At 71.1% G+C, this 57,671-nt stretch carries 44 protein-coding genes and 2 tRNA genes (2 of these 46 only partly in view); 37 read left to right on the top strand and 9 right to left on the bottom strand.

All coding sequences use genetic code 11. The features are described from left to right. Both CP967_RS23025 and CP967_RS23030 read left to right on the top strand, forming a co-directional pair. Positions 1 to 29: the final stretch of a hypothetical protein gene (locus CP967_RS23025; protein ID WP_150489787.1), read on the top strand. It extends 172 nt beyond the left edge of the window; only the last 29 of its 201 coding nucleotides appear in the window; the start codon falls outside the window, past its left edge; it ends in the stop codon at positions 27 to 29. Then, entirely contained in the window at positions 5 to 202 is a 198-nt protein-coding gene (locus CP967_RS23030; protein ID WP_150489788.1) for a DUF397 domain-containing protein, read from the top strand. The genes CP967_RS23025 and CP967_RS23030 overlap by 25 nt, the downstream gene beginning before the upstream one ends. Positions 203 to 270: 68 nt before the next feature. On the opposite strand, the gene CP967_RS23035 is transcribed toward CP967_RS23030, so the two are convergent. Continuing rightward, positions 271 to 1,731: an amino acid permease gene (locus tag CP967_RS23035; RefSeq protein WP_150489789.1), complete on the bottom strand. Its 1,461-nt coding sequence runs from the start codon at positions 1,729 to 1,731 to the stop codon at positions 271 to 273. Positions 1,732 to 2,001: 270 nt separating this feature from the next. Here CP967_RS23035 and CP967_RS23040 point away from each other — a divergent pair, with 270 nt between their 5' ends. Next, the gene (locus CP967_RS23040) at positions 2,002 to 2,490 is read left to right on the top strand and encodes a ribose-5-phosphate isomerase (protein ID WP_150489790.1); all 489 of its coding nucleotides are present in this window, start codon (positions 2,002 to 2,004) and stop codon (positions 2,488 to 2,490) included. A gap of 109 nt (positions 2,491 to 2,599) precedes the next feature. Continuing rightward, the gene (locus tag CP967_RS23045; RefSeq protein ID WP_150489791.1) at positions 2,600 to 3,430 is read left to right on the top strand and encodes an Fpg/Nei family DNA glycosylase; all 831 of its coding nucleotides are present in this window, start codon (positions 2,600 to 2,602) and stop codon (positions 3,428 to 3,430) included. A 127-nt stretch (positions 3,431 to 3,557) separates the two neighbouring features. Here the strand turns inward: CP967_RS23045 and CP967_RS23050 are convergent, their stop codons facing one another. Beyond that, positions 3,558 to 4,790, bottom strand: a complete 1,233-nt coding sequence (locus CP967_RS23050; RefSeq protein WP_150489792.1) for a GNAT family N-acetyltransferase — start codon at positions 4,788 to 4,790, stop codon at positions 3,558 to 3,560. A gap of 105 nt (positions 4,791 to 4,895) precedes the next feature. Here CP967_RS23050 and CP967_RS23055 point away from each other — a divergent pair, with 105 nt between their 5' ends. Next, positions 4,896 to 6,041, top strand: a complete 1,146-nt coding sequence (locus CP967_RS23055; protein ID WP_150489793.1) for a PP2C family protein-serine/threonine phosphatase — start codon at positions 4,896 to 4,898, stop codon at positions 6,039 to 6,041. A 109-nt stretch (positions 6,042 to 6,150) separates the two neighbouring features. On the opposite strand, the gene CP967_RS23060 is transcribed toward CP967_RS23055, so the two are convergent. After that, a complete protein-coding gene (locus CP967_RS23060; protein ID WP_150489794.1) occupies positions 6,151 to 7,332 on the bottom strand; it encodes a cation:proton antiporter in 1,182 nt (393 codons plus the stop codon). A gap of 171 nt (positions 7,333 to 7,503) precedes the next feature. On the opposite strand from CP967_RS23060, the gene CP967_RS23065 reads away from it, so the two are divergent. Then, positions 7,504 to 7,956, top strand: a complete 453-nt coding sequence (locus CP967_RS23065; RefSeq protein WP_150489795.1) for an HD domain-containing protein — start codon at positions 7,504 to 7,506, stop codon at positions 7,954 to 7,956. 210 nt (positions 7,957 to 8,166) lie between these two features. On the opposite strand, the gene CP967_RS23070 is transcribed toward CP967_RS23065, so the two are convergent. After that, complete coding sequence (locus CP967_RS23070) at positions 8,167 to 9,345, bottom strand: acyltransferase family protein (RefSeq protein ID WP_150489796.1); 1,179 nt, start codon at positions 9,343 to 9,345, stop codon at positions 8,167 to 8,169. Positions 9,346 to 9,881: 536 nt separating this feature from the next. Here CP967_RS23070 and CP967_RS23075 point away from each other — a divergent pair. After that, positions 9,882 to 10,076, top strand: a complete 195-nt coding sequence (locus CP967_RS23075) for a hypothetical protein (protein WP_150489797.1) — start codon at positions 9,882 to 9,884, stop codon at positions 10,074 to 10,076. A 232-nt stretch (positions 10,077 to 10,308) separates the two neighbouring features. Here the strand turns inward: CP967_RS23075 and CP967_RS23080 are convergent. Continuing rightward, positions 10,309 to 10,382: transfer RNA gene (locus tag CP967_RS23080), tRNA-Gly, on the bottom strand. Positions 10,383 to 10,562: 180 nt separating this feature from the next. Here CP967_RS23080 and CP967_RS23085 point away from each other — a divergent pair. The 5 genes from CP967_RS23085 to clpX all read left to right on the top strand — a co-directional run bounded on the left by CP967_RS23085 (position 10,563) and on the right by clpX (position 15,388). After that, positions 10,563 to 10,639: transfer RNA gene (locus CP967_RS23085), tRNA-Pro, on the top strand. Between the two features lie 162 nt (positions 10,640 to 10,801). Beyond that, a complete protein-coding gene (gene tig, locus CP967_RS23090; protein ID WP_150489798.1) occupies positions 10,802 to 12,199 on the top strand; it encodes a trigger factor in 1,398 nt (465 codons plus the stop codon). A 360-nt stretch (positions 12,200 to 12,559) separates the two neighbouring features. Further along, a complete protein-coding gene (locus CP967_RS23095; RefSeq protein ID WP_167535515.1) occupies positions 12,560 to 13,165 on the top strand; it encodes an ATP-dependent Clp protease proteolytic subunit in 606 nt (201 codons plus the stop codon). 84 nt (positions 13,166 to 13,249) lie between these two features. Next, entirely contained in the window at positions 13,250 to 13,933 is a 684-nt protein-coding gene (locus CP967_RS23100; RefSeq protein WP_150492000.1) for an ATP-dependent Clp protease proteolytic subunit, read from the top strand. Positions 13,934 to 14,089: 156 nt separating this feature from the next. Next, positions 14,090 to 15,388: an ATP-dependent Clp protease ATP-binding subunit ClpX gene (gene clpX / locus CP967_RS23105; protein WP_150489800.1), complete on the top strand. Its 1,299-nt coding sequence runs from the start codon at positions 14,090 to 14,092 to the stop codon at positions 15,386 to 15,388. Positions 15,389 to 15,465: 77 nt separating this feature from the next. Here clpX and CP967_RS23110 read toward each other — a convergent pair whose 3' ends face one another. After that, a complete protein-coding gene (locus CP967_RS23110; protein WP_150489801.1) occupies positions 15,466 to 16,470 on the bottom strand; it encodes a hypothetical protein in 1,005 nt (334 codons plus the stop codon). A gap of 136 nt (positions 16,471 to 16,606) precedes the next feature. On the opposite strand from CP967_RS23110, the gene CP967_RS23115 reads away from it, so the two are divergent. The 18 genes from CP967_RS23115 to CP967_RS23200 all read left to right on the top strand — a co-directional run bounded on the left by CP967_RS23115 (position 16,607) and on the right by CP967_RS23200 (position 45,906). Continuing rightward, positions 16,607 to 19,228, top strand: coding sequence for a valine--tRNA ligase (locus CP967_RS23115; protein ID WP_150489802.1), 2,622 nt, complete (start codon positions 16,607 to 16,609; stop codon positions 19,226 to 19,228). Between the two features lie 155 nt (positions 19,229 to 19,383). After that, entirely contained in the window at positions 19,384 to 20,907 is a 1,524-nt protein-coding gene (folC, locus tag CP967_RS23120; protein WP_150489803.1) for a bifunctional tetrahydrofolate synthase/dihydrofolate synthase, read from the top strand. Positions 20,908 to 20,910: 3 nt separating this feature from the next. Next, a complete protein-coding gene (locus tag CP967_RS23125) occupies positions 20,911 to 21,273 on the top strand; it encodes a DUF4233 domain-containing protein (protein WP_150489804.1) in 363 nt (120 codons plus the stop codon). 94 nt (positions 21,274 to 21,367) lie between these two features. After that, entirely contained in the window at positions 21,368 to 21,781 is a 414-nt protein-coding gene (gene ndk / locus CP967_RS23130) for a nucleoside-diphosphate kinase (RefSeq protein ID WP_150489805.1), read from the top strand. A 293-nt stretch (positions 21,782 to 22,074) separates the two neighbouring features. Further along, positions 22,075 to 23,094: a rod shape-determining protein gene (locus CP967_RS23135; RefSeq protein WP_150489807.1), complete on the top strand. Its 1,020-nt coding sequence runs from the start codon at positions 22,075 to 22,077 to the stop codon at positions 23,092 to 23,094. Between the two features lie 101 nt (positions 23,095 to 23,195). Beyond that, positions 23,196 to 24,272: a rod shape-determining protein MreC gene (gene mreC, locus CP967_RS23140; RefSeq protein WP_150489808.1), complete on the top strand. Its 1,077-nt coding sequence runs from the start codon at positions 23,196 to 23,198 to the stop codon at positions 24,270 to 24,272. 11 nt (positions 24,273 to 24,283) lie between these two features. After that, positions 24,284 to 24,943: a rod shape-determining protein MreD gene (mreD, locus tag CP967_RS23145; RefSeq protein WP_150489809.1), complete on the top strand. Its 660-nt coding sequence runs from the start codon at positions 24,284 to 24,286 to the stop codon at positions 24,941 to 24,943. 64 nt (positions 24,944 to 25,007) lie between these two features. Next, on the top strand, positions 25,008 to 27,185 hold the full coding sequence (mrdA, locus tag CP967_RS23150) for a penicillin-binding protein 2 (RefSeq protein WP_150489810.1): 2,178 nt from the start codon (positions 25,008 to 25,010) through the stop codon (positions 27,183 to 27,185). Next, entirely contained in the window at positions 27,185 to 28,375 is a 1,191-nt protein-coding gene (gene rodA, locus CP967_RS23155; RefSeq protein WP_150489811.1) for a rod shape-determining protein RodA, read from the top strand. The genes mrdA and rodA overlap by 1 nt, the downstream gene beginning before the upstream one ends. Before the next feature lie 40 nt (positions 28,376 to 28,415). Further along, positions 28,416 to 29,945, top strand: a complete 1,530-nt coding sequence (locus CP967_RS23160; RefSeq protein WP_150489812.1) for a CYTH and CHAD domain-containing protein — start codon at positions 28,416 to 28,418, stop codon at positions 29,943 to 29,945. A 51-nt stretch (positions 29,946 to 29,996) separates the two neighbouring features. After that, positions 29,997 to 31,922 carry a TIGR03960 family B12-binding radical SAM protein gene (locus CP967_RS23165; RefSeq protein WP_150489813.1) on the top strand — a complete coding sequence of 642 codons (1,926 nt, stop codon included), beginning with the start codon at positions 29,997 to 29,999 and terminating at the stop codon, positions 31,920 to 31,922. Positions 31,923 to 32,331: 409 nt separating this feature from the next. Beyond that, positions 32,332 to 33,114: a TIGR03936 family radical SAM-associated protein gene (locus CP967_RS23170; RefSeq protein WP_150489814.1), complete on the top strand. Its 783-nt coding sequence runs from the start codon at positions 32,332 to 32,334 to the stop codon at positions 33,112 to 33,114. 230 nt (positions 33,115 to 33,344) lie between these two features. After that, positions 33,345 to 37,799, top strand: coding sequence for a ribonuclease E/G (locus CP967_RS23175; protein ID WP_150489815.1), 4,455 nt, complete (start codon positions 33,345 to 33,347; stop codon positions 37,797 to 37,799). Positions 37,800 to 38,146: 347 nt separating this feature from the next. Further along, a complete protein-coding gene (locus tag CP967_RS23180) occupies positions 38,147 to 39,265 on the top strand; it encodes a DegT/DnrJ/EryC1/StrS family aminotransferase (RefSeq protein ID WP_150489816.1) in 1,119 nt (372 codons plus the stop codon). Continuing rightward, a complete protein-coding gene (locus tag CP967_RS23185; protein WP_150489817.1) occupies positions 39,262 to 40,287 on the top strand; it encodes a Gfo/Idh/MocA family protein in 1,026 nt (341 codons plus the stop codon). Before CP967_RS23180 ends, CP967_RS23185 begins: the two co-directional genes overlap by 4 nt. Next, positions 40,284 to 41,903: a glycosyltransferase family 2 protein gene (locus CP967_RS23190; protein WP_150489818.1), complete on the top strand. Its 1,620-nt coding sequence runs from the start codon at positions 40,284 to 40,286 to the stop codon at positions 41,901 to 41,903. Before CP967_RS23185 ends, CP967_RS23190 begins: the two co-directional genes overlap by 4 nt. A 4-nt stretch (positions 41,904 to 41,907) precedes the next feature. Further along, positions 41,908 to 43,191, top strand: coding sequence for a nucleotide sugar dehydrogenase (locus CP967_RS23195; RefSeq protein WP_150489819.1), 1,284 nt, complete (start codon positions 41,908 to 41,910; stop codon positions 43,189 to 43,191). A 75-nt stretch (positions 43,192 to 43,266) separates the two neighbouring features. After that, positions 43,267 to 45,906, top strand: coding sequence for a glycosyltransferase family 4 protein (locus CP967_RS23200; protein WP_150489820.1), 2,640 nt, complete (start codon positions 43,267 to 43,269; stop codon positions 45,904 to 45,906). Between the two features lie 88 nt (positions 45,907 to 45,994). Here the strand turns inward: CP967_RS23200 and wecB are convergent, their stop codons facing one another. Further along, the gene (gene wecB, locus CP967_RS23205; protein WP_150489821.1) at positions 45,995 to 47,086 is read right to left on the bottom strand and encodes a non-hydrolyzing UDP-N-acetylglucosamine 2-epimerase; all 1,092 of its coding nucleotides are present in this window, start codon (positions 47,084 to 47,086) and stop codon (positions 45,995 to 45,997) included. Between the two features lie 174 nt (positions 47,087 to 47,260). Here wecB and CP967_RS23210 point away from each other — a divergent pair, with 174 nt between their 5' ends. Further along, positions 47,261 to 48,868 (top strand): glycosyltransferase family 4 protein, encoded by a 1,608-nt coding sequence (locus CP967_RS23210; RefSeq protein WP_150489822.1) that lies wholly within the window; start codon positions 47,261 to 47,263, stop codon positions 48,866 to 48,868. A 69-nt stretch (positions 48,869 to 48,937) separates the two neighbouring features. On the opposite strand, the gene CP967_RS23215 is transcribed toward CP967_RS23210, so the two are convergent. Continuing rightward, positions 48,938 to 50,089: an acyltransferase family protein gene (locus tag CP967_RS23215; RefSeq protein ID WP_229888229.1), complete on the bottom strand. Its 1,152-nt coding sequence runs from the start codon at positions 50,087 to 50,089 to the stop codon at positions 48,938 to 48,940. A 404-nt stretch (positions 50,090 to 50,493) separates the two neighbouring features. On the opposite strand from CP967_RS23215, the gene CP967_RS23220 reads away from it, so the two are divergent. After that, positions 50,494 to 51,903 (top strand): VCBS repeat-containing protein, encoded by a 1,410-nt coding sequence (locus CP967_RS23220; RefSeq protein ID WP_150489824.1) that lies wholly within the window; start codon positions 50,494 to 50,496, stop codon positions 51,901 to 51,903. A 178-nt stretch (positions 51,904 to 52,081) separates the two neighbouring features. On the opposite strand, the gene CP967_RS23225 is transcribed toward CP967_RS23220, so the two are convergent. After that, positions 52,082 to 52,684: an acyltransferase gene (locus tag CP967_RS23225; RefSeq protein WP_150489825.1), complete on the bottom strand. Its 603-nt coding sequence runs from the start codon at positions 52,682 to 52,684 to the stop codon at positions 52,082 to 52,084. A 278-nt stretch (positions 52,685 to 52,962) separates the two neighbouring features. Between CP967_RS23225 and CP967_RS23230 the strand changes: the two genes are divergently transcribed. The 5 genes from CP967_RS23230 to CP967_RS23250 all read left to right on the top strand — a co-directional run. After that, the gene (locus tag CP967_RS23230; protein ID WP_229888230.1) at positions 52,963 to 54,492 is read left to right on the top strand and encodes a N,N-dimethylformamidase beta subunit family domain-containing protein; all 1,530 of its coding nucleotides are present in this window, start codon (positions 52,963 to 52,965) and stop codon (positions 54,490 to 54,492) included. Between the two features lie 246 nt (positions 54,493 to 54,738). After that, on the top strand, positions 54,739 to 55,059 hold the full coding sequence (rplU, locus tag CP967_RS23235) for a 50S ribosomal protein L21 (RefSeq protein ID WP_018487143.1): 321 nt from the start codon (positions 54,739 to 54,741) through the stop codon (positions 55,057 to 55,059). A 14-nt stretch (positions 55,060 to 55,073) separates the two neighbouring features. Beyond that, positions 55,074 to 55,331 carry a 50S ribosomal protein L27 gene (gene rpmA, locus CP967_RS23240; RefSeq protein WP_014045902.1) on the top strand — a complete coding sequence of 86 codons (258 nt, stop codon included), beginning with the start codon at positions 55,074 to 55,076 and terminating at the stop codon, positions 55,329 to 55,331. A 147-nt stretch (positions 55,332 to 55,478) separates the two neighbouring features. Next, positions 55,479 to 56,915: a GTPase ObgE gene (obgE, locus tag CP967_RS23245; protein WP_150489826.1), complete on the top strand. Its 1,437-nt coding sequence runs from the start codon at positions 55,479 to 55,481 to the stop codon at positions 56,913 to 56,915. 277 nt (positions 56,916 to 57,192) lie between these two features. Further along, positions 57,193 to 57,671: the 5' portion of a bifunctional cytidylyltransferase/SDR family oxidoreductase gene (locus CP967_RS23250; protein WP_150489827.1), read on the top strand. 1,024 nt of this gene lie beyond the right edge of the window; 479 of the gene's 1,503 nt are visible here — the first part of the coding sequence; the start codon lies at positions 57,193 to 57,195; its stop codon lies beyond the right edge, outside the window.

Below are 57,671 nucleotides of genomic sequence, written 5' to 3' on the forward strand. Positions count from 1 at the left end.
GTACATGCGATCCCGCCGACCCGATCTGACCTCCGCGACGTGGCGGAAGTCCTCGTACAGCAACTCCGACGGCGGTAACTGCGTCGAGGTGTCCGACGACTTCGCGGGCCTCGTCCCCGTGCGTGACTCGAAGCGTCCGCAGGGCCCGGCGCTGGTCTTCGGGGCCTCGGCGTGGTCGGCGTTCGTCCACGGCGTGCGCTGAGCCCTGCACGCACCGACGGCCCCCGGGCACCTGCCGGGGGCCGTCGGCGTATCCGGACGCCCCGCCCGTCAGCGGCGGCTCTCCGGGGCGGGGCCGGCCGCCTTCCGGGCCTTGCGGCGCAAGGCGTCCCGTACCAGCGCGGTGGCCACCACCAGCGCGGCGACGAGCAGGGAGAGCAGCACCTGCTCACGCCCCGCTTCGTCGGTCAGCATGTAGACCAGCACGAACGAGATCATCGCGATCGTCGCCCAGGTCAAGTACGGGAAGAGCCACATCCGTACGACCAGCTTCTCCGGCTGCTCGCGCAGGATCATGCCCCGCATCCGCAGCTGGGTGAAGCAGATGACCAGCCAGACGAACAGGGCGACCGCACCGGAGGAGTTCAGCAGGAACTGGAAGACGCTGTCTGGCCACCGGTAGTTGAAGAAGACCGCCACGAAACCGAACACGACGGAGGAGAGGATCGCCGTCTGCGGCACCCCGCCCTTGTTGACCCGGGCGAAGGCCCTGGGCGCGTCGCCCCGCTCCCCGAGCGAGAAGGCCATCCGGGAAGCGGTGTAGAGGCCGGAGTTCAGACAGGACAGGACGGCCGTCAGCACGATGACGTCCATGACCTGGCCGGCGTGCGGGATCCCGATGGAGTTCAGCGCCGCGACGTACGACCCCTCCTCGGTGATCGACGGGTCGTTCCACGGCAGCAGGGTCAGGACCACGAAGATCGAGCCCAGGTAGAAGACGGCGATGCGCCAGATCACGCTGTTGGTGGCCTTGGAGACGGCCCGCTGCGGGTCGGCGGACTCGCCTGCCGCCAGCGTCACGATCTCACTGCCCATGAACGAGAAGACCACCATCAGGATCCCGGTGAGGATCGCCCCGGGCCCCTCGGGGAAGAAACCGCCGGAGTCCGTGAGGTGGGCGAGCCCCGAGCCCGGATGGTCGGAGCCGGGCAGCAGCCCGAAGACCGCCAGCAGGCCGACGAGGACGAAGGCGCCGATCGCCACGACCTTGATACCGGCGAACCAGAACTCGAACTCCCCGTAGCTCCCGACCGAGACCAGGTTGGTCGCCGTCAGCACCACCATGACGATCAACGCCCAGGCCCACTGGGGCACCGCCGGCACCCAGCCCTCCAGGATCGTGGCGCCCGCCGTGGCCTCGACGGCGAGCACCACGACCCAGAAGAACCAGTACAGCCAGCCGATGGAGAAGCCCGCCCAGCGGCCCAGGGCCTGGTCGGCGTAGGCGGAGAAGGAGCCGGAACTGGGGCGTGCGGCGGCCATCTCGCCCAGCATCCGCATGACGAAGACCACCATCAGGCCGACGAGGGCGTAGGAGATGAGAATGGCCGGCCCGGCGGCGGCGATACCGGCGCCGGAGCCCACGAACAGCCCGGCGCCGATCACCCCGCCGATGGCGATCATCGAGAGGTGGCGGTTCTTGAGACCGGCCTGAAGACCGTTCCCCGACCCGGGGGTCTTCGGCTCACCGGACTCCTGGCCCGGTTTCGCCGGGGTTGTCTGCGACGTCATTGATCGAATCCTTACGTTTTCTGATCATGCGGGCCGGTTGTGTTCTGTTGTCCAGCGATACGAGGCAGCCCGGTGGCCCAGGGCGGATCCCCGCCCCCGGTGCCGACGGAACCGGAGGCGGCACCACCGGCTCCGGACGCCGGACCCGGCCGTCGCCGGAACGGCGCCGCCCCCGCGCCTGGCGGGGGCGGCGCCGCGGGCCCCGTACCGCACCAGGGGCGTCCGACCCCGCTGACGGCTACCCCGTCCGGTCCGTGCCACACTTCACGCATGCGCGTGTACCTCGGCTCGGACCATGCCGGCTACGAACTCAAGAACCACCTCGTCGAGTGGCTCACCGCTCACGGCCACGAGGCCGTCGACTGCGGCCCCCACATCTACGACGCCCAGGACGACTACCCGCCCTTCTGCCTCCGTGCCGCCGAGCGGACGGCCGCGGACAAGGACAGCCTCGGGATCGTCATCGGCGGCTCGGGCAACGGCGAGCAGATCGCCGCGAACAAGGTGAAGGGCGTCCGCGCCGCACTGGCCTGGAGCGAGCAGACCGCCGCGCTCGGCCGGGAGCACAACGACGCCAACGTGGTGGCCATCGGCGGCCGGATGCACTCGGTGGAGGAGTCCACCAAGTTCGTCGAGATCTTCCTCACCACCCCGTACTCCGGGGAGGAGCGCCACACCCGCCGCATCGAGATGCTGTCGGCGTACGAGACCACCGGCGAGCTCCCGCCGGTCCCGGCCCACCACCCGCAGCAGGGCTGACGGCCCCGCACCGCCCCCGCCTCACCGTGCCGCCGTGCCCCCGGGCGCGGCGGCACGGCCGTTTCTCCCGGGCGGCACCACCGCACCGGCACCACCGAGGAGATCCGCCGTGCCCGAAGGGCATACGATCCACCGCCTCGCCGAGGACCACCGCTCCCGGTTCGCGGGCCGCCCGGTACGCGTGAGCAGCCCGCAGGGCAAGTTCGCCGCGAGCGCCGCCCTGCTCGACGGCCGGACCCTCACCGGCACCGACGCCCACGGCAAACACCTCTTCCTGGGGTTCGGCACCGGTGAGGACCAGGACTGGATCCACATCCACCTCGGCCTCTTCGGCAAGCTGGGCTTCGGCACGGTCCCGGCGCCCCCGCCCACCGACACGGTCCGGCTGCGGCTCGTCGGCGCCCATGACTACGCCGACCTGCGCGGCCCCACCACCTGCGCCCTGATCACCGGAGCCGAGAAGAGCGCGATACACGGCCGGCTCGGCCCCGACCCGCTGCGCGGCGACGAGGACGGTGAGCGGGCCTGGCGGCGGATCTCCCGCAGCCGGGTCACCGTGGCCGCCCTGCTGATGGACCAGAAGGTCGTCGCGGGCGTCGGCAACGTCTACCGCGCCGAGGTCCTCTTCCGGCACGGCATCGACCCCTACCTCCCCGGCAAGGACCTCACCCGGGCCGCATGGGACGCGATCTGGGAGGACCTGGGCGCGCTGATGCGCGAGGGCGTACGCGCCAACCGCATCGACACCGTCCGCCCCGCGCACACCCCCGAGGCCATGGGCCGCCCGCCGCGCGTCGACGACCACGGCGGCGAGGTCTACGTCTACCGGCGGGCCCGGCAGGCCTGCCATGTCTGCGGTACACCGGTGCGCACCGCGGACCTCGCCGCCCGCAACCTCTTCTGGTGCCCCACCTGCCAGCCCTCCGCGTCGGGCCGGTGACGGGGAGGCCCGGTGACGGGGGCGGCCTGTCGGGGAAGACAGGTGGCGAGGAGGGCCTGACGCGGAGTGCCGGTGACGCGGAGGGCCCGGCGAGGCGGGCCGGTGACGGGGGCGGCCCGAGCCGGGGTCAGAACCCGTGCGGGCACCACGGTTCGACGTCCCAGGAGAAGGCCAGGGACGCCTGTGCCACCGCGCCCGGCCGGTGCTCCCCGACCAGCCCGGCCGCCGCCAGCGTGGTCAGCGACACCCCGCCCAGATAGGCCGCGCCCAACTCCCGTACCGACACGGACAGATCGGCGGGGTCCTCGGACCGCCGGCAGGAGGCCGCGCCCTTCTCGTCGGCCGTCAGCCGCCAGCGCCCCGCGTTCCACGGGCAGAAGCCGTCCTCCACCTCCAGCACCACGTCCACCGGCGCCCGGTAGCGCCGTGCCTCCAGCGCCGCCGGAAGGTCCACCAGCCGGACGTACAGCCCGTCCCAGACCCGTACCTCGCAGCGCCGCACGTCCGAGACCAGCCGCAGTACCGCGTCGTCCACGGGACGGTTGCGGCACTCGACCACCGACGTCAGGTCGATGCCGAAGAGGAAACGCCACAGCGCCGCGTACGAGGCCGGGTCCAGCGCCGCGAGATCCCGCACCGCGACCGTGCCCTGCGGGCGGGGCCCGTCCCAGGAGGGCCGGACGTGGAAGGTGGCGTACCCGGTGACCTCGCCGTCCCGCTCCGCCAGGACGCACTGGAGAGGGGAGCCGCCCGCCCGTCCGCCTTCCGGGTCGTTCACCGGCAGCCGCTCCCATCCGGGCTGCCGCAGCGGGGTGCCGGGGCGGCCCGCCGCCAGACGCGCGTACACCGCCTCGCAGGCGTCCAGCGCCCCGGCCGGCGACGCGTAACGTATCCGGACCTCCTCCGTGCCCGGGGGCAGCGAGAGCCCCACCCGGGAGCTGTCGATCCGCAGGTTCAGCTCCCCGGTGGCCGCGCCGTAGCCGAACCGGCCGTAGATGGAGGGCTCCGACGCCGTCAGCACGGCAAGCGGCTCGCCCCACGCGCGGACGTCCTCCAGCTGACGCCGCATCATCGATCTCAGCAGACCCTGCCTGCGGTGCGTGGCCGCGACGCCCACCATGGTGACCCCGGCGGCCGGCACGGCGGCCCCGCCGGGCACGGACATCCGGAAGGCGTGGGCGCCGGCCGTGCCCACCCAGGCCGAACCGTCCCAGTGGCCGATCGCCCGGTCCGGCCGGGCCAGCGCGTCGTACATCTCCCGGGACTCCGGCGCGGTCGGGACGCCACCGAAGGCCAGTTCGACGCAGGTGAACCAGGCGTCCCATTCCGAGGCCGGGGGCACCCGCAGTTCTGTAGTCATATGCCCTGCATACCAGCGGCTCCGGCACACGGTCGAACCGGTTTCGGGCAACTTGTCGTGGGCCCCCTCTGCGCCGGAGGCCCCCAGGTGGATAAGGTCCCGGCAATGGCCCGACGCGCAGGAGCAGACGCATACCCGGTCCGGTGGCGAAGAAGGATGCACCGGGCGCGCCTCGCGCTGCGCCGCTCCGGGGTCGACTACTTCCGCGGCGACGGCTCCGACTGGATAGCCCTGGCCGGGCTGATGGCGCTCCTCCCCGTCATCACCTGTGCCACCCTGCTCAACCCCGTCTGGTTCTCACCGGCCGCTCTGGCGCTGCCGATCGTGGTCGGCGGGCTCCTGCTGCGGCCGGCCAGCCTGCTCGGCCTGTACGCCGCCGCGGCCGCCGCGCTGATCGTCGAGTCGGTCAACCTCGGCCCCTACCTGGAGGTACCCGCCGCCGTCACGCCCGGTACGGTCCTGACCGTCGCGGCCTGCGGCTTCTTCGGCCTGGTGCTCGCCCAGTTCCGGGCGAGGGTCGGGGTCCCCTGGAGACGCGGCGGCACCATGCTCTTCGACCTGCGCGAACGCATCCGGGTCCAGAGCGCTCTGCCGCGACTGCCCCAGGGCTGGCACCGCGAGATGGCGCTGCGCCCGGCCGGCGGCCAGTCCTTCTCCGGCGACTTCGTCGTCGCGGCCCGCACCAACGGCGGCCGGACCCTGGAAGCCGTCCTCACCGACGTCTCCGGCAAGGGCATGGACGCGGCCTCCCGCGCGCTGCTGCTCTCCGGCGCCTTCGGCGGGCTGCTGGGCTCGCTGCCGCCGCACGGCTTCCTGCCCGCCGCCAACGGCTATCTGCTGCGCCAGGACTGGGACGAGGGCTTCGCCACCTCCATCCACCTCGTGCTGGACCTGGAGACGGGCGACTACGAGATCCTCTCGGCCGGGCACCCCCCGGCCCTCCAGCTGCACGCGGGCAGCGGCCGGTGGGAGGAGAAGGCGGCCGAAGGCCCCCTCCTCGGCGTGTACGACGGCGCCGAGTTCGACGCGGTGAAGGGCTCGCTGGCCCCCGGCGACGTCCTGCTGCTCTTCACGGACGGCCTGGTGGAGACCTCCGAACAGGACCTCTCCGAGGGGATCGACCGGCTGACGGGCGAGGCGGACCGCCATGTCGCCACCGGCTTCGAGGGGGCCGCCTGGCGCCTCATCGAGGCATGCGCCAAGGACGTCAACGACGACCGCGCGCTGCTTCTGCTGTCCCGGCGCGGCTGAACCGTACGAAACGGCGCAAACGGCAACGGTGTCAACATGACGCCTGTCATCACTCGAACGAGAGCGCCCGGAGGGAGCGGCCGTCCGGCGGCCCCCTCCGGACACCCCGTCAGACAGGCACCGCGGTCTTCTCGGCCTCACGGTCCCCGGCCCCGCGTCCCCCGGGAAGGAACCGCGCCAGCAGGTGGGGGCGCCCGGCGGCCAGCGGGGACAGCACCGCGAGCAGGAGCACGTACCCGGCGATGAACGGCGAGAGCCGCTCGTCCAGCCCGGCGCCCGCCGCCATGGTGGCGAGGATGAGCGCGAACTCGCCCCGGGCCATGAGGGTGGTGGAGATGTTCGACGCGGCCAGCGGGCCGAAGCCGTACACCCGTGCGGAGAACATGCCGGAGAGCACGTTCATCGCCACGGTCAGGACCACGGCGGCCAGCACCGGCCAGGCCACGCTCGGGAGGTCACCGGGGTCGATCGACAGGCCGAACGCGAAGAAGAAGATCGCGCCGAAGGCGTCCCGCAGCGGATGGACCAGCTTGAGGATCCGCTTGGCGGAGGTCGTGCTGCCGAGCATCAGACCCACCATGAAGGCGCCGATCGCGTCCGCGACGCCGAACAGGTCGGAGACGCCGGCGACGAGGACAGCCGCTCCCAGGAAGGAGATGACCAGGAGTTCGTCGTCCCGTGTGTGGATCAGCTTGCTGATGACCCTGGTGCCGAAACGGGCGGCCAGGGCGAGCAGGAGCAGGAAGGCGAACGCCTTGCCGCCGTCCATGAGCGCCGCGCCCATGCCGTCGGACCGGGACAGGACCGGCTGCAGGGCGGCGAGGTAGAGGGCCAGGAAGATGTCGTCGATGACGATGATGCCCAGGATCGGCTTGGTCTCCGGGCTGCCCAGGCGTTTCAGGTCGACCAGGATCTTGGTGACGATCGCCGAGGACGAGATGCCGATGACGCCGGCCATCACCAGCGCCTCCGAGGTGCCCCAGCCCAGCACGAAGCCGAACCCGAGCCCGGCGCCGACGTTGAGGACGAGGTAGACGGTGCCGGCGAGCACCATCTTGCGCCCGCCGGCCTTGAGGTCGTCGAGGTGGAACTCCAGCCCCAGGTAGAAGAGCAGCAGGACGAGGCCGAGCGCGGAGAGCATCTCCAGCTCGTGCGGGTCGTCGACGATGACGGCCCCGGGGGTGTGCGGGCCGAGCAGGATCCCGGCCAGGATGAACAAGGGGATGGTCGGCAGTCCGATACGGCCGCCGACGCGGGCGAGGACGGCGGCGGCCAGGAAGGCGCCTCCCATGGCGATGAGCGTGTCTGCGTGTCCGATGAGTCTGATCCTTACTTCGGTCAAGAGCGCGTCAAGGATTCGTCAGTAATTAGTTTACCGAACGATTGACTGGGCAAGTCTGTACCTGCCGAAATAAAGGCAACTGCCCTGCTGGGGGCGAGGTTTCGGACGTACGGTCGGCGTATGCCCACGTATCTGACCCTGGCCGAGGTCGAGGCGATCGCCCGCGAGGCCCACCGTGACCAGCGCGACAAGGCGGGCCGCCCCTATGCCGGACATCTGGCGGCGGTCGCCGAGGGCGTCCGGGCCCGTGGCGGCAGCGACGAGCAGATCGCCGCCGCCTGGCTGCACGACGCCGTCGAGGACCACGCGCTCTCCCGGCGGTGGCTGGACGAGGCGGCACTGCCGGAGCGGGTGAAGGAGATGGTCCTCGCCGTCACCAAGCGGCCCGGTGAGGACCTCGCCGCGTACACCGGGCGGATTCTCGCCACACCGGGCGCTCTGCTGATCAAGGAGGCGGACCTGGCGCACAACACGGACCCCGGCCGGCTCGCGGCCCTGGATCCGGCGGTCCGTACCCGTCTGACGGCGAAGTATGCGCAGGTGCGGGGGTTGCTGGGGCTGACGGGGGGCTGAGGGCCGGTCGAACAGCACAATCCGGCCAACCCCTGGAGCCCTCGGGGCCCGGACGTCCCGGGGCGGACCGGGACCGGAGCGATCCGGACAGGGCCGGGGCGGTCAGGGGCCGGGCGGGACGGGTGGCGCCCCAGGAGCCGGACACGCCGGTACCCGGACACGCCGGTACCCGGGCCCCCGTGACCGGGGCGCCCGGGTACCGGCGTGGGCTCAGCGTCCGGCGGGCCGGCGCCGGAACGCCCAGTCCAGGTCCGGCTCGGTGGCGAAGCGCAGCGCCCGCCGCACCGGCGGGGTGCACATCAGGGTCACCGCGACCGCCGCGACGAGCGAGACGACGACCAGCCCGGCCGGCTCCGAGAGCCACGCGTGGTCGTCGAACAGGCCGAGGTAACCGGCGCCCTTGACGAGGAAGCCGTGCAGCAGATAACCGCAGATCGTCCCGGCGCCCAGCACCGTGAACCACATGGGCCGGCGCGGCACCAGGGACAGGAAGCCGACCGTGAGGGCCAGCCCGCACACGAACATCACCAGGGACATCACGGCCCCCGACCACCACGGCGCACCCAGCTCCTGGGCGCTGCTGCTCCGGTAGAACCAGCCCAGCTGCATGCGCGGCGCCGCCCAGTACGCGAGGAGCAGCGCCCCCGCGAACAGCGGCACGGCCACCGCCCGCACCTCGCGGCGCCGGACCAGTTCGAAGTGCCTCGGTTCGAGCACGAGCCCGAGCACGAAGAACGGCAGGAACTGCAGGACACGCTGAAGGTCCAGATCGTCACCGATCCCCGGCGTCACCGACGCGAGGACGGCGACGGTCAGGGCGACGGGCACCGGGTGGCGCAGCGAGCGCCACAGCGGAGTGGTCACCCGCCAGATGAACAGGGCGATCAGGAACCAGGTGAGGAACAGCGGATCGAGCAGGGTGACGGGGGTGTCGCCCACGCCCCCGGCGTACCGCCTGAACAGGGAGTACGCCGTCTCGAAGAGCACATACGGCACGACGACGCCGCTGACCAGGCGCTTGACCCGGCCCGGACTCATGTCGAACGAACGTGAGAAGTAGCCGGAGACGAGGATGAAGGCCGGCATGTGGAACGAGTAGACGACCATGTACAGCGCCCGTGTGGCGCGGCTGCCCTCCATCACCGGTTCCCAGGCGTGGGCCACGGCGACGAGCACGATCGCGAGGTACTTCACATTGTCGAACCAGGCGTCGCGCTGCTTGGCGGGAGCGGGAGCGGCGGCAGGAGCGGTGGCGCGGTCCGGTGCGGTCCCCGTGGAGGTCCGGGCGGCGACCGCGGCGGTCGCGGCGGGCTGGGGGTGTCTGGGCTCCGACTCCCGGGTTTCCGGCGGGACGGGGGCCCTCTGAAATGCGCTCGGAGCACTGAACATTTAAGGCACCTTAGACCCGTCGATCGGCATGCGTAAAACTCCTGAGAGTTCTCGCGTGTTCCCGCTCATTCGGAAATGAAACCAACACCTCTCGTCCGTTATGAGGTGATTGATACCCCTTAAACAGGGCATATCGGCGGGAAGTTGGGGAGTTGATTTCGCCACACGGATTCCTGGCAATTACCTGTGAATGAAGTGTGGGGATATGGAAACGGTTGCATCGATCGATATTCGAAACGCTTCGCACACAGCGGGCACACAGAAAAGCGCGCGCCCTCCCGCGCGCCACCCCGGGGGACCCGGGTGGTCCCGAGGCCCCGCATGCGGGGCCCGGATGATCGGGGGCCGGGCGTGCGCCCCGTGCGCCGGTGCATACCCCGGGCGCACGGGGCGCAAGGATGGCGCGAACCTGTCTGGTCGGCCCGTCACCCGACAGCGGGGCGGCGGGAGTTGGTGGCACGATGGTGGCGACGGGGGTGTGCTCGGCCGCACACCGCCGGGCCGGCAAGGCGGACCGACCGAGGGTGTGATCAGTCGTGGCCATTTCACTGTCTGTGGTGCTTCTACTGGGGATCGTCATGGTGGTGCTGATCCGCGGCGGATCGCTCAAGGGCGGCCCCGCGGCCGTCGCCGTGCTCTTCGGGTTCTTCCTGGCGTCGACCGGCATAGCGCCGTCCATCAACAGGTTCATGAACTCGATAGCCGAGACGATCAACCAGATCAGCTTCTGACCCGCGGCCCCGCCCGCCGGTCCGTCCGCGCCCGCCGGTCCCCGTACCCGCCCGCCGGTCCGCCCCGCGCGCCCGCCGGCCTGCCCGTGAGGCCCCGGGCGGGCGGCGCGCGGGCCGTACCCATGCCCGCGCCGCACCCATGCCCGCGCCGTATCCGCGCCGCCCCGACAGCGCGTCCGGACAACGCGACAGGGCCAGGACCGGGGCGAACCCCGGGCCTGGCCCTGTCGGTTGGAGCGGGCGACGGGAATCGAACCCGCGTAGCTAGTTTGGAAGACTAGGGCTCTACCATTGAGCTACGCCCGCATGTGCCGCACCGCGGGTCCGTGGACCTCGGTACGTGAAGCATCGTAGCGGGTCGGGGAAGGTGCGCGCACACCCGTATCGGCGTGCCCCGCGACCGCCCCCGTGAACCGCCCGGCGGCCCGGCCCCCGTAAAGCGTCCGGCGGACCGCGTGCGGCCATGTACCCTACGTGTCGCACCGACGGGGTGTGGCGCAGCTTGGTAGCGCGTCCGCTTTGGGAGCGGAAGGTCGTCGGTTCGAATCCGGCCACCCCGACCACCAGCCAGATCACCGGGCAAGATCGCGTTGTGGGAGTCATCCCGCTTGCCGTTACTATGCAAATTGCGTGCCCGTGTGTCTGATGTACCGGGCTCGATCCGCGAAGCCGCCGATGGGCGGCCCAGCAGAACCCCAAGATGTCAGCCACAAGGAGACCGAACCGTGAAGAGCGCCGTGGAGACCCTGAACCCGACCCGGGTTCGGCTCAGCATCGAGGTGCCCTTCGAGGAGCTCAAGGACAGCCTCGACGCGGCGTACAAGAAGATCAACCAGCAGGTCACGGTGAAGGGCTTCCGCAAGGGCAAGATCCCGGCCCGGGTCATCGACCAGCGGTTCGGCCGCGGTGCTGTGCTGGAGGAGGCCGTCAACGACGCCCTTCCGAAGTTCTACACCGACGCGGTCAACGAGGGTGAGCTCAACGTCCTGGGCCAGCCCGAGGTCGACATCACCGAGCTGAAGGACGGCGAGCTGCTGGCCTTCACCGCCGAGGTGGACGTCCGCCCCGAGATCGAGATCCCGGACTACTCCGGCATCGAGGTCACCGTCGACGCCGTCGAGGTCACCGACGAGGACGTCGACAAGGCCGTGGAGCAGCTCCGTGGCCGCTTCGGCTCCACCAACCCGGTCGAGCGCGCCGCCGCCGAGGGCGACGTCGTGACGATCGACCTCGAGGCCAAGGTCGACGGCGAGGTCCTGGAGGACGGCGTCGCGTCCGACGTCTCCTACACCATCGGCTCCGGTGAGCTCCTCGACGGCATCGACGAGGCCGTGACCGGCCTGGAGGCCGGTGGCGAGGCCACCTTCACCTCCGAGCTGAAGGGCGGCTCCGCCGAGGGCAAGGAAGCGGAGGTCACCGTCAAGGTCACCGCCGTCTCCGCCCGCGAACTGCCCGAGCTGGACGACGAGTTCGCCCAGATGGCCAGCGAGTTCGACACGCTCGCCGAGCTCCGCGAGGACAGCCGCAAGCGCCTTGAGGAGAGCAAGCAGTACGAGCAGGCCACCCAGGCCCAGGAGCGCGTCCTGGAAGAGCTGCTGAAGCTGGCCGAGGTCCCGATCCCCGAGAAGCTCCTCGCGGACGAGGTCCAGACCCGCAAGCACAACCTGGAGCACCACCAGCTCGGCCAGATGGGCCTGACCCTCGACAAGTACCTGGAGATCCAGGGCAAGACGCTCGAGGAGTTCGAGGCCGAGACCTCCGAGCAGGCCGTCAAGGGCATCAAGACCCAGTTCATCCTCGACGAGCTCGTCAACAAGGAGAAGCTGAACGTCAACCAGGAGGAGCTCACCGAGCACCTCCTGCGGCGCGCGCAGTCCTCCGGCATGAGCCCCGACCAGTTCGCCCAGGCCGTCGTCGAAGGCGGCCAGGTGCCGATGCTCGTCGGCGAGGTCGCCCGCGGCAAGGCGCTCGCCGTCGTGGTCGAGGCCGCCAAGGTCGTCGACACCAACGGTGAGGTCGTCGACCTCGAGGACGACGAGGAAGAGACCGCCACCGAGGCCGCCGAGGACGAGAAGTCCGAGGCCGAGGCCGTCGAGAAGGCCGACGAGAAGAACGAGGCCTGAGGATCGCCCCGACCGGCTCGCCCGGTCGGAGCTGAACCACTTCCGGCGGGCCCCGGGCGCATGACGTCCGGGGCCCGTCGTCGTACCCGGGTGCGGCCGCCGCCGCGCCCGGGCGGACTGCCGGGCGCCCGGCCCCGGCCCGGCGGACCGGCCCGGACGGGCCCCCGGGGCCCGGAACCCTTGTGCCCACTGCTCACCTTGCGCTCCCAGCGAACAGTTGGGGAAGCGGGATGGCGTTGTCCCACCTGCGCGTTAGGGTCCATGAAGAGGAAGGGTCGGGTAGTCCCGGCCCACCCGGTACGAAGACGCTGAGACGGCCGGAGCCGTCAGAGACGAGCAGGTGGATACGTGACGAATCTGATGCCCTACGCCGCCGGAGAGCCGTCCCTCGGTGGAGGCCTCGGTGACCAGGTCTACAGCCGGCTGCTCGGCGAGCGCATCATCTTCCTCGGCCAGCAGGTCGACGATGACATCGCCAACAAGATCACCGCGCAGCTTCTGCTCCTTGCCGCCGACCCCGACAAGGACATCTACCTCTACATCAACAGCCCCGGCGGTTCGGTGACGGCCGGCATGGCGGTCTACGACACCATGCAGTACATCCCGAACGACGTGGTCACCATCGGTATGGGCATGGCCGCCTCGATGGGCCAGTTCCTGCTCACCGGCGGCACGGCGGGCAAGCGCTTCGCGCTCCCCAACACCGACATCCTCATGCACCAGGGTTCGGCCGGTATCGGCGGTACGGCCTCGGACATCAAGATCCAGGCCCAGTACCTGCTCCGCACCAAGCAGCGGATGGCGGAGATCACCGCCCACCACTCCGGCCAGACCGTGGAAACGATCATCCGTGACGGCGACCGCGACCGCTGGTACACCGCCGAGGAGGCCAAGGACTACGGCCTCATCGACGAGATCATCACGGTCGCCTCGGGCATCCCGGGCGGTGGCGGCACCGGCGCCTGATCCGGACACCCGGACCGGCACCGCACCGCACCCTCTCGTACGCCTCTCGTACGCCGAGACCCCAGCCCCTTGAACGCCACCAGGATGGTGAACACCCACATGAACAACTTCCCCGGCGCCTCCGCGAGCGGCCTCTACACCGGCCCGCAGGTGGACAACCGCTACGTCGTCCCGCGCTTCGTGGAGCGCACCTCGCAGGGTGTGCGTGAGTACGACCCGTACGCGAAGCTCTTCGAGGAGCGCGTGATCTTCCTCGGCGTCCAGATCGACGACGCCTCGGCCAACGACGTCATGGCGCAGCTGCTGTGCCTGGAGTCGATGGACCCGGACCGCGACATCTCCATCTACATCAACAGCCCCGGCGGCTCGTTCACCGCGCTCACCGCGATCTACGACACGATGCAGTTCGTGAAGCCGGACATCCAGACGGTCTGCATGGGCCAGGCGGCCTCCGCCGCCGCGATCCTGCTCGCCGCCGGCACCCCGGGCAAGCGCATGGCCCTGCCGCACGCGCGCGTCCTGATCCACCAGCCGTCCTCCCAGACCGGCCGCGAGCAGCTCTCCGACCTGGAGATCGCCGCCAACGAGATCCTGCGCATGCGCACCCAGCTGGAGGAGATGCTGGCCAAGCACTCCACCACCCCGCTGGAGAAGATCCGCGAGGACATCGAGCGCGACAAGATCCTCACCGCGGAGGACGCGCTCGCCTACGGTCTGGTCGACCAGATCGTCTCCACGCGCAAGACCACGGCCGGAGCGGCCGTCTGACGTCGGCCTTTCCCCTTGGCACGCTCCGCTCGCACGGCCACGGCCGTGTGAACCGTGCCAAGGGGGGCCCGAACGGGGGGCAAGGCAAGGTACCGTCGGATAGAGGCACCAGGAGCCGCTGAACCAGGCTGCTCCCAGGCGAAGGGGAAGCACCTCGTGGCACGCATCGGTGATGGCGGCGACCTGCTCAAGTGCTCGTTCTGCGGAAAGAGCCAGAAGCAGGTGAAGAAGCTCATCGCGGGACCCGGTGTGTACATCTGCGACGAGTGCATCGATCTCTGCAACGAGATCATCGAGGAAGAGCTCGCCGAGAGCTCCGAAGTGCGGTGGGAGGAGCTCCCCAAGCCGCGCGAGATCTACGAGTTCCTCGAGGGGTACGTCGTCGGGCAGGAGCCCGCGAAGAAGGCCCTCTCGGTCGCTGTGTACAACCACTACAAGCGGGTCCAGGCCGGCGAGAACGGCGGCGCGCAGGGCCGTGACGACGCGATCGAGCTCGCCAAGTCCAACATCCTGCTGCTGGGCCCCACCGGCTCCGGCAAGACGCTCCTCGCGCAGACGCTGGCCCGCATGCTCAACGTCCCGTTCGCCATCGCCGACGCGACGGCGCTGACGGAGGCCGGCTATGTCGGCGAGGACGTCGAGAACATCCTGCTGAAGCTGATCCAGGCCGCGGACTACGACGTCAAGAAGGCCGAGACCGGGATCATCTACATCGACGAGATCGACAAGGTCGCCCGCAAGAGCGAGAACCCGTCGATCACCCGCGACGTCTCCGGCGAGGGCGTCCAGCAGGCCCTGCTGAAGATCCTGGAGGGGACCACCGCCTCCGTACCGCCGCAGGGCGGACGCAAGCACCCGCACCAGGAGTTCATCCAGATCGACACGACGAACGTGCTGTTCATCGTGGGCGGCGCGTTCTCCGGTCTGGAGAAGATCATCGAGTCGCGGGCCGGCGCCAAGGGCATCGGCTTCGGCGCGACGATCCGCTCCAAGCGGGAGATCCAGGCCAGCGACCAGTTCCAGGAGGTCATGCCGGAGGACCTGGTGAAGTTCGGGATGATCCCCGAGTTCATCGGCCGCCTCCCCGTGCTGACCTCGGTCCACAACCTGGACCGCGAGGCCCTGCTCCAGATCCTCATCGAGCCGCGCAACGCCCTGGTGAAGCAGTACCAGCGGCTGTTCGAACTCGACGGCGTGGAGCTGGACTTCGAGCGCGAGGCGCTTGAGGCCATCGCCGACCAGGCGATCCTGCGCCAGACCGGCGCCCGTGGGCTGCGCGCCATCATGGAGGAAGTCCTCCAGTCCGTGATGTACGAGGTCCCGTCCCGCAAGGACGTGGCCCGCGTGGTCATCACCCCCGACGTCGTCCGCGACAACGTCAACCCGACGCTGGTCCCGCGCGAGCCCCGCACCATCGGCAAGAACGACGGCGGCCGCCACGAGAAGTCCGCGTAGCGGCACCGCGCCCGCGCGCACACGAAAGGGGCGCCCCGCCGGAGGAACCGGCGGGGCGCCCCTTTCGGCTCCCGCCGTCAGACCTTGGTGCGCGAGGTGTTGTACAGCTTGGCCGCGAGCGCCGCGACATCCGCCGTCGGCATGGCCTTGTTGGTCATGGCCGCGCCGACGTCGATACCGATGACGATGCCGACCGTGCTGTGGTCGGCCCAGATGCAGACCGGGGTGAGGATCTCCTTGGGACCGCCCTGCACGGTGCCGTCGGCCTCCTCGTTGACCACCTTGAAGGTCTGGCACTTCATGAGCGCGCCCTCGAACCCGGCGGGCTCGACGGCCTCGGGGGAGCCGACGAGCGAGACGTCGCTGTCCTCCTCCTTCTCCATCTCCAGCTTGGCGCCCGCGAAGGCGCCGTCGAGCGTCTTCGCGGGATCCGCGATCTCGCCCCAGACGCCCTTCAGCATGAGCGCCTTGGCGGTCAGCGGGTTCTTGGCCATGTCGCCGCTCTCGTACTCCGCGCCGACCTCGTTCGGGGACTTGACGCCCATCGCCTCGGACTTGGCCTTCTCCTCGCCCGTCAGCGGCCCCGACTTGCCGCCGCCGTCGCCCGACTTCTTGTAGTCGTCCACGGAGGCCGCCGGCGTCAGCTTGTACCCCTTGGTGTCGGACGCCACGTCACCGCCGCCCCCGCCCGAGGTGAAGAAGTACACGCCGCCCGCGACCAGCGCGACGGCCACCACGGCCGCTCCGATGATCAGGCCGGTCTTCTTCTTCGGCGCCTCGGGCGGCATCCCGCCGTAGGCCTGCTGGCCGCCGTACGGGGGCGTGGGCGGCTGCTGGCCGTACGGACCGGGCTGCTGGCCCTGCTGCGGGTAGCCGTACCCGGGCTGCGGGGGCTGCTGCTGCGGGGGGACGCCCTGGGGAGCCTGCTGCGGGTAGCCGTAACCGGGCTGCGGGGGACCCTGCGGCGGCGGGCCGCCGTACGGGCCGGGCTGCTGGCCGTACGGACCCGGCTGCTGGCCGTAGGGTCCGGGCTGACCCTGGGGCGGCGGGCCGCCGTACGGGCCCGGCTGGTTGTAGCTCATTGGGCTGTCCCCTCCAGAATGCTTGTGCGTTATCGACATCCTGACGGACGACGCCCTGACATGGGGTATCGCACGGCACACCGTTACTGAACAATCCCGTTTCAGTGCAGGACTGTGACGGCCCTAAACTGTCTCCGTGACCGAGAACGCGACGCAGCAGACAGCCAGCACCCCCGAACTCCCGACCCAGTACGCGCCGGCCGAGGTAGAGGGCAAGCTGTACGAACGCTGGGTCGAGCGCGGTTACTTCGAGGCCGACGCGACGAGCGAGAAGCCCCCGTACACGATCGTCATCCCCCCGCCCAACGTCACCGGCTCGCTCCACCTGGGCCACGCCTTCGAGCACACGCTGATCGACGCCCTCACCCGCCGCAAGCGCATGCAGGGGTACGAGACGCTGTGGCAGCCCGGTATGGACCACGCCGGCATCGCCACCCAGAACGTCGTCGAGCGCGAGCTCGCCAAGGAGGGCAAGTCCCGCCACGACCTGGGCCGCGAAGCCTTCGTCGAGCGGGTCTGGGAGTGGAAGGCCGAGTCCGGCGGGCAGATCGCCGGCCAGATGCGGCGCCTCGGTGAGGGCCTGGCGTGGAGCCGGGACCGCTTCACCATGGACGAGGGGCTGTCCCGGGCCGTCCAGACCGTCTTCAAGAAGATGTTCGACGACGGTCTGATCTACCGCGCCGAGCGCATCATCAACTGGTGCCCGCGCTGTCTGACGGCCATCTCCGACATCGAGGTCGACTACCAGGACGACGACGGCGAGCTCGTCTCCATGAAGTACGGCGAGGGCGAGGACTCCATCGTCGTCGCCACCACCCGCGCGGAGACGATGCTCGGTGACACCGCTGTCGCCGTCCACCCCGACGACGAGCGCTACGCCCACCTGATCGGCAAGCGGATCAAGCTGCCGTTGACCGACCGTACGATCCCGGTCGTCGCCGACACCCACGTCGACCCCGAGTTCGGCACCGGCGCAGTCAAGGTGACCCCGGCGCACGACCCCAACGACTTCGCCATCGGCCAGCGCCACGACCTGGAGTCCATCGAGGTCCTCGACGAGCGCGGCGTGATCACCGCCCACGGTCCCTTCGAGGGCCTGGACCGCTTCGAGGCCCGCTCCGCGATCGTCGCCGCACTGCGTGCCGAGGGCCGGATCGTCGCCGAGAAGCGCCCGTACGTCCACTCCGTCGGCCACTGCTCGCGCTGCAAGACGACGCTGGAGCCCCGCCTCTCGATGCAGTGGTGGGTCAAGGTCGAGACGCTGGCCAAGGCCGCCGGCGACGCGGTCCGCGACGGCCGGGTCGACATCCACCCGGCCGAGATGTCGCAGCGGTACTTCGACTGGGTCGACAACCTCAACGACTGGTGCATCTCGCGCCAGCTGTGGTGGGGCCACCGCATCCCCGTCTGGCACGGCCCGGACGGTGAGCTGGTCTGCGTCGGCCCCGACGACGAGGCGCCCACGGGCGAGGGCTGGACGCAGGACACCGACGTCCTCGACACGTGGTTCTCGTCCGGCCTGTGGCCGTTCTCCACGCTCGGATGGCCGGAGCGGACACCGGACGTGGAGAAGTTCTACCCGAACTCCGTCCTGGTCACCGGCTACGACCTGATGTTCTTCTGGGTCGCCCGGATGATGATGTTCGGCCTGTACGCGATGGACGGGCAGCCGCCGTTCCGCACGATCGCGTTCCACGGGATGGTCCGCGACGAGTTCGGCAAGAAGATGTCGAAGTCGTTCGGGAACACGGTCAACCCGCTGGACTGGATGGACAAGTACGGCTCCGACGCCCTGCGCTTCACCCTGGCCAAGGGCGCCAACCCGGGCGTCGACGTCCCGATCGGCGAGGACTGGGTCCAGGCGTCCCGGAACTTCGCCAACAAGATCTGGAACGCGACCCGCTTCGCGATGATGAACGGCGCGACGGTCGACGGCCCGCTCCCGGACACCTCCGAGATGACGGCCGCCGACCGCTGGATCCTGTCGCGCCTGAACAAGGTCGTCGCCGAGGCGGACGCCTACTACGACGACTACCAGTTCGCCAAGCTGGCCGACGCCCTCTACCACTTCGCGTGGGACGAGGTCTTCGACTGGTACGTCGAGCTGTCGAAGACGACGTTCTTCGACGGCGGCGAGCAGGCCAAGGTCTCGGCCCGCGTCCTGGGCGAGGTCCTCGACGTCACCCTGCGCCTGCTCCACCCGATCGTCCCGTTCGTCACCGACACCCTGTGGACCACGCTGACGGGCCGCGAATCGGTCGTCATCGCGGAATGGCCGAAGGACTCCGGCTTCCGCGACGAGGCCGCCGAGCGCGAGATCGAGCTGGTCCAGCAGGTCGTCACCGAGGTCCGCCGCTTCCGCTCGGACCAGGGCCTGCAGCCGGGGCAGAAGGTCCCCGCCCGGCTGGAGCTCGGCGGCACGGCGCTCGCCCCGCACGAGGCCGCCATCCGCCAGCTCCTGCGCCTCCAGCCGGAGGGCGAGGGCTTCGCCGCCACCGCCTCCCTGCCGGTCGCCGGTGCCACGGTCGCCCTCGACCTGTCCGGCACGATCGACGTCGCCGCCGAGCGCAAGCGGCTCACCAAGGACCTGGGCGCCGCCGAGAAGGAGAAGGCCCAGGCGGTCGGGAAGCTGGGCAACGAGGCGTTCCTGGCCAAGGCCCCGGACCAGGTGGTCGACAAGATCCGGACCAGGCTGGCCAAGGCCGAGGCCGACATCGAGCGGATCACCGCCCAGCTGGCGAACCTGCCGCAGAGCTGATCCTCTGGTGACGGAGCCCCCGCGTACCCGACCGACCGGGTCCGCGGGGGTTCCGCCGTGTCCGGGCGGGGCGCCGGGACGCGCGGCGGTGTGCCCGGGCGGGCCACGCACCGGGCGCTGCGCGTGTTGTCCGTGCCCATCCGTAGACTGGCCCTGTGAGTGAGCCCCGCCCTTCAGACCGGCACGACGCGTCAGACTCCGACGGCACCTTCGAGGAGATCGTCGACGAAGCGACCCAGCGCGACCCCGACCTGGCGGTGATCGAGGCCGGCAGCCGTACGCTGCGTACGCAGTCCGGCCCGCCCCAGAGCGAAGCGGTCCCGGCCCGCCCCGCGGACCCGGAGACCGACCGGGCGCTGCGCGCCGTGGAGGAGGAGCTCGCCGGCCGCTGGGGCGAGACCAAGCTGGAACCCTCGGTGACCCGCATCGCGGCCCTGATGGACGTGCTCGGCGAGCCGCAGCGCGCCTACCCCTCGGTCCACATCACGGGGACGAACGGCAAGACCAGCACCGCCCGCATGATCGAGGCCCTGTTCGGCGCCCTCGACCTGCGTACCGGCCGCTACACCTCCCCGCACGTCCAGTCGATCACCGAGCGGATCAGCCTGGACGGCGCCCCCGTCTCCGCCGAGCGCTTCATCGAGACGTACGAGGAGATCAAGCCCTACGTCGAGATGGTCGACAGCCGGCAGCCCTACCGCCTGTCCTTCTTCGAGGTGATGACGGGCATGGCGTACGCGGCGTTCGCCGACGCCCCCGTCGACGTCGCCGTCGTCGAGGTCGGCATGGGCGGCACCTGGGACGCGACCAACGTCATCGACGGCTCGGTCGCCGTGGTCACGCCCATCGCCCTGGACCACACGGACCGCCTGGGGACCACCCCCGCCGAGATCGCCGGCGAGAAGTCCGGTGTGATCAAGCCGGGCGCCACGGTGATCCTGGCCCAGCAGCCCGTCGAGGCCGCCCAGGTACTCCTGAAGAAGGCCGTCGAGGCCGACGCCACGGTGGCCCGTGAGGGCATGGAGTTCGGCGTCGTCTCCCGTGAGGTCGCCGTCGGCGGCCAGCTGCTGACGCTCCGCGGCCTCGGGGGCGAGTACGAGGACGTCTTCCTCCCGCTCTACGGCGCCCACCAGGCGCACAACGCCGCGGTCGCCCTCGCCGCGGTCGAGGCGTTCTTCGGGATCGGCAAGGAGCAGGCCCGCACCCTCGACGCCGAAGCGGTCCGCAAGGCGTTCCTCTCGGTGCTCTCCCCGGGCCGGCTGGAGGTCGTGCGGTCCAGCCCGACCGTCGTCCTGGACGCGGCCCACAACCCGGCCGGGGCCCGTGCCACCGCCGAGGGCATCACCGAGGCGTTCAGCTTCTCCCGGCTCATCGGGGTCGTCGGCGCCAGCGAGGGCAAGGACGTGCGGGGTCTCCTCGAAGCCTTCGAGCCGATCTTCGCCGAGGTGGTCGTCACCCGGAACTCCAGCTCCCGGGCCATGGACGCCGACGAGCTGGCCGCGGTCGCCGTCGAGGTCTTCGGCCAGGACCGGGTGCAGGTCGAACCCCGTCTCGACGACGCGCTGGAGGCGGCGATCACCCTCGCCGAGGAAGAGGCGGAGTACGCGGGCGCCGGAGTCCTGGTGACCGGTTCCGTGATCACGGTCGGCGAGGCCCGGCTCCTCCTGGGAAGGCACTGACCTGTGCGTACGCTCTGCGCCTCGACGCTGATCAGCGAGTTCTTCGTGATCGGCTTCGCCGGGCTCGTCGCGATGAAGTCCGACGACCTGGCCATGGGCACGGTCTGGACCGTCTGCGGGATCGGCATGCTGCTGTCCGTGCTGTTCTGCGGTGTGATCACCCGGCCCGGCGGCGTCCAGCTCGGGTGGGCGCTCCAGATCGCGCTGATCCTCAGCGGTTTCTTCGTCCCGATGATGTACATCCTCGGGGTCGCCTTCGCCGCCCTGTGGTGGGCGTCCGTCCACTACGGCCGGAAGATCGACGAGGCGAAGGCCCGCTGGGCGGCGATGGCGGAGGCCCAGGAGAGCCCACAGGCTCACGCCTGAGCATGACGCAGCGTAACCCGGTCACCGGGCCGTCCCCGTACCCCTGTAATCTCAGGGCCCTCACACGCACCACCACGTCCGCAAGGAGCCGCACATGACGCAGCGCACCCTCGTCCTTCTGAAGCCCGACGCCGTCCGGCGCGGGCTGATCGGCGAGATCGTCGGCCGTATCGAGCGCAAGGCCAACTGGACGATCACCGCGCTGGAGCTGCGGACCCTGGACCAGGAGACCCTGGAGCAGCACTACGGCGAGCACAAGGGCCGGCCCTTCTACGAGCCGCTCGTCGAGTTCATGTCCTCCGGTCCCGTGGTGGCCCTGGTGGCCGAGGGCGAGCGGGTCATCGAGGGCGTCCGCGCCCTCGCCGGCCCCACCGACCCGATCGCCGCCGCGCCCGGTTCCATCCGTGGCGACTTCGGCACGATCACCCGGGAGAACCTCATCCACGCCTCGGACTCGGAGGAGTCCGCGGAGCGGGAACTCAAGCTCTTCTTCCCGGGGCTTTCCTGACTTCCGCTCGGCCAAACAGCGCTCAGGGCCTGGGGCGACCGAAGTAATTCGGTCGCCCTTCGGCATAGGGCCACGTATCGCGGGAACGCATCCCCCCGACGTAACGTCACCATGGGTGGAACGGGCTACTGTTCCACCCGCAAAGGCGAAGGACCCTCGCGCTGTGTCCGTCCGTACGGCACTACGATGGAAGCCTCCACGCCCGCAGCGCCCACCTCGCCTACCTGGAACAAGCCATTTTTCCGCTTCCTGGGAAGGCCCGACGCATCCTCATGGGGAACAAGGGGAACTCAATGTCGTTCATCGGCCGTGACATGGCTATCGACCTCGGGACTGCCAACACGCTGGTGTACGTCAGGGGGCGCGGCATCGTCCTGAACGAGCCGTCCGTCGTGGCCATCAACACCAACACCGGCGGAATTCTCGCGGTCGGCTCCGAGGCCAAGAAGATGATCGGGCGCACCCCGGGCAACATCGTTGCCGTGCGCCCGCTGAAGGACGGCGTGATCGCCGACTTCGAGATCACGGAGCGGATGCTCCGCTATTTCATCCTCAAGATCCACAAGCGCCGCTACCTGGCCCGCCCGCGGGTCGTCGTCTGCGTGCCCTCCGGCATCACCGGGGTCGAGCGGCGCGCCGTCATCGAGGCGTCGACGCAGGCGGGCGCACGCCAGGTGCACATCATCGAGGAGCCGATGGCCGCCGCCATCGGCTCCGGGCTGCCGGTCCACGAGGCCACCGGCAACATGGTCGTCGACATCGGCGGGGGCACGACCGAGGTCGCGGTGATCTCGCTCGGCGGAATCGTCACTGCCCAGTCGATCCGGGTCGCCGGTGACGAACTGGACAACGCGATCATCCAGCACGTCAAGAAGGAGTACTCCCTCCTCCTCGGCGAGCGCACCGCCGAACAGATCAAGATCACCATCGGCTCGGCGTTCGACCTCGACAAGGACGAGCACACCGAGATCCGCGGCCGCGACCTGGTCTCCGGGCTGCCCAAGACCGTGGTCATCTCGGCCGGCGAGGTCCGCAAGGCGATCGAGGAGCCGGTCAACGCGATCGTCGACGCCGTGAAGACCACCCTGGACAAGTGCCCGCCGGAGCTCTCCGGTGACATCATGGACCGCGGCATCGTCCTCACCGGCGGCGGCGCACTGCTGCGCGGCCTGGACGAGCGGCTCCGCAACGAGACGGGCATGCCCATCCACATCGCCGAGGACCCGCTGGACTCGGTGGCCCTCGGTTCCGGCAAGTGCGTCGAGGAGTTCGAGGCGCTCCAGCAGGTGCTGGACGCCCAGCCCCGCCGGTAGGACCGACCTGGCGTTCCGCCGCCCGGGCGCCGCCGCGCCCGGCGGCGGAACGCTGACATACAGGCACGAACATTCCGACGAGGAAGGCACGGCCGCCGCACGTGAGGGACACACGAGAGAGCCGGCTGCTCCTGGTGCTGCTGATCGCGATCGCGTTCGCGTTGATCACAGTGGACATCCGCGGGGGCGAGGAGTCGCCGGTGGACGGTGCCCGGCAGGCCGCCGCCACGGTCTTCGGGCCGGTCGAGAACGGCGTCGCGGCGGCGGTGGACCCGGTGGGCAACGCCATCGGCGCCGTACGGGACTCCGGGGACCGGCACGACCGGATCGCGGCCCTGGAACACGAGAACGCCGAACTGAAGGCGAGACTCGGCAGCGACGACCGCAACAGCAGCAAGGCCCGGCAGCTCGACTCCCTGCTCAGGACCGCGGGAACCGGCCAGTACGGCATCAAGGCCGCCGAGGTCATCGCCATAGGAGCGGCCCAGGGCTTCTCCTGGACGATCACCATCGACGCGGGCGCCGACGACGGCCTGCGGCGCGACATGACCGTGCTCAACGGCGAAGGGCTCGTCGGCCGGGTCACCACCGTCGGCCCGGAGACCGCGACCGTGCTCCTGGCCAACGACCCCGACTTCACCGTCGGGACCCGGATGGAGAAGACCGACGAACTCGGCTTCGCCACCGGCCAGGGCTCCAGGCCGCTCTCCGTCCAGTTCCTCAACGGCAAGGCCGAAGTGAAGAAGGGCGACCGGCTGGTCACCTTCGGCTCCAGCGAGGACAAGCCCTTCGTGCCCGGTGTGCCGGTCGGCCGGGTCGTCCGTGTGGACCCCTCGGGCGGCGACCTGACCCGCACCGTCTACGTCGAGCCGTTCGTCGGCTTCACCAAGCTGGACATCGTCGGCATCGTGGTGCAGGCACCCCGCGAGGACCCGCGCGACATGGTCCTGCCGAAGCAGCCCGCCAAGCCCGCGAAGCCCAAGCCCACCCCCACGGTCACCGTCACCGTCCAGCCCAACGGCGACCTCGTCGACGGCAGCGGCAAGGTGGTCGGCAACATCAACGACAAGCCCGACGCCGACGCCGGGAGCGGTACCGGCACGGAGACCGGCGCCGCCGACCCGCCCGAGGGCAACGCCGACACACCCGCCGGTGACACGGCGAACGAGCAGGAATAGAGCTGATCCCCATGCGCGTGAACCGGACCCTGCTCTCCGCCGTCCTGGTCGTCGTCGCCCTCGTCGTCCAGGTCTCCGTACTCGCCCGCCTCCAACTCCCCGGAGCCACCCCCGACCTGCTGCTCCTGGTCGTCCTCGGACTCGCCTTCGTCTACGGACACGTCGCCGGCGCGCTGACCGGATTCGGCGCCGGCCTCCTGGCCGACCTGGCACCGCCCGCCGACCACGCGGCCGGACGGTACGCCCTGGTGCTCTGCGTCATCGGCTACCTCGCCGGACTGACCCGCCCCGCGAACGGCCGGCTCACGTCGGCCTTCGCCCCGATGGCCGTGGTCGTCGCCGCGGCCCTCGGCTCCACCCTGCTCTACGCCGGGGTCGGCGCCCTGGTCGGCGACACGGCCGCCCGCCATGTGGGCCTCGGCAGCCTGCTGTTCACCGCGGCGCTGTACGACCTGCTGCTCGCCCCCTTCACGATCCCGCTGATCATGGCCCTCGCCAGACGTACCGAGACCGACCCGGTCACCGAGAACGCCGGCGGTGACGTCGCCGCCGGATGGCTGGCCTCGGGCACCGGGCTGAGCATCGGCAGCCAGCGCGGCCAGCTGCGTCTGCGGGCGGCCCGCGGCCGCGCCGCACGCGCGGGAAGGATCAAGGGGGTCAAGCGACTGTGAGGCCCTTCTCCCCCGGGGGCGACCCCCGTACCCCTGGCCGACCCACCAGCACCGGGGGCGCCCCGTGAGCAACATCCCGGAGACGGGCCGGACCCAGCGGGTCCAGATCCGCCTCGTCGTCATCCAGGTCCTCGTCTTCTCCCTGCTCCTCACCCTCGGCGGCCGGCTCTGGTACCTCCAGATCCGCAACGGCGACGAGTACACCGACGAGGCGAAGAACAACCACGTCCAGCAGGTCGTGCAGCCGGCCGTCCGCGGCTCCATCCTCGACGCCCGGGGCGTACCCCTCGCCGACAACGAGACCCGTCTCGTCGTCTCGGCCAGCCGCACCGAGCTGATGAAGATGAAGGACGACGGCGCCGGTGTGCTGACCCGCCTCGCCGGGGTCCTGGGCATGGAGCCCAAGGAGGTCACGGACAAGGTCCGCCTCTGCGACTCCAAGACCCCCCAGCCCTGCTGGAACGGCTCGCCCTACCAGCCGATCCCCGTCACCGACGAGGCCACCACCCAGCAGGCCCTGCAGATCCGCGAGCGCGCCGAGGACTTCCCCGGCATCACCGCCGAACCCACCGCGGTACGCCGCTACGCCTCGCCCGGCAAGGCCAACACCGCCCAGGTGCTCGGCTACCTCTCGCCGGTGACCGACGAGGAGGTCACCAAGGCCCAGGACACCGACTCGCCCTACCTCCGCTCCGACCAGGTCGGCCGCTCCGGCCTGGAGCGCACCTACGACAAGGAGCTGCGCGGCAAGGCCGGCGTCACCCGGTACGAGGTCGACAACCTCGGGCGGGTCATCGGCGAGGCCCAGAACGACGAGGCCGAGCCGGGCTCCAGCATCGTCACCTCCATCGACGCCCGGGTCCAGGCCGTCGCCGAGTACGAGCTCAACAAGGCGATGGAGACGGCCCGCAAGGAGATGGACCGCAACACCAACGAGCTCTACAAGGCGGACTCCGGCGCCGTCGTCGTCATGGAGACGAAGACCGGCCGCATCGTCTCCATGGCCTCCCTGCCGACCTACGACCCCAACGCCTGGATCGGCGGCATCTCCGCCAAGGACTACGCGAAGCTCACCGGCAAGAAGTCCAACTTCCCGCTGCTGAACCGGGCCATCCAGGGCACCGCGGCCCCCGGGTCCATCTTCAAGGTCATCTCCTCGACGGCCGCGGTCAACGCCGGCTACGACTTCGACGGCAGCTACCCCTGCCCGAGCTCCTACTCCATCGGCGGCCAGGTCTTCAAGAACTTCGAGTCCCAGGGGTACGGCAGCATCGACCTCGGCCGCGCCCTGGAGGTCTCCTGCGACACCGTCTACTACGGCCTGGCGCACAAGGAATGGGCCAAGGACGGCGGCAACAAGCCGAAGAAGAACCCGGCGGACTGGTTCTACAAAACCGCCCACCAGTTCGGCCTCGGCAAGGAGACCGGCATCGACCTCCCCAACGAGGTCGCCGGCCGCGTCCCCGACCGCGAGTGGAAGCAGGACTTCTACGACGCCAACAAGGACGCCTGGTGCAAGCAGGGCAAGAAGGACGGCACCTACGTCGAGAAGATCGCGTACGAAGGCTGCGTCGAGGGCTACAAGATGCGCGCCGGTGACTCCGTCAACTACTCGATCGGCCAGGGCGACACCCTCGTCACCCCGATCCAGATGGCCACCATCTACGCCGCCATCGCCAACGGCGGCACCCTCTACGACCCCACCGTCGGCAAGGCGGTCATCAGCGGTGACGGCAGGACGGTGAAGGAGATCGAGCCCCGGGCCCACGGCAAGCTGCCGTTCAAGGGCGACACCCGCGACAAGATAGACGAAGCCCTCGCGGGAGTCGCGACCCGGGGCAGCGCCGCCTGGCGTTTCGGCGGCTGGCCCCAGGACAAGATCCCGATGCACGCCAAGACGGGTACCGCCGAGGTCTACGGCAAGCAGACGACCTCCTGGTTCGCCTCGTACACCGAGGACTACTCGATCGTCATGACGATCTCCCAGGGCGGTACGGGCTCCGGCGCCTCCGGCCCCGCCGTGCGCAACATCTACAGCGCGCTCTACGGGCTGGACGCCTCCGGCAAGCAGGACCTCAAGAAGGCCCTGCTGCCCGAGCCCCAGAAGACCCTCCCGAAGATCACCCCCGACGGCTCGATCGTCGCCCCGAAGATCAAGCCCTACACTCCCGAACCGCCCGCCCAGGACGGCACGCAGCAGCTCGCCGCGGGCCTCGCCGGGGCACCGGGGAGGAGGGACTGATGGCAGGCTTCTCCGTCTCCCGCTACGCCCCCGAACGCTCCGCCTGGGCCAAGCTCACCGCCCGCGACTCCGTCGTCCGGCGGCTGGACTGGCCCCTGCTCGGCTCCGCGCTCGCGCTGTCCTTCGCCGGGTCGCTGCTGGTCTGGTCGGCGACCCGCAACCGGGACTCGCTGACCCACGGCGACCCCTACTACTTCCTCTTCCGGCACGTCCTGAACACCGGCATCGGCCTGGCGCTGATGATCGGCACCATCTGGCTCGGGCACCGCACCCTGCGGGGCGCGGTCCCGGTCCTCTACGGCCTCTCGGTCGTCCTCGTCGTGGCGGTCCTCACCCCGCTGGGCGCCACCGTCAACGGCGCGCACGCCTGGATCCTCCTTCCCGGTGGCTTCTCCCTCCAGCCCTCCGAGTTCACCAAGATCACGATCATCCTGGGGATGGCGATGCTGCTCGCCGCCCGCGTCGACGCGGGCGACCAGCTCCACCCCGACCACCGCACGGTCGCCAAGGCGCTCGGCCTGGCACTCGTCCCGATGGCCGTCGTCATGCTGATGCCCGACCTCGGCTCCGTCATGGTCATGGCCGTCATCGTGCTCGGGGTGCTGCTGGCCTCCGGGGCGTCCAACCGCTGGATCTTCGGACTCCTCGGGGCCGGCACCGCGGGCGCCCTGGCCGTCTGGCAGCTCGGCGTGCTCGACGACTACCAGATCGCCCGCTTCGCCGCCTTCGCCAACCCCGCCCTCGACCCGGCCGGCGTCGGCTACAACACCAACCAGGCCCGGATCGCCATCGGTTCCGGCGGACTCACCGGCACCGGCCTCTTCCAGGGCTCGCAGACCACCGGCCAGTTCGTCCCCGAACAGCAGACCGACTTCGTCTTCACCGTCGCGGGGGAGGAGCTGGGCTTCGTCGGCGCCGGGCTGATCATCGTGCTGCTCGGTGTCGTCCTGTGGCGCGCCTGCCGCATCGCCCGCGAGACCACCGAGCTGTACGGCACGATCGTCGCCGCCGGCATCATCGCCTGGTTCGCCTTCCAGTCCTTCGAGAACATCGGGATGACCCTCGGCATCATGCCGGTGGCCGGCCTGCCGCTGCCCTTCGTCTCGTACGGCGGGTCGTCGATGTTCGCCGTATGGGTGGCGATCGGGCTGCTCCAGTCGATCCGGGTGCAACGGCCCATGTCGGCCTGAGACCACGCATGATCCCGCCCCGCGCGGATACATTCGGTCCATGGCGGACTCGAAACGTGAGATCGAGCGGAAGTACGAAGCCACCCCGGACACCCGGCTGCCCGACCTGACCGGGGTGGCCGGGGTCGCGGCCGTCGCCCCCCGGGGCGTCTTCGAGCTGGACGCCGTGTACTACGACACGGACGACCTCAGACTCGCCGCCGGCTCGCTCACCCTGCGGCGCCGGACCGGGGGAGAGGACGCCGGATGGCACCTCAAGTTCCCGGTCCGCGCCGACACCCGCGACGAGATCCGGGCCCCGCTCTCCGACACCCTGCCGCCCGCCCTCGCCTCGCTGGTCCGCTCCCGCGTCCGCGGCCGGCCGGTCGCCCCCGCCGCCCGCGTCCTGTCCACCCGCGACGTCCACCACCTCCTCGACGGGAACGGCCTGCTGCTCGCCGAGGTGAGCATCGACGAGGTGCTCGCCGAACGTCTGACCGCCCGGGGGCGCGGCACCACCTCCACCTGGACCGAGATCGAGGTCGAACTCGCCGACGACGGCGACCCGGCCCTCCTCGACGCCGTCGGGGACCGTCTGTGCGAGGCCGGTGTACGCCCCGCCCGCTCGGCCTCCAAACTGGCCAGGGCCCTGGCCGGCACCGCCCCCCGGGAGGAACGGGAACAGCGGCCCGGGACCGCCGCCCCGCGCACCGCCGGCGACCACGTCCTCGCCTACCTGCGCGAGCAGGCCGACGCCCTCGTCACCCTCGACCCCGCCGTGCGCCGGGACCTGCCCGACAGCGTCCACCACATGCGGGTCGCCACCCGCAGACTCCGCAGCGCCCTGCGGACGTACCGCGCGGTGCTCGGCCGGGCCGCCACCGACCCGGTGCGCGAGGAGCTGAAATGGCTCGCCGCCGAACTGGGCGTCGACCGCGACCGGGAAGTCCTGGACGCACGGCTCCGCAGCAGGATCGCGGAACTGCCCGGCACCCTGGTCCTCGGCCCGGTGCGGGCCCGGCTGGACCTCTCCTCCGCCGCCCGGCGCGCCGGAGCGCGGAGCCGGGTTCTGGAGGCGCTGGACTCGGAACGCCACCTGGCCCTGCTGGAGTCGCTGGAGGACCTTCTCGCCGATCCGCCGCTGCGGCCCCGCGCGGCGAAGGCCCCCGGGAAGGTCCTGCCGCGCGCGGTACTGAAGGAGCACGCACGCCTGGCCGCCCGCGTCGGCCACGCCCTGGAACTGCCGCCGGGCCCGGACCGTGACACGGCCCTGCACGAGGCCCGCAAGACCGCCAAACGGGTCCGCTACGCGGCCGAGGCCGCCCGGCCCGCCCTCGGCAAGCCCGCCAAAAAAGTCGCCGCACGGACGAAGAAGGTCCAGAAGGCCCTCGGCGACCACCAGGACAGCGTCGTGGCCCGCGACGCCCTCCGCACCCTCGCCGCCCAGGCACACGGCGCCGGCGAGTCCGCGTTCACCTGGGGTCTCGTGTACGGACACGAGGAGGCGGCCGCCGGGGAACGGGAACGCGAACTGCCCGGGGTGTGGGCCCGCGCGGCGGAGCCCGGTCTGCGGGCGGCGCAGGAGCACTGAGCACCGGGGTACGCTTGATGGTCACCCCTGCCAGCTCACGAAGGTCCTCAGATGTCTGCCGAGTCGGTCTTCCCGCAGCTCGAAGCTCTGCTCCCGCATGTGCAGAAGCCCATCCAGTACGTCGGCGGTGAGCTGAACTCCACCGTCAAACCGTGGGACGAATGCGACGTCCGCTGGGCCCTCATGTACCCGGACGCCTACGAGGTCGGGCTCCCCAACCAGGGCGTCATGATCCTCTACGAGGTACTCAACGAGCGGGACGGCGTCCTCGCCGAGCGGACGTACAGCGTCTGGCCCGACCTCGAGGCGCTGATGCGCGAGCACCGGGTGCCCCAGTTCACCGTGGACAGCCACCGCCCCGTCGGCGCGTTCGACGTGTTCGGGCTGAGCTTCTCCACCGAGCTCGGCTACACCAACATGCTCACGGCACTGGACCTCGCGGGCATCCCGCTGGAGGCGAAGGACCGTACCGTCGACCACCCGATCGTGCTCGCGGGCGGCCACGCGGCGTTCAACCCGGAGCCGATCGCGGAGTTCATCGACTGCGCGGTCATCGGCGACGGGGAACAGGCCGTCCTGGAGGTCACCGAGATCATCCGCGCCTGGAAGGCCGAAGGCCGGCCCGGAGGCCGGGAGGAGGTGCTGCTCCGCCTGGCGAAGACCGGCGGCGTGTACGTCCCCGGCTTCTACGACGTGGAGTACCTCCCCGACGGCCGCATCGGCCGGGTCGTGCCCAACCGGTCGGGCGTGCCGTGGCGGGTGTCCAAGCACACCGTGATGGACCTCGACGAGTGGCCGTACCCCAAGCAGCCCCTCGTGCCGCTGGCCGAGACCGTCCACGAGCGGATGTCCGTCGAGATCTTCCGCGGCTGCACCCGCGGCTGCCGTTTCTGCCAGGCCGGCATGATCACGCGCCCCGTGCGGGAGCGAAGCATCACCGGCATCGGCGAGATGGTCGACAAGGGACTCAAGGCCACCGGCTTCGAGGAGGTCGGGCTGCTCTCGCTGTCCTCCGCCGACCACACCGAGATCGGTGAGATCGCCAAGGGACTGGCCGACCGCTACACCGAGGACAAGATCGGCCTCTCGCTGCCCTCCACCCGCGTCGACGCGTTCAACGTGGACCTGGCCAACGAGCTGACCCGCAACGGCCGCCGGTCCGGCCTCACCTTCGCCCCCGAGGGCGGCTCCGAGCGCATGCGCAAGGTCATCAACAAGATGGTCTCGGAGGAGGACCTGATCCGGACCGTCGCCACCGCCTACGGCAACGGCTGGCGCCAGGTGAAGCTGTACTTCATGTGCGGCCTGCCCACCGAGACCGACGAGGACGTCCTCCAGATCGGCGACATGGCGGTCAACGTCATCGCCAAGGGCCGCGAGGTGTCCGGCCAGAACGACATCCGCTGCACCGTCTCCATCGGCGGCTTCGTGCCCAAGCCGCACACCCCCTTCCAGTGGGCCCCCCAGCTGGGCGCGGAGGAGACCGACGCCCGGCTCGCCAAGCTCCGCGACAAGATCCGCGGCGACAAGAAGTACGGCCGCTCCATCGGCTTCCGCTACCACGACGGCAAGCCCGGCATCGTCGAGGGCCTGCTCTCCCGGGGCGACCGCCGTGTCGGCTCCGTCATCCGCGAGGTCTACGAGTCCGGCGGCCGCTTCGACGGCTGGCGCGAGCACTTCAGCTACGACCTGTGGATGAAGAGCGCCGGGAAGACGCTGCCGGAGTTCGGCGTGGACGTCGACTGGTACACCACCCGTGAGCGGACCTACGAGGAGGTCCTGCCCTGGGACCACCTGGACTCCGGCCTCGACAAGGACTGGCTCTGGGAGGACTGGCAGGACGCCCTCGACGAGACCGAGGTCGAGGACTGCCGCTGGACGCCGTGCTTCGACTGCGGGGTGTGCCCGCAGATGGACACCAGCATCCAGATCGGCCCCACCGGCAAGAAACTGCTGCCGCTCACCGTCGTGAAGTAACGCTCACGCCGTGAAGTAACGCTCACCGTCGTGAAGTAGCCACGAGTGGCCGGCCGGGGGCAGCCCGGTGACGAACGCCCGGCCCCGGGAGACCCCGGGCCGGGCGTTCGCGTCCGCGCCGCCGGGGCGCACGGTGTGCGCCGGCGGCCGGCCCGCCGCAGGTCAGGCGGGCGCGGGAACTCCACGGGTCCGCTGCGCGTACCCTGGGTAGGACAACGACTGTCCCCAGTGCGGCGCCCGCACCCGAGATCTCCCCGACCGCCGACCCCGTCGCCGGCCGGGGGTGAGCCGGAGCGGCACCCCGGGGCACCCTGTACTTCGTGGGCGGCACGCCACCGCGTCCGCCCCGCACCGAGGAGAAGAACCACTGGGCAAGCGACAGCCCGAAGGCCCGCCGCCCGCGCCGGCGGTGCAGCGCATCCGACTGCGCTACACCAAGCGGGGCCGCCTCCGGTTCACCAGTCACCGAGACTTCCAGCGTGCCTTCGAGCGGGCGCTGCGCCGCTCCGAGGTGCCCATGGCCTACTCGGCGGGCTTCACCCCGCACCCCAAGGTCTCGTACGCCAACGCCGCCCCTACCGGTACGGGCAGCGAGGCCGAGTTCCTGGAGATCGCCCTCACCGAGGCACGCGACCCCGCCGTCCTGCGCGCGCTGCTCGACGCGTCGCTGCCCGACGGCCTCGACATCACCGACGCCGTCGAGGCCCGCACCCCGGGCCTCGCCGACCGGCTCACCGCCTCCGTGTGGGAACTGCGGCTGGACCGGGTCGCCGTCGAGGACGCGCGCAAGGCCGTCGACGCCTTCATGGCCGCCGGAACCGTCGAGGTCCAGCGCCGGGCGAAGAACGGCATGCGCACCTTCGACGCCCGTGCCGCGGTCGTCGAACTGCAGGCCCTTGATCCACAGCCTGATAGGCCCGGGGACACGCCCTGTGCGATACTGCGGCTGGTTGTGCGGCACGAGACACCCGCCGTGCGACCCGACGACGTCCTGTCCGGTCTCCGAGCTGTGGCCGACCTGGCGCCGCCGGTCCCCGCAGCGGTGACCAGGCTGGCGCAGGGGCTCTTCGACGAGGAGTCCGGCACGGTGACCGACCCGCTCGCGCCCGACCGCGAGGCAGCCCCGGCCGTCAGTACGCAGGCCGACCCGGCCGCCGTCGCGACGGTGCCCGAGGGTGCGGGTTCCGCGTAAGGCGGTCGTCGTAGCGCAGCCCTCGGACCCGGGAGCCACCTGGGTCGGGCCGCGCACAACCCCCATAAGACTTTCGCCAGGCCGTACGCAGACCGCGTAGGGAACCGGCGAGCCAGACATCAGCTCCCGTGCGGCGCCCGCGCCCCGGAGGGCGCGTCGCGCACATCACGCGAAGCGTCCCGACCGGAATCAGACGCGGCGCCCGGGAGCGCGACGGGAGAACCGCCCGCATGCACGAGCCGAACGAACCCGGTGCGACCGGGAACACCGAAGAGAACAACGCCCCCGGGGACAAGCTGCCGCCGCGCCGCAGGCGCCGCGCCGCCTCCCGGCCCGCGGGTCCGCCCTCGGGCGGACCGGGCGCGTCCGCCCCGGTGGACGCCACGCCGGCCATACCGGCGGGGTCCGACGCCGAAGCGCCCTTTGCCGCCGAGGCCGCTGCCACCGAGGCCGGCGACGCCGCGCCGCCGGCGCGTCCGCGCCGCCGCGCGGTGCGCAAGGCGACCGCCCCGGCGGGCGCCCCCCGGAGTGGCGGGACCGCTGAGGCCGGGCCGACCGAGACGGCCGCGGAGAGCGTGGAGCCGGCGGTGGCCGCCGGTAGCGCCCCGGCCGACGAGACGGCCGGAACGGCCGAGGCCGCGCCCCCCGCCCGGCCGCGCCGCCGGGCGGTGCGCAAGGCGACCGCCCCCGCCGGTGCGCCCGAGGCCGCCGAGCAGATCGCCGAGCCGGCCGTGGCCGAGGAGCCGGAAGAGCTGGAAGAGGCCGAGGAAGCCGTGGAGGCCGAGGCCGTGGAGCCCGAGCCTGTGGAGTCCGAGCCTGTGGCGGCCCCCCGTGGCCGTCGTCGCGTCGTCCGTAAGGCGACCGCACCGGCCGGCCCCCCGCAGCCCGTCGGATCCGCCGGGGAGCCCGCCGCAGACGAATCTGCCCCCGCTGCCGAACCCGCCGCCGCTGCCGAACCCGCCCCCGTGGCGGAGCCGGCCGCCGCGCCGCGCGGCCGTGGACGGCGGCGCGCCTCCGCTCCGGCCGGTACGCCGCAGACCGCCGGGACGGCCGTTCCGGAGCCCGAGGCCGTGGAGCCCGCGGCTGTGGAGGCCCCGGCCGCGCAGGCCCCGGCCGAAGAAGCCGCCCCCGCGGAACCGGCCGCCGCGGCCCCCCGCCGTCGTCGTGCCACCCGCAAGGCGAGCGCCCCCGCAGGAGCCCCGCAGCCCACCGGGCCCGCCGCCCCGGCCGAGGAACTCGCCGAGGCGTCGGCCGCCGGCACCGGTGAGAGCCTTCCCGCCGCTGTGGCGGAGGAACTGGCCGCCGAGACCGCCGGGACCACCGAGGAAGCAGCGCCGCGCGGCCGCCAGCGCCGTCGTGCCACCGCTCCCGCGGGCCGGCCCGAGTTCACCGGCAGGGCCGAGGAGCCGGAACGCCGCAGCCGTCGCGCCACGCGCCCCGCCGTCGCCGTCTTCCAGGCCCCGGTCTTCGCCGAGCCGATGTTCCAGACCCCGGAGACCGCGGCCGCCGCGGCAGCCGCGGCCGGTCCCGCCTCGCCGTACGACGAGGAGGACGAGCACGAGGAGCGGCAGACGGAGGAGCGGACCCCGCGCAGGGACACCGGCCGGCAGCGGACCGCCGCCGAGACCGCCCCGGGCACCGAGGAGACCGAGGCGGCGCCGCAGAGCGGTTCGCGCCGTCGCCGTCGCCGCCGCGGTGAGGCCGTCGAGACCGAGCCGGCCGCGACACCCGTCACGCTGCCCGCCGAGGAGACCCCCGAGGACGAGCACGAGGAGGACCGGGCCGACACCGGCGCCGAGCACGAGGGCGAGGGTGACGAGGCCGACGAGTACGGCGACCGGCCCTCCCGCCGTCGCCGCCGCGGTGGCCGCCGCCGCCGTCGTGGCGAGGCCGGTGACCCGGAGGACACCGAGCAGCACGACGAACCCGTGAGCGGGGCCGCCGAGGCATCCGACGAGGAGCGGCAGGACCGGGACGACGAGGAGGAGGACGACGAGTCCGGCCCCTCCGGCTCCAGCAGCAGCCGCCGTCGCCGTCGCCGTCGCCGCCGCAGCTCGGACGCCGCGTCCGAGGAGGCGGCCACGGGCTCGGACGACCCGGAGCGTACGGTCGTCAAGGTCCGGGAGCCGCGCAAGAAGGAGGCGGAGCGCGAGCCGGGTACCGGCTTCGACGAGGTCCGGTCCATCAAGGGCTCGACCCGTATGGAGGCCAAGAAGCAGCGCCGCCGCGAAGGGCGCGAGCAGGGCCGCCGCCGTGTGCCGATCATCACCGAGGCCGAGTTCCTGGCCCGCCGCGAGGCGGTCGAGCGGGTCATGGTCGTCCGCCAGAGCGGCGAGCGCACCCAGATCGGCGTCCTCGAGGACAACGTGCTCGTCGAGCACTACGTCAACAAGGAGCAGGCCACCAGCTACGTCGGCAACGTCTACCTGGGCAAGGTGCAGAACGTCCTGCCGTCCATGGAGGCGGCGTTCGTCGACATCGGCAAGGGGCGCAACGCCGTCCTGTACGCCGGTGAGGTCAACTTCGAGGCGCTCGGCATGGCCCACGGGCCGCGCCGCATCGAGAGCGCGCTGAAGTCCGGCCAGTCGGTCCTCGTCCAGGTGACCAAGGACCCGATCGGCCACAAGGGCGCCCGGCTGACCAGCCAGGTCTCGCTGCCCGGCCGCTACCTGGTCTATGTGCCCGAGGGCTCGATGACCGGTATCAGCCGCAAGCTGCCCGACACCGAGCGCGCCCGGCTGAAGACCATCCTCAAGAAGATCGTTCCCGAGGACGCGGGTGTCATCGTGCGCACCGCCGCCGAGGGCGCGAGCGAGGAGGAGCTGCGCCGCGACGTCGAGCGGCTGCAGGGCCAGTGGGAAGAGATCCAGAAGAAGTCGAAGAGCACCACCAGCTCCAACGCGCCGACCCTGCTGTACGGCGAGCCGGACATGACGGTGCGGGTCGTCCGCGACATCTTCAACGAGGACTTCTCGAAGGTGATCGTCAGCGGTGACGACGCGTGGGAGACCATCCACGGATATGTCTCGCAGGTGGCGCCGGACCTCGTGGACCGGCTGTCGCGGTGGACGTCCGAGGTCGACGTCTTCGCGACGTACCGGATCGACGAGCAGCTGATGAAGGCGCTGGACCGGAAGGTCTACCTGCCCAGCGGCGGCTCGCTGGTGATCGACAAGACCGAGGCGATGGTCGTCGTCGACGTCAACACCGGAAAGTTCACCGGGCAGGGCGGGAACCTCGAGGAGACCGTCACCAAGAACAACCTGGAGGCGGCCGAGGAGATCGTGCGCCAGCTGCGGCTGCGCGACCTCGGCGGCATCGTGGTCGTCGACTTCATCGACATGGTCCTGGAGTCCAACCGGGACCTCGTCCTGCGGCGGCTGCTGGAATGCCTGGGCCGGGACCGCACCAAGCACCAGGTCGCCGAGGTCACCTCGCTGGGCCTGGTCCAGATGACCCGTAAGCGCGTGGGGCAGGGTCTGCTGGAGTCCTTCTCCGAGACCTGCGTCCACTGCAACGGACGCGGTGTCATCGTGCACATGGAGCAGCCGGCGTCCACGGGCGGCGGGGGCGGCAAGAAGTCCAAGAAGCGCGGCCGGGGCGGCGCCGGGCACGACCACGAGCACGAGCACGCCGACCGCCACGAGCAGGAGCACGCCGCCGCGCACGACGGGCACGAGGAGCCCGCCGAGACGGAGGCCGAGGTGGCGGCCGAGGCAGCCGCCCCGGTGGCGCTGCCCGAGCCGGAGTTCGGCGCGGACGAGGAGCTGTACAGCAGCCCGGCCGAGGCCGAGGCGGCGGCCCGTGGCCGCGGACGTCGGCGTGGCGGCCGCAAGGCGACGGCCCCGGCCGGTGCCCCGCAGACCGCACCGGCACCGGCACCGGTGGCCGAGCCCGTCGCGGCGTCCGAGGCACGGCCCGAGCCGGCCGTGGAACCGGCGACGGCGGAGGCACCGGAACCGGCGGCCCCGGAACCGGCGGCACCGTCCGAGCCGGCACCGGGTGACGGAGCCGAGGCCCCGGCCGAGGCAGCGCCCCCGGCCCGGACGCGGCGCAGGGCGACCCGTAAGGCGACCGCTCCGGCGGGCTCGCCCAAGCAGGCCGACGTGCCGCAGCCGGTCCAGCCGGTCTCGCCCGCGGCGGAGCCCGTCGCGGCCGAGGACCCGGTCGCTCCGGCGGCCGAGCCGCCTGCCCGTCCGCAGGACGAGGCATCCGTCCAGGAGACCGCGCCCGAGGCTCCGGCCGCCGAGGAGGAGGCCGCACCGGTCGCCGCCCCGCCGCGCGCACGGCGCCGGGTGACCCGCAAGGTCACCGCCCCGGCGGGTTCGCCCGCCGGCGCCGGGGAGGCCGAGGTCGTCGTGGTGACGGGTGCGCCCGCCGCCGGTACCTCCGAGGCCGCCCCGGTGGCGGAGGACGGGGGGGAGGCAGCCCCGGCCCCGGCCAAGAAGACGGTCCGCAAGACCGCCAAGAAGGCCCCGGCCAAGAAGGCGACCGCGAAGAAGACGGCCGCCAAGACCACGGCGGCCAAGACGACGGCCGCCAAGTCCACAGCCGCGAAGAAGACGACGGCGAAGAAGGCCACGACGAAGAAGGCCACGACGAAGAAGACGACGGCGAAGAAGACCGTCGCCGCCGAGCAGTCGTCGCCCTCCGTGACCGCCTCGGCCCCGCCCGAGGAGGGCTGACCCCGGCCCGGCCGGGCGTCTCCAGCCCGGCCGGGTGTGATCCGTGTCCCGTTCTCACAAGGTGAGGGCGGGACACGGCCTTTGTTTCAGAATTGATGCAGAGGCTGGTTAACGGGCCCGAAATCACCGGAGAAATCCCTGATAATCTGACGACGGTCGCTGACTGTGAAGTTCCTGTAGGAGCGTCACGGAAGGTGACCAACCCGGTTCAGGACAGACCGGGCCCAGAAATTCTCGGTAGGGCGTCGGCATGTGCCGGTGGGGTTAAGCGCGGCCTCGTAGGACGTCCCGCAGCGCCCCGTGCCTCTGCCTGCGAAGAGCTCTTGCGGTGTTCAAGGAGGACGTCCATGACGAGCATCAACGAGCAGCCGATTCCTGCTGCGCGTCCGGTCATCGGTGAGGAAGAGATCGAGGCCGCCGTCCGCGTCCTGCGCAGCGGACGTGTGGTCCAGGGGCCCGAGGTCGCGGCGTTCGAGGAAGGTTTCTCCGGTCTGGTCGAGGGACGCCACTGCGTCGCCGTCAACTCCGGTACCTCCGCCCTGCACCTGCTGCTGCTCGCCCTCGGTATCGGTCCGGGCGACGAGGTGATCGTCCCCTCCTTCTCCTTCGCGGCCTCCGCGAACGCCGTCCGCCTGGTCGGAGCCGACGTCGTCTTCGCCGACATCGAGCCCGGCAGCTTCGGCCTGGACCCGGCCGCCGTCGAGGCCGCCGTCACCCCGCGCACCGCCGCGGTCATGCCGGTGCACCTCTACGGCCACCCGGCGGCGATGGACAAGATCATGCCCATCGCACGCAAGCACAAGCTGGCGGTCGTCGAGGACGCCTGCCAGGCGCACGCCGCGTCCCTGAACGGCACCCCGGTCGGCGCCTTCGGCGAAGGCGGAACGTTCAGCTTCTACCCGACCAAGAACATGCACGCCCTGGAGGGCGGCATGGTCACCACCGCCGACCCCGAACTCGCCCGGACCCTGCGCCTCCTGCGGAACCAGGGCATGGAGCAGCGGTACGCCAACGAGATCGTCGGCGCCAACATGCGCATGACGGACGTGGCCGCCGCCGTCGGCCGCGTACAGCTGGGCAAGGTCGGCGGCTGGACCGAGCAGCGCCGCGCCAACGCCGCGTACCTCGACGCGCACATCACCGCTCCGGCCGTCACCACCCCGCCGGTCGCCGAGGGCGCCCGGCACGTCTACCACCAGTACACGATCCGGGTGCGGGGCGACCGGGACGCCGCGATGGCGAAGCTCACCGAGGCGGGCATCGGCAACGCCGTCTACTACCCGACGCCGATCCACCGGCTCAAGCCCTACTGGGAGCCGGACCAGAAGGCCGGACGCCACTGGGACCTGCCCGAGACCGAGCGGGCGGCGGCCGAGGTCGTCTCCCTGCCCGTGCACCCCTCGCTCACCGAGGGCGACCTGGCCCGGATCGCCGACGCCGTGAACGCGCTGGGGGAGAACCTGTGACCGCCGTACTCAGGGCAGGTCTCATCGGCCTGGGCTCGATGGGGCGCAACCACGCCCGTATCCTCGCCGGTCTCGACGGGGTCGCCCTGGTCGGCGTCGTCGACCCGATGGGCGACAAGAACGGTTTCGCCCAGGGTGCCCCCGTCCTCGGCACCGTCGAGGAACTCCTCGCCCTGGGCATCGACTACGCGGTCGTGGCCTGCCCGACCGCCCTGCACGAGCCGGTCGGCCTCCAGCTCGCGGAGGCCGGGGTCTGCGCGCTGATCGAGAAGCCGCTGGCCGACAGCGTCGAGGGCGCCCGCCGTCTGGTCGAGGCCTTCGAGACGCGCGGCCTGGTCGCCGGCGTCGGCCACATCGAACGCTGCAACCCTGCCCTGCGCTCACTGCGCACCCGGCTGGAGGCCGGCGAACTCGGCGACGTCTACCAGGTGGTGACGCGCCGTCAGGGCCCCTTCCCGCACCGCATCGCCGACGTCGGCGTGGTCAAGGACCTGGCCACGCACGACATCGACCTGACGGGCTGGGTCACGGGGCAGTCGTACACCTCGATCGCGGCCCACACGGTGTCGAAGTCCGGCCGCCCGCACGAGGACATGGTCTCCGCGGTGGGCCAGCTCTCCGACGGCACGATGGTCAACCACCTGGTCAACTGGCTGAGCCCGCTCAAGGAGCGGTTCACCTCGGTCACCGGCGCCCGCGGCTGCTACATCGCCGACACGCTCACCGCCGACCTGACGTTCCACTCCAACGCCGCCGTGGCCACCGAGTGGGAGGCGCTGCGCGCGTTCCGCGGTGTCTCCGAGGGCGACATGATCCGCTACGCCATCCCCAAGCGCGAACCGCTGCTCGTCGAGCACGAACTGTTCCGCGACGCGGTGCTGGGGAAGCCGGCCGACATCTGCACCCTCCAGCAGGGACTGCAGACGGTCGAGGTGGCGGCGGCGGTGCTGGAGTCCGCGTCGACCGGCAGCGCCGTACGGCTCGGCGGGCGTGACAGCGCGCCCGGGGGCGTGGCCAGTTGACCGCACCCGACGTCACCGTCGTCGTGGCGGTGTACAACACGATGCCGTACCTCACCGAGTGCCTGAACTCACTGGTGGAGCAGAGCATCGGCGTGGACCGGCTCGAAGTGGTCGCCGTGGACGACGGGTCGACCGACGGGAGCGGCGAGGAGCTGGACCGGTTCGCGGCCCGGTATCCGGACACCGTCAAGGTCATCCACCAGGAGAACTCGGGCGGCCCGGCGGCACCGAGCAACCGCGCCCTGGAAGCGGCCACGGGCCGGTACGTGTACTTCATCGGTTCGGACGACCATCTGGGCACCGAGGCGCTGGAGCGCATGGTGGCGCTCGCGGACGAACGCGGGTCCGACGTGGTCGTCGGCAAGATGGTGGGGACCAACGGCCGTTACGTCCACCAGAAGCTGTACGAATCCGGAAACCCGGACATCAGCCTGTACGACTCCGCGCTCCCGTACACGCTGGCCAACACCAAGCTGTTCCGGCGGTCGCTGGTGGAGGAGCACCACCTGCGTTTCCCCGAGGACCTGCCGGTCGGCAGCGACCAGCCGTTCACCGTCGAGGCCTGCGTCCGGGCCCGCAAGATCTCGGTGCTGGGTGACTACACCTGCTACTACGCGGTCAAGCGCGGTGACGCGAGCAACATCACCTACCGGGCGGACCACCTCGCCCGGCTGCGCTGCACGGCGAAGATCATGGAGCACACCGCCGCACTCATCGGGGCGGGCCCGGAGCGCGACGCCGTCCTCAAGCGGCACTTCGAGTGGGAACTCTCCAAACTGCTGCAGAAGGACTTCACCCTTCTCCCCTTCGAGACCCGCCGCCAGGTGTGCGAGGGCGTCGCGGAACTCCTGGACGCGTACTTCACGGACGGGCTCCGCCGCATCACCGGCGTCAAGCGGCGGGTGCGCTTCGGGCTGGCCCTCGCCGGCGCCGTCGGCGAACTCACCCGCGCCATCACGCAGGAGTCCGAGAACGGCGCCCCGCCCTTCCTCCTGGAGGACGGGCGGGCCTTCGCGCTCTACCCGGGGTTCAGGGACGACGCCGTCGGGCTTCCCGACCACTTCTACGAGGTGCTGGCCGAAGGCGTGACGGGCCGGCTGGCGAAGTACACCCGGCTGGAGTCGGCCGAGTGGGAGCAGGAGGACGAGGAACTCGTCCTCGTCCTCGGCCTGCGGGTCGGTCTGGTGGGTGATACCTCCTCGGCCGTGGTCGCGCTCGTGAACGGCGCGATGCCCGCGTCGGCGGACAAGCCCGGGGCCCGCCGGCTGCCTGGGGGCGCCGGCCGCCCCGGCCCCGCCGGGGAGCTGGCCCGTGAACCGTCCGGCGACGGCAGGTCCACCCTCCTGACCGCCCGTATCCCGATCCGGCCGGCCGACGCCAGGCGCGGGGCCCGGCTCTACGTCGACGTCGCGGGCTCGACGTACGAGATCCCGGTGCGGGCCGACGGGCTGGCGATGCCGCTGGCCAGGCGCTGGGGCCGGGAGACCCCGTACCGGGCGTCCGCCAACGTCAATTCCAAGGGGCGCGTCGTCATCACCACGGCACCGCTGTGGCGGACGAACCCTTCTGCGGGCGCCAAGCTGCTCCAGAAGCTGACCAGGTCGAAGAGGAAGTAACCCGATGAACATCTGTGTAGTCGCGCTCGGCAAGATCGGCCTTCCGCTCGCCGTGCAGTTCGCCGCGAAGGGCCACAAGGTCATCGGGGCGGACGTCAACGAGAAGGTCGTGGAGCTCGTCAACGCGGCCACCGAACCGTTCCCCGGCGAGCACGGCCTGGACGCCGGGCTCAAGGAGACGGTGGGCGCGGGCCTGCTCTCCGCGACGACCGACACCACCGCCGCCGTCGCCGCGTCCGACGCCGTCGTGGTCGTCGTACCGCTGTTCGTGGACGCCGAGGGCACCCCGGACTTCGGCTGGATGGACTCGGCGACGAAGGACATCGCCGCCGGCCTCCGGCCCGGCACCCTCGTCAGCTACGAGACCACGCTGCCAGTGGGCACCACCCGCACCCGCTGGGCGCCGATGCTCGCCGAGGGCTCCGGCCTGACCCCGGGCCGTGACTTCCACCTCGTCTTCTCCCCGGAGCGCGTACTGACCGGCCGCGTCTTCGCCGACCTGCGCCGCTACCCCAAGCTGGTGGGCGGCACCGACGAGGACTCCACGCGGCGCGGTGTGGAGTTCTACGAGGCGGTCCTGGACTTCGACGAGCGTGCGGACCTGCCGCGCCCGAACGGCGTCTGGGACCTCGGCACGGCGGAGGCGTCCGAGCTGGCCAAGCTGGCGGAGACCACCTACCGCGACGTCAACATCGGCCTGGCCAACCAGTTCGCCCGGTTCGCCGACAAGAACGACATCGACGTCAAGAAGGTCATCGAGGCCTGCAACAGCCAGCCCTACAGCCACATCCACCAGCCGGGCATCGCCGTCGGCGGCCACTGCATCCCGATCTACCCCCGGATGTACCTGTGGAACGACCCGGAGGCGACCGTCGTGCGCTCGGCCCGTGAGGCCAACGCCGCGATGCCCGAGTACTCCGTCGACCTGCTGGCCGCCGCCTACGGCGACCTGGACGGGGTGGGCGTGCTGGTGCTGGGCGCCGCCTACCGCGGTGGAGTCAAGGAGACGGCGTTCTCCGGGGTCTTCGGCGTCGTCGAGGCGCTGAAGGCGCGGGGCGCGGTGCCGTTCGTCTCCGATCCCATGTACACGGCCGACGAGCTGACCGCCCACGGCCTCGTGCCGCACCAGGGCCAGACCGTCACCGCCGCGATCCTCCAGGCCGACCACGCCGAGTACCGCGAGCTGGCCGCCTCCGACCTCCCGGACGTACGCGTCCTGGTGGACGGCCGCCGCACGACGGACCCGGCGAACTGGGCGGGCGTACGGCGCGTCGTCATCGGCGGCTGAGCCCGGCGCCGGGCCGGGCGCAACATCCTCCTCTCCGCCGGCACGTCCGGCCTCCGTGAACCGAAGGATCCTTTGATGAGCACGTCCGCCAACCGGGGCAAAGCGGCCGAGCGGCCGAGGCTTGCCGTGATCGTGGCCAACGGAATCACCGGCGACTCCCGGGTGCAGAAGACGGCCCTCGCGGCGGCCCGGGCGGGCTGGGACGTCACGCTCGTGGGACGCAGCACCGGCAAGAACCGGGAGCACTCCTGGTTCGGCCCGGTCAAGGTGATCCGGGTCCCCGTGGGTAACCACTACACCCGTCGTGTCGCCGCGAGCGCCAAGGCGGGAAGCCCCCGGGCCAAGATCACCCAGTGGGGGGTCAAGGACAAGAAGGGGCTGGAGCAGCTCCGTGCCGCCCACAAGGCGTGGGTGCGGGAGCAGAGCGCCCGCGTCGGGTGGATGGGCGACTCCGCGGTCGCGGGGGTGCCGGCGGCGGGCCGCAAGGCGTGGATCAAGGCCCGGCGCGGCGCGCACCAGCTGAGGGTGCGTGCCTACCGCTGGGAGGAGGGGCAGAAGGCCCGCAGCAGGGAGAGGAACAAGGCGGCGAACGGCGACTGGCGGCACGACTGGCCCGGCCTGGTCGACCTCGACCTGGCCTTCGGCCCGGTGATCGAGGAGCTGAAGCCGGACGTCATCCATGCCAATGACGTCACCATGATCAACACCGGGGCGCTGGCGGCGGCCCGGCTCAGGGCCGCCGGACGCAAGTGCGCCTGGCTCTACGACGCCCACGAGTACGTCGCGGGCGTCGAGTGGCGGCTGCCCGTCATGGATTCCGCGTTCCCGGCGGTGGAGCGGGAGTTCATCGGCAAGGCAGACGCCGTGGTGACGGTCTCCCCGGAGATCGCGGAGATCATCCGGTCCGACCACAAGCTGCCGAAGACCCCGCTCGTCGTCCGCAACACCCCGATCCGCGGTGTGATCGGCGAGAACGCGGGCCGGGTGTCGGTCCGTGAGGCGTGCGGACTGGGCGATGACGTCCCGCTGCTCGTCTACTCGGGCTGGATCGCGTCCGAGCGCGGCCTGGGGACCGCCGTGGAAGGGCTCGCGCAGCTGCCCGACTACCACCTCGCCGTCGTGGCCGGTTTCAAGAGCGACGAGCTGACCAGGCTGCTGGAGCAGGCGACGCAGCTGGAGGTCCGTGACCGGATCCACGTGGTGCCCTACGTCGCGCAGCACGAGGTGGCCGATTACCTCTCCACCGCCGACCTGGGCCTCATCTGCTCGAAGCGGACGATCAACTACGAGCTGTCCCTGCCCACCAAGACCGCCGAGTACCTGCACGCCGGCCTCCCGATCATCGCCAGCGACGTGCAGACGCTCAGCGCCTACGTGCGTGAGCACGGCGTCGGCGAGGTGTTCGTGTCCGGCGACGCGGAGTCCTTCGTCGAGGCCGTCACCCGGGGGGTGGCCAACCGGGCCGCGATGAAGGAGCGCATCAGCGACGAGGTCCTGACGGAGCTCTCCTGGGAGCACCAGTGCGAAGGGCTGATGCGGCTCTACACGGAGATCTCCGGAAAGACGCCGCCGGGCCCCGTGCCCGACGCCCCGTGGGACGCGAAGGAGCGCCCCGCGTCCGACGACCGGGCGGAGCCCCCGGCCCTCCTGATGGGGGAGTGGACACCGCTCGGCCAGACCCCGGTCCGGCTGGGGCTCGGTCCCGCCAACTTCGCGGGCCAGCTGGCCGCCTTCGCCAGCGCCGTCTGCCGGGAACGCGCCGACGTCTCCGCGGAGGTGGTCAAGCACCGCACCTCACGGTCGTCGCAGGACTACGCCGCGGACGTGTACGTCGACGGGCGGATGCTCAAGAAGCTCGACGGCCAGCTGGAACAGGTCCAGCGCGTGCTGCCGCGCTACACGCACCTGCTCGCCGACGCGTTCCGGCCGGTGTTCGGCAGCCTCAACGGCGACAGCATCGAAGGCGACCTCCCCGCACTGCGGAAGGCGGGCATCAAGGTGGCCCTTCTCGCGCACGGGAGCGAGGTCAGGCACCCGCTGCGCCACATGGAGCGCAACCCGTACTCCCTCTTCCACGACGCCCCGGAGGGGTACGCAGAGAAGCTGCTGGCCGAGGCGGAGCGCAACCGGCGCATCGCGGAGGAGAGCGGTCTGCCGGTCTTCGTCACCACCCCCGACCTGCTCGTCGACCTCCCCATGGCGACCTGGGCGCCCCTGGTCGTGGACGTGGACGCCTGGGCGTGCGACCAGCCGGTCATGGAGCGCAAGCGCCCCGTCGTGCTGCACGCCCCGTCCGCCCGCTGGACGAAGGGGACGGACCGTGTCCTGCCGCTGCTGGAGGACCTCGACCGGCGCAAGGTGATCGAGCTCAAGCTGGCGGAGAAGCTCTCCTGGTCCAGGATCCGCAGCCTGGTGCAGGAGGCGGACATCGTCATCGACCAGTTCGCCGTCGGGATGTACGGCACCTTCGCCGTCGAGAGCATGGCGGCGGGCAAGCCGGTCATCGCGTATCTCGACAGTGCGTCCGTCGAGCTGGCCGGCGTCAATCCGCCGATCATCGACGTCGCACCGGACGGGCTCGGGGAGGCCCTGGAGCGCCTGCTGGACGACCGTCACGCGGCGGCCCGGATCGGTATCGACTCCGTGGAGTACGTACGGACGCAGCACGACGGGACGGCGACGGCCGCCGCTCTGGCGTCCTTCCTCGACTCCTGAGGAGCCCGCCCGGCCCCGGAACCGGCGCGAGGCCGGAGAAGGGGCCGGGAGCCGGACGGTGCGCGGGCCGTACCGTCCGGCTCCACGTTCAGCCGCGCAGCCCTTGCTCCAGCAGCTCCACGACCCGTACGGCGGCCGTTCCCTCTCCGTACGGGGTACCGCGGGGTGCCTGGGGGGCGGGGCGGGTGGCCAGTGCCGACCACTCGGCGGCGGGAAGCCGGTGCGGGTCCGGTACGAGGACGTTCCAGCCGCCCTCCAGGGTCTCCACCCACTCCGTCTCCGGGCGGACGGTGGTGCAGGCCCGGCCGAGCAGGAAGGTTTCCTTCTGCAGGCCCCCGGAGTCGGTCACCACGCCGGCCGACGCCATGACGGCGGCGATCAGGCCGGCGTACGGGAGGGGCCTGCCGACGTGGACCGAGCCCTGCTCCAGTTCGATGCCGTGCTCCTTGGCGCGGGCGACCAGACGCGGGTGCGCGAGCAGCGCGACGGGCACCGGCAGCCCGGCCAGCGAAGCCAGGATCGCCGACAGGCGCTCGGGGTCGTCCGTGTTGTCCGGCCGGTGCAGAGTGGCCAGCAGGAACGGCGCGCCGGCGTCGATGCCCGGGGGCAGTGCCGGGGCGGGGTGCTCCCCGGCGGCCACCGCGTCCCGGATACGCAGGCAGATGTCGACCATCACGTCCCCGGCGAGCCGTGAGCGCTCCGCGAGCCCCTCGTTCGCCAGGTGGCGCATGGCCTCCTCGGTCGGAGCCAGCAGCAGATCGGCGCAGTGGTCGGTGAGGACGCGGTTGTGCTCCTCGGGCATCCGCCGGTTGAACGACCGCAGGCCCGCCTCCAGATGCGCGACGGGGAGGTGCATCTTCACCGCGGACAGGGCGCCGGCCACCGTGGAGTTGGTGTCGCCGTACACGAGGACCCAGTCGGGCCGCTCCTCCTCCAGGACCTTGTCCATGGCGGCGAGCACCGCTCCGGTCTGCACACCGTGACTGCCCGAACCCACTCCGAGGTGGACGTCGGGGGCAGGGATGCCGAGACCGTCGAAGAACACGTCGGACAGATCGGCGTCGTAGTGCTGGCCGGTGTGCACGATGACGTGCTGATGCGGGGTGCCGGCGAAGGCTGCGGCGATGGGGGCGAGCTTCACGAGTTGGGGGCGGGCCCCGACGACGCTGAGAACCTTCACTGTTGTCCTTCTTCTTTGTGTCTGCCGAGCCCGCTCCGGGCCGGGTCCGATGGTACGTGGGGGCCTGTGGGGCACCACCACCGCAGGCCCGTCGAGGGCCGGTATGCTCGCTGGCTGCGGTATGTCTGCGGCGGGGAGAAGGCCGTGACGGCGGCTATCAGGAAAGGCGCGTACATGGAGCCCGAGAACACCACGCAGAACAAGCCCCGGGGGCGGGTCGTCATGCTCGTCGACAACGGGGTCAAGGGCGACTCGAGAGTGCAGAAGGCGGCACGGTCGGCGGCCGACGCGGGCTGGGACGTCGTGCTCTTCGGAGTCTCGCCCGACGGTGAGAAGCACTCCTGGAAGGTCGGCAGCGCGGAAGTGCGGCTGATCCCCAAGCCGGGTCCCCTCAACCCGCGGCGCCACGACATGCGCCGTCCCCTCTTTCGGCGCCCGCTCGCCTACCGCTCCCCGCAGGTGGCGCGCTACCGCGTCCAGGCCGTCAAGGCATGGCGCTCCGACCTGAGCTTCCGGCAGGCCGCGGTGAAGGCGGCCAGAGCGGGCCACCCGGGCCGCAGCGCGGGCGGCTCCAAGGCCAGGCTGCTGGTCCCGAGGGTCAGCTCCAAGGTGTACAGCAAGTGGGTCGCCCTCCGTGCCCGGGAGACCACCGACCTCCAGCAGCGCCGTTCCATGCTGGACGCCCGGCTGGACCGCGCGACGACCGCACTGTGGCAAGGGCTGATGAAGCAGCGCTCCTGGCGCCGCCTCACGCCCAACCTCTGGGACTTCGAGCTGGCGTTCGCCAAGCACATCGACAAGCTCAAGCCCGATCTCATCCACGCCCACGACTTCAAGATGCTGGGCGTCGGAGCCCGCGCCGCCGTCCGGGCCCGTGCGGCGGGCCGGCCGGTGAAGCTGGTCTGGGACGCCCACGAGTACGTACCCGGTCTGCCCCCGCGCCACGGCCGCTGGCTGCCCGGACACGTCGCGTGGGAGAAGGAGCACGCGGTCTTCGCGGACGCGGTGATCACCGTCTCCCCGGCACTGGCCGAGCTGCTCAAGAAGGGCCACGGCCTCTCACAGCTGCCCACGGTCGTGCTGAACGCCCCGGTGCTCTCGCCCGGCCCGGACGAGGTGGCGGGTGCCGGCCCCGTCCCCGACCTGCGGGAACTGTGCGGCGTGGGCCCGAACACCCCGCTGCTCGCCTATGTCGGCGGCATCAACCCGGTCCGGGGCGTCGAGACCATCGTCGAGGGCCTCACCCAGCTGCCCGACGTGCACGTCGCGATGGTCTCGGTACCGCCGGGCAAGCCCTACGCGGCGACGGCCACGATCCGCAAGCTGGTCGACAAGCTGGGCGTCGGCGACCGGGTCCACTTCCTGCCGTTCGTACCGCACTGGCAGGTGGCCGAGTTCGTCGCACCCGCCGACGCGGCCGTCAGTCCTCTGCACCACCTCGCCAACCACGAACTGGCGCTGAGCAACAAGTTCTTCGAGTACTCCCAGGCGAGGCTCCCGCAGATCGTCAGCGACATCCGCACGATGTCCGAGATGGTCCGGTCGACCGGCCAGGGCGAGGTGTTCCGGGCCCAGGACACCGACGACTACGTACGCGCCGTGAAGGCGGTACTGGCCGACCCCGAGCGCTACCGGGCCGCCTACGACAAGCCGGGGCTGCTGGAGAAGTGGACCTGGGAGGCCCAGGCGGAGATCCTCGACGGCATCTACAGCCGCCTGCTGCCGGACCGCCCCAGGATCGCGGCGCAGCCCTCGGGCTCCAGGGCCGACGCCCGCGCCTGAGGTCCCGCGACGGCCGAGGCCCCGTGTCCCGCCGACGGGACACGGGGCCCCGGCCGTTCACCGGGCCTATCAGAGCCGTGCGCGCAGCAGGCGGACCGCGGGCCGTTCCAGGTACCGGTGCACCAGCCAGGAGAGCACCAGCAGGGTCCCCACGGTGACGAGCAGCGTTGGCCACGCGCCCATACGTCCGTACAGCTCACGGATCATCGCCCAGCCCAGTTCCTCGTGCAGCAGGTAGAGCGGGTAGACGAGCGCCCCCGCGGTCGCCAGCCAGCGCCACTGGAGCCGGTCGAACCAGTGCAGGGAGATGGCCAGGATCACCAGGTAGAAGCTGGTGACCAGGGCCAGAGCCACATACGGGCTCCGGTCGAAGTCCAGCTCGTCCCGCAGCCGGTCCGCGTGTTCCACCAGATCGCTCTGCATCGTCAGCCAGCTGGTCCCGAGCAACAGCCACAGCTTGAGATCAGGACCGAAGCGGTAGATCAGGTACATCGTGATCCCCGAGACGAACAACGAGGTGTTCAGAGCGGGGGCCAGGGTGGAGAGGACCGGTATCGCGGTGGTGCTCTCCTGGAGGAGCAGGGAGAGGATCAGCCAGGACCAGCAGAAGACGTACACCCGCTGGAAGTCGATCTGCTTCATCAGGACGACGAGGAAGACCAGGTAGAAGCAGAGCTCCACCCACAGGGTCCAGTACGCGCCGACCATGTGCTGAGCCTTCAGCGGCACCTGGAACATGGTCAGGTTGGTCAGGGCGTCGCTGACGCTGGGTGCCTTGCGTGAACCGTCCGGGAGCATCCGGTACAGGACGAAGCCCAGGACCACCGAGAACCAGTAGGCGGGGAACAGCCTGAGGAACCGGGCGCGCACGAACTGCCCCGGAGTACGCCCCCAGGCGGACAGGCAGATGACGAAGCCGCTGATGATGAAGAAGAGCTGGACCCCGTAGGAACCGTACTTGGTGAAGGGGAACAGCCAGGGGAACAACTCCCGGGGGTTCACGCCCCAGTTGGTGACGGTCGCCTTGTCGATTCCGGTGAAGTGGAAGGCGAGGACGGCGAGCGCGGCCACCACGCGCAGCGCGTCGAGCGCGTAGAGCCTGGGCGGGGCCTCCTTCGAGGGCGCGCCGCTGCCCTGCCCGGCGGCAGGATCGGTGTCCACAGGCCGCGGCTCGCTCGAAGAGAGCGCCTCGGCCTTGGGTGACAGAGAGGGAAGGATCACCCGGTCATTCTGGGGGAGGGAAACCGCCCCGGTTCGCATCTGAGGAGATCGAAACCGAAAGGGAACGGACTGCGCTCCGACAAGAAGGGGAGGTCACCGGTCATCGGCGTCCGGTTGGCGCGGACGGCCGCAGCGTCGCTCCTGGCGTACGCACCGTGATCCAATCGTGATTCCGTAAAGACGCTCATGTCCGACATCGATACTTGCCCATCCCCTCTGCGCGGACGGAAGCTCCTGGCTGATCCTCTACGGAACGGGTGGGAAACCTTCACATGATCAGTTCGGTCCGGACCAGGCGGTACGGAACTCTCAGGGCGCTGACCGCGGGGCTGTTGTTCTTCGGTGCCGCCGGTGCGGCCACGGCCGTCCCGGCGTACGCGGCCGCCTCATGCGCGGGAGCCGGTATGACGGATTTCGACGGTGACGGGATCAAGGACGTTGCCATCGCGGATCCGCTGGCGACCGTCTCCGGCCAGGCGAAGGCAGGCCTGGTGCGGATCTCCTACGGCGGCGGTGGCGTGGCGGAGATCTCGCAGTCGGCGACGAACGTCGCCGACGCGGCCGAGGCCGGGGACCAGTTCGGCTACGCGCTGTCCGTCTACGACGCCGACAAGGACGGCTGCAGCGACCTGGCCGTGGGCATTCCCTACGAGGACGTCGGGGACGTCGTCGACGCCGGATACGTCCAGATCGTCTACGGATCGGTCGACGGACTCGGCAAGGGGCGGGCCAGCAGCGGGTTCGTCCAGGGAACGAACCTGGGCAGTTCCTCGGCCGAACACGGGGACATGCTGGGGTACTCCCTCACGTCCGGGCTGTCGGCCACATCGGTGCCCTTCCTGGTGATAGGGGTCCCGGGGGAGGACTACCAGGGTGTGGTCGACATGGGCATGATCCACTATGTCGCGGGTGCGACGTTCTCCAGCGTCTCCAATGTGACGCAGGATTCTCCGGGGGTGTGGGAGGACGCGGAGGCTTACGACCGGTTCGGCGCGTCCCTGGCCGGCACCGACCGGCGCTTCGCCGTCGGAGTTCCCGGCGAGTCGCGTGAATCGGTGACCCAGGCCGGCGGTCTCCATGTGTTCGTGCCGTCCATCAACACCGACGGCATCCCCTTGCCCTTGTTCGGAATGGGGCAGGTACGCACGGGATCCGGCGACGAGGTGGGGGAGACCGGGGACCAGTACGGCTTCTCCCTCGCCATGGCCCCCTACCGGCCCGCCGGGGCGGCGACGGTCAGCGACGTCATGCTGGCGGTGGGAGTGCCGTACGAGGACCTCGGGGAGACCGAGGACGCCGGGGCGGTGCAGCTCTACCAGATCAAGGCCGACCACACGGTCGTGCAGACCCAGTGGCTGGACAGGAACACGGCCGGGGTGGCGGGGGACGCGGCTGCGGGCGACTTCTTCGGCCAGCGCCTGGCAGCGGTGAACACCGCGACCAACGTGGTCAGCACCGCGGCGGGCATGCGGCTGGCGGTGGGCGTACCGGGCGACGAGGCGGACGCGCAGCGGAAGGACGAGGGCGGAGTGCAGCTGTTCTCGATGCTGGGCGACCCCGGGGCGAGCGACAGCTGGATCAGTCCCGGCAACGGCATCCCGTCGGCGGGCGCGCCGCGGATGTTCACCGGCCTCAGCCTCGCGGCGGCCCCCGACGCCCTGTACGTCGGCATCCCCTACGGCCCCGCCGAGGGGCGGGCCGTGTACGCCTTCCCCTGGAACACCGCGGACGGGGGAGCCCCGGTCAGGACCTGGAAGCCGGGGCAGGGAGGACTGCCGGCGGCCGCAGCCGCGTTCGGCATGGCCGTCCGGTAAGCACGCCCGGACGCGGGGGAGGGCGGCGTCCTCCCCCGCGCCCGTCGCGCCGGGCTGTGCCGCGGTGCGTGCCGGGACGGCGGCGCCCCGGCACGCGGAACCGGTGGAGAGGGGCGCGGCCGCAGCTCGTCCTCGCGCCGTGACGGCCGGGACCCGGCGCGGGGGCGGGGCGGCGGTGTCAGACCGCCCGCTCGGTGAGGACGCCCTCGTGCTCCTCGTACACCGTGCCGGTCGAGGGGCACTCCCACACGCCCGGCTCGCCCGCGCGCTCCGCCAGCTTGACCCCGGCTCGGCCCACCCAGCCGACGTGCCGGGCGGGGACGCCCACGACCAGGGCGAAGTCGGGCACGTCCTTGGTGACCACGGCACCTGCGGCCACCATGGCCCACCGCCCGATCCGTACCGGTGCGACACAGACGGACCGGGCTCCCAGGGAGGCGCCCTCGGCGACCTTCACGCCCACGGCCTCCCAGTCGCCCCCGCGCTTCTGCTTGCCCTCGGGGTCGACCGAGCGCGGGTTGTGGTCGTTGGTGAGGACCACGGCGGGGCCGACGAAGACGCCGTCGCCCAGCTCGGCCGGCTCGTACACCAGGGCGTAGTTCTGCAGCTTGACGTTGTTCCCGATACGCACGCCGGTGCCCACGTAGGCGCCCCGGCCCACCACGCAGCCCTCGCCGAGCCGGGCACCCTCACGGATCTGGGCGAGCTCCCAGACGCTGCTGCCGTCACCGATCTCGGCGCTCTCGTCGACCTGGGCGGTGGGCTGGACCCTGTAGTTCACGTGCTGAGCCTTCCTGGCGGGCGGGATTTCCCGCTGAGCATACGATTCCCGCCCGCACGGCCCGCCCGTGACGGTCCGATCCCACATCAGGGGCCCGTCCCGCAACCCTGCGCAGGTGAACTGTGGCCGGCCCCACAAGCACAGGCTCTCCACAGGGTAGGGGTAACTCCCTTACGATCAGCCCTCGTCGGGCGGCTCGGAGCGCGTGGGTCCTCCCGGCGCGGCAGATGTGGAGCGTGAGGCACGAGGCCCAGCGCTGAGGCTTCGGAAGGGCTCCTGTGTCGAAGGTGACGCGCCGTGCGGCGCTCGGCGCGATCGGAATCGGCGCGGTGGGGCTGGCCGGCTGCCGGCTCCCCGGGGAGGCCGGGTCCGCCGCGACGACCAGGCCCGCGCCCAGCACCGGCGACAATCCCGTCGTGGACGAGAACCGGGCGGCCGGCTCGGACCGGTGGGCCGCCGGCCGCGACGGCACGGTGGGCGTGAAGGACGATGCCGCGCAGATCCAGGGATACGCGTCGCGGACGTCCGTCCCGCCGGGCGAGCCGATCGACTTCCACATCTCCTCCCACCGCACGCAGACCTGCACGGTGGAGATCTACCGGGTGGGGCACTACGGCGGTGCCGGAGCACGCCGAATGGCGGCCGGCGAGGACGTGCCCGTCCAGCGGCGCACGAAGCCCGAGGCGGACCCCGCCACCGGGCTGATCGCCTGCGACTGGCCCGCCTCCTGGACCCTGGACGTCCCCGAGGACTGGGTGTCGGGCTTTTTCCTGGCGGTCTTCACCTCACAGGACGGCTACCGCAGCTCCACCCCCTTCGTCGTACGTGACACCGAGCGCCGGTCCGACGTCCTGGTCGTGGTCCCCTTCACGACGTACCAGGCGTACAACCTGTGGCCCCTCGACGGCCACACCGGGAAGAACCTGTACAAGGGGTACGCCTCGGAAGGCGTGATCGGCGGCAACGAGGTCCGCGCGTTCCGGGTGTCCTTCGACCGGCCCTACGCCGACTCCGGCACGGCCCGCTGGATGAACATGGACACCAGCGCCGCGCGGTGGCTGGAGAGCCAGGGCTACGACGTCACCTACGCCAGCGGCGTCGACCTCCACGAAGGGCGCGTCGACCCCTCGAAGTACACCGTCATGCTGTTCTCCGGACACGACGAGTACTGGTCCCAGGAGATGCGCGACTGCGCCGAGCGGGCCGTCGGAGCCGGAACGCACCTCGCGTTCCTGGGCTCCAACAACATCTACTTCCACATACGCGTCGAGGAGTCGGCCGACGCGCGCCCCGGCCGCGTGGTGACCTGCTACAAGGAGGCACCGGACCCCGAGCCGGGCACGGCGGGCCCCACGGTGCGCTGGCGCTCCCTCGGCAAGAAGCACCGCAAGGCGGAACAGGGCCTCCTGGGCGTCCAGTACAACGGCATCCTGACCGAACCCGTCCCGCTGGTGGTGAAGGAGAGCAAGCACTGGTTCTGGGAGGGGACGGGCCTCCGGGACGGCGACGAGATCCCCGACCTGGTCGCCGTCGAGGCCGACGGCTTCAACCCGTCCATGCCGCGGCCCGAGGACACCGAACAGGTACTGCTCTCCGCCTCCCCCTACGGCGACAGCATGGGGCGGGGGCGCAGGACCCAGAACACCAGCCTCTGCGTGAATGCGGAGGGCACCCTCGTCTTCGTCGCGGGGACCTTCCACTGGCCCCTCGCCCTGAGCGAGCCCGAGCACGAGAACAAGCAGGTCCAGAGGGCGACGGAGAACCTCATGACCCGGATGCTCCAGCCGCGCGAGGCTCCGGTCTCCTGACGGTCCGGCCCGGAGAGGTCCGTCCCCCGGCGGCCCCTTCGCCTACGGGGGAGCCGGTTTGGACAACCCGGATCCCGCCCCGTAACCTAGACCGTCGGCGTATCTGTGTGCGCCTGCCCCCTGAGCACATCCCTCCCGGTGATCCGTCCCCGGGGGAGGCCGCTCATCCTTCCGGACTGTCGCGGGCCCCGGCCCGCGCGGGCGGCTGGCATCAGGGGATCCGTTCCGAGTGAGAGAGAGATCCGCGTGTACGCCATCGTGCGCAGCGGTGGTCGCCAGCACAAGGTTGCTGTCGGCGACATCGTTGAGGTTGACAAGATTTCCACCGCCAAGGTTGGCGACACGGTCGAGCTCTCGACCCTGCTCGTTGTCGACGGCGACGCCGTGACCAGCGACCCGTGGGTCCTGGACGGCATCAAGGTCACGGCCGAGGTCGTGGACCACCACAAGGGCGCGAAGATCGACATCCTTCGCTACAAGAACAAGACCGGTTACCGCCGCCGCCAGGGTCACCGCCAGCAGTACACGGCGATCAAGGTCACCGGCATCCCCGCGGCTGCGAAGTAAGGGACTGAGGAGACATGGCACACAAGAAGGGCGCATCGTCCACTCGGAACGGGCGCGATTCCAACGCTCAGCGGCTCGGCGTCAAGCGCTTCGGCGGCCAGGCCGTCAACGCCGGTGAGATCCTGGTCCGCCAGCGCGGCACCCACTTCCACCCGGGCACGGGCGTCGGCCGTGGCGGCGACGACACGCTGTTCGCGCTGACCGCCGGTGCGGTGGAGTTCGGTACGCACCGTGGCCGCAAGGTCGTGAACATCGTTCCCGTCGCCGCCTGATTCCAGGCAGTGACCGGCTGAACGACTCAGCACCTTCCGAGGGCGGATCTCGGCTTTCCCGGTGGACACGGGGAAGCGGGTCCGCCCTCGGCGCGTTACGTCAAGAGATAATTCCGCATTTACCGGCAGTACCTGGAGGCACCCACCATGACCACCTTCGTGGACCGCGTCGAGCTGCATGCCGCCGCGGGTAACGGAGGCCACGGCGTGGCCTCCGTACACCGTGAGAAGTTCAAGCCGCTGGGCGGCCCCGACGGGGGCAACGGCGGGCGCGGCGGCGATGTCGTCCTCGTCGTCGAGCAGTCCGTGACCACGCTGCTGGACTACCACCACCACCCCCACCGCAAGGCCACCAACGGCCAGCCCGGCGCCGGTGACAACCGTTCCGGCAAGGACGGCCAGGACCTCGTGCTGCCCGTCCCGGACGGCACCGTCGTCCTCGACAAGGCCGGCAACGTCCTGGCGGACATGGTCGGCCAGGGCACCACCTTCGTCGCCGGACAGGGCGGCCGCGGCGGGCTCGGCAACGCCGCGCTGGCCTCGGCCCGCCGCAAGGCGCCCGGCTTCGCGCTGCTCGGTGAGCCGGGGGAGAGCCGGGACATCGTCCTGGAGCTCAAGACCGTCGCCGACGTCGCCCTCGTCGGCTACCCGAGCGCCGGCAAGTCCTCCCTGATCTCGGTGCTCTCCGCGGCCAAGCCGAAGATCGCCGACTACCCGTTCACCACCCTCGTGCCCAACCTGGGCGTGGTGACCGCCGGTTCGACCGTCTACACCATCGCGGACGTCCCCGGGCTCATCCCGGGAGCCAGCCAGGGCAAGGGCCTCGGCCTGGAGTTCCTGCGGCACGTGGAGCGCTGCTCCGTCCTCGTGCACGTCCTGGACACCGCGACGCTGGAGTCGGACCGCGACCCCGTCTCCGACCTCGACATGATCGAGGAGGAGCTGCGGCTGTACGGCGGACTGGAGGACCGGCCGCGCATCGTCGCCCTGAACAAGGTCGACATCCCCGACGGCCAGGACCTCGCCGACATGATCCGCCCGGACCTGGAGGCGCGCGGCTACCGCGTCTTCGAGGTCTCGGCCATCGCGCACAAGGGCCTCAACGAGCTCAGCTACGCCCTCGCCGGGATCATCGCCGAGGCGCGCGCCCGCAAGCCGAAGGAGGAGTCGACCCGGGTCGTCATCCGCCCGAAGGCCGTGGACGACGCCGGCTTCACCGTGACGGTGGAGGAGGACGGGCTCTACCGGGTGCGCGGCGAGAAGCCCGAGCGCTGGATCCGGCAGACCGACTTCAACAACGACGAGGCCGTCGGCTACCTCGCCGACCGGCTCAACCGCCTCGGCGTCGAGGACGAGCTGCGCAAGGCGGGTGCCCGCGCCGGGGACGGCGTGGCCATCGGGCCCGAGGACAACGCGGTCGTCTTCGACTGGGAGCCCACCGTCACGGCCGGCGCCGAGATGCTGGGCCGCCGGGGCGAGGACCACCGCCTGGAGGCCCCGCGTCCCGCCGAGCAGCGCCGCCGGGACCGTGAGGCCGAGCGCGACGAGGCGCAGCGCGCGTACGACGAGTTCGACCCCTTCTAGGCGGTCCCGCGGTGGGCGCCGCCGCCCCCGCCCGGGTGTTTCCGCACGGGAAACGCCCAGGCGGGGGCCGGTGGGGCCGTACGCGGCAAGGGGACCGGGGCGCGCGCCTGTGGGGTCCGTCACCCCGCCGCGGGCCGGGAGCGGCCCAATCCGCCTGGCCAGCGGTGAACTCCGGGTTTCCCAGGGGAGAGCGGAGATAAACGTCCACCTTGCGAGACGCTCACGGAGAGTGCGACCATCACACAGTTCCCCCATGTCATCGCAAGGTAGGTCGTCTGTGTCTGTGCCTCATGAAGCCAAGCCCCGGACCACTGCGGTCGTGCTCGCCGGCGGTACCGGCCAGCGCGTGGGCCTGTCGATCCCCAAGCAGTTGCTGAAGATCGCCGGCAAGGCCGTCATCGAGCACACGCTGACCATCTTCGAGAACGCCGAGGACATCGACGACGTCATCGTCCTGATGGCGCCCGGCTTCGTGCCCGACGTCGAGAAGATCGTCGCCAAGGCCGGGCTGTCCAAGGTCGTCAAGGTCATCGAAGGCGGGAGCACCCGGAACGAGACCACCGAGCGTGCCATCCAGGCGCTCGGCGAGGGGCTCGCGGAGGGCGAGGACCGCAACGTCCTGTTCCACGACGCCGTCCGCCCCCTGCTGTCGCAGCGGGTCATCAAGGACTGCGTCGACGCGCTGGAGCGCTACCAGGCGGTCGACGTGGCCATCCCCTCCGCGGACACGATCATCGTGACCCGCACCCACGGCGA

The sequence above is a fragment of the Streptomyces nitrosporeus genome, assembly GCF_008704555.1.
Lineage (GTDB): Bacteria > Actinomycetota > Actinomycetes > Streptomycetales > Streptomycetaceae > Streptomyces > Streptomyces nitrosporeus.

Coding starts and splice junctions, on each gene's coding strand:
- rpmA (WP_014045902.1), top strand. CDS start 55,074: ATGGCACACAAGAAGGGCGCATCGTCCACTCGGAACGGGCGCGATTCC.
- CP967_RS23035 (WP_150489789.1), bottom strand. CDS start 1,731: ATGACGTCGCAGACAACCCCGGCGAAACCGGGCCAGGAGTCCGGTGAG.
- CP967_RS23220 (WP_150489824.1), top strand. CDS start 50,494: ATGACGGATTTCGACGGTGACGGGATCAAGGACGTTGCCATCGCGGAT.
- CP967_RS23100 (WP_150492000.1), top strand. CDS start 13,250: ATGGTGAACACCCACATGAACAACTTCCCCGGCGCCTCCGCGAGCGGC.
- CP967_RS23095 (WP_167535515.1), top strand. CDS start 12,560: ATGCCCTACGCCGCCGGAGAGCCGTCCCTCGGTGGAGGCCTCGGTGAC.
- CP967_RS23180 (WP_150489816.1), top strand. CDS start 38,147: ATGACGAGCATCAACGAGCAGCCGATTCCTGCTGCGCGTCCGGTCATC.
- CP967_RS23065 (WP_150489795.1), top strand. CDS start 7,504: ATGCCCACGTATCTGACCCTGGCCGAGGTCGAGGCGATCGCCCGCGAG.
- mreD (WP_150489809.1), top strand. CDS start 24,284: ATGCGCGTGAACCGGACCCTGCTCTCCGCCGTCCTGGTCGTCGTCGCC.
- CP967_RS23165 (WP_150489813.1), top strand. CDS start 29,997: ATGTCTGCCGAGTCGGTCTTCCCGCAGCTCGAAGCTCTGCTCCCGCAT.
- CP967_RS23135 (WP_150489807.1), top strand. CDS start 22,075: ATGTCGTTCATCGGCCGTGACATGGCTATCGACCTCGGGACTGCCAAC.
- CP967_RS23030 (WP_150489788.1), top strand. CDS start 5: ATGCGATCCCGCCGACCCGATCTGACCTCCGCGACGTGGCGGAAGTCC.
- CP967_RS23195 (WP_150489819.1), top strand. CDS start 41,908: ATGAACATCTGTGTAGTCGCGCTCGGCAAGATCGGCCTTCCGCTCGCC.
- CP967_RS23050 (WP_150489792.1), bottom strand. CDS start 4,790: ATGACTACAGAACTGCGGGTGCCCCCGGCCTCGGAATGGGACGCCTGG.
- CP967_RS23175 (WP_150489815.1), top strand. CDS start 33,345: ATGCACGAGCCGAACGAACCCGGTGCGACCGGGAACACCGAAGAGAAC.
- CP967_RS23055 (WP_150489793.1), top strand. CDS start 4,896: ATGGCCCGACGCGCAGGAGCAGACGCATACCCGGTCCGGTGGCGAAGA.
- CP967_RS23210 (WP_150489822.1), top strand. CDS start 47,261: ATGGAGCCCGAGAACACCACGCAGAACAAGCCCCGGGGGCGGGTCGTC.
- CP967_RS23070 (WP_150489796.1), bottom strand. CDS start 9,345: ATGTTCAGTGCTCCGAGCGCATTTCAGAGGGCCCCCGTCCCGCCGGAA.
- CP967_RS23040 (WP_150489790.1), top strand. CDS start 2,002: ATGCGCGTGTACCTCGGCTCGGACCATGCCGGCTACGAACTCAAGAAC.
- ndk (WP_150489805.1), top strand. CDS start 21,368: ATGACGCAGCGCACCCTCGTCCTTCTGAAGCCCGACGCCGTCCGGCGC.
- CP967_RS23200 (WP_150489820.1), top strand. CDS start 43,267: ATGAGCACGTCCGCCAACCGGGGCAAAGCGGCCGAGCGGCCGAGGCTT.
- obgE (WP_150489826.1), top strand. CDS start 55,479: ATGACCACCTTCGTGGACCGCGTCGAGCTGCATGCCGCCGCGGGTAAC.
- CP967_RS23160 (WP_150489812.1), top strand. CDS start 28,416: ATGGCGGACTCGAAACGTGAGATCGAGCGGAAGTACGAAGCCACCCCG.
- CP967_RS23110 (WP_150489801.1), bottom strand. CDS start 16,470: ATGAGCTACAACCAGCCGGGCCCGTACGGCGGCCCGCCGCCCCAGGGT.
- CP967_RS23060 (WP_150489794.1), bottom strand. CDS start 7,332: ATGGGAGGCGCCTTCCTGGCCGCCGCCGTCCTCGCCCGCGTCGGCGGC.
- rodA (WP_150489811.1), top strand. CDS start 27,185: ATGGCAGGCTTCTCCGTCTCCCGCTACGCCCCCGAACGCTCCGCCTGG.